The 57,671-nt window shown below is 37.4% G+C and carries 53 protein-coding genes, 1 tRNA gene and 2 pseudogenes; 33 read left to right on the forward strand and 23 right to left on the reverse strand.

What is annotated here, in order from left to right; all coding sequences use genetic code 11:
- Positions 1–217: 217 nt before the first annotated feature.
- The 7 genes from VB694_RS03305 to VB694_RS03335 all read left to right on the forward strand — a co-directional run bounded on the left by VB694_RS03305 (position 218) and on the right by VB694_RS03335 (position 4,093).
- The gene (locus VB694_RS03305) at positions 218–415 is read left to right on the forward strand and encodes a hypothetical protein (RefSeq protein ID WP_323358893.1); all 198 of its coding nucleotides are present in this window, start codon (positions 218–220) and stop codon (positions 413–415) included.
- Between the two features lie 48 nt (positions 416–463).
- Positions 464–724, forward strand: a complete 261-nt coding sequence (locus VB694_RS03310) for a cytotoxic translational repressor of toxin-antitoxin stability system (protein ID WP_323359001.1) — start codon at positions 464–466, stop codon at positions 722–724.
- Between the two features lie 146 nt (positions 725–870).
- On the forward strand, positions 871–2,454 hold the full coding sequence (locus VB694_RS03315) for a glucose-6-phosphate isomerase (RefSeq protein ID WP_323359002.1): 1,584 nt from the start codon (positions 871–873) through the stop codon (positions 2,452–2,454).
- 242 nt (positions 2,455–2,696) lie between these two features.
- On the forward strand, positions 2,697–3,014 hold the full coding sequence (locus tag VB694_RS03320) for a hypothetical protein (RefSeq protein WP_323358894.1): 318 nt from the start codon (positions 2,697–2,699) through the stop codon (positions 3,012–3,014).
- Positions 3,011–3,373, forward strand: coding sequence for an aspartyl protease (locus VB694_RS03325; RefSeq protein ID WP_323358895.1), 363 nt, complete (start codon positions 3,011–3,013; stop codon positions 3,371–3,373). The genes VB694_RS03320 and VB694_RS03325 overlap by 4 nt, the downstream gene beginning before the upstream one ends.
- Positions 3,374–3,416: 43 nt before the next feature.
- The gene (locus tag VB694_RS03330) at positions 3,417–3,734 is read left to right on the forward strand and encodes a hypothetical protein (RefSeq protein ID WP_323358896.1); all 318 of its coding nucleotides are present in this window, start codon (positions 3,417–3,419) and stop codon (positions 3,732–3,734) included.
- A complete protein-coding gene (locus VB694_RS03335) occupies positions 3,731–4,093 on the forward strand; it encodes an aspartyl protease (RefSeq protein WP_323358897.1) in 363 nt (120 codons plus the stop codon). The genes VB694_RS03330 and VB694_RS03335 overlap by 4 nt, the downstream gene beginning before the upstream one ends.
- Before the next feature lie 47 nt (positions 4,094–4,140).
- Here the strand turns inward: VB694_RS03335 and VB694_RS03340 are convergent, their stop codons facing one another.
- From VB694_RS03340 to VB694_RS03350, 3 genes are read right to left on the reverse strand one after another with little or no spacing between them, the layout of a single operon-like run.
- Positions 4,141–5,517, reverse strand: a complete 1,377-nt coding sequence (locus VB694_RS03340) for a DUF1802 family protein (protein ID WP_323358898.1) — start codon at positions 5,515–5,517, stop codon at positions 4,141–4,143.
- A gap of 10 nt (positions 5,518–5,527) precedes the next feature.
- On the reverse strand, positions 5,528–7,399 hold the full coding sequence (locus VB694_RS03345; protein ID WP_323358899.1) for a P-loop NTPase fold protein: 1,872 nt from the start codon (positions 7,397–7,399) through the stop codon (positions 5,528–5,530).
- Between the two features lie 38 nt (positions 7,400–7,437).
- Entirely contained in the window at positions 7,438–8,112 is a 675-nt protein-coding gene (locus tag VB694_RS03350) for a hypothetical protein (protein ID WP_323358900.1), read from the reverse strand.
- Between the two features lie 232 nt (positions 8,113–8,344).
- On the opposite strand from VB694_RS03350, the gene VB694_RS03355 reads away from it, so the two are divergent.
- Positions 8,345–8,593 carry a hypothetical protein gene (locus VB694_RS03355; RefSeq protein WP_323358901.1) on the forward strand — a complete coding sequence of 83 codons (249 nt, stop codon included), beginning with the start codon at positions 8,345–8,347 and terminating at the stop codon, positions 8,591–8,593.
- A gap of 149 nt (positions 8,594–8,742) precedes the next feature.
- On the opposite strand, the gene VB694_RS03360 is transcribed toward VB694_RS03355, so the two are convergent.
- Together VB694_RS03360 and VB694_RS03365 are read right to left on the reverse strand one after the other, a co-directional pair.
- Positions 8,743–9,873, reverse strand: coding sequence for an aldo/keto reductase (locus VB694_RS03360; RefSeq protein WP_323358902.1), 1,131 nt, complete (start codon positions 9,871–9,873; stop codon positions 8,743–8,745).
- A gap of 137 nt (positions 9,874–10,010) precedes the next feature.
- The gene (locus VB694_RS03365; protein ID WP_190559445.1) at positions 10,011–10,508 is read right to left on the reverse strand and encodes a bifunctional nuclease family protein; all 498 of its coding nucleotides are present in this window, start codon (positions 10,506–10,508) and stop codon (positions 10,011–10,013) included.
- 369 nt (positions 10,509–10,877) lie between these two features.
- On the opposite strand from VB694_RS03365, the gene VB694_RS03370 reads away from it, so the two are divergent.
- Positions 10,878–11,534 carry a riboflavin synthase gene (locus tag VB694_RS03370; RefSeq protein WP_323358903.1) on the forward strand — a complete coding sequence of 219 codons (657 nt, stop codon included), beginning with the start codon at positions 10,878–10,880 and terminating at the stop codon, positions 11,532–11,534.
- Positions 11,535–11,689: 155 nt separating this feature from the next.
- Here VB694_RS03370 and VB694_RS03375 read toward each other — a convergent pair whose 3' ends face one another.
- Together VB694_RS03375 and VB694_RS03380 are read right to left on the reverse strand one after the other, a co-directional pair.
- A complete protein-coding gene (locus tag VB694_RS03375) occupies positions 11,690–13,303 on the reverse strand; it encodes a peptidoglycan DD-metalloendopeptidase family protein (RefSeq protein ID WP_323358904.1) in 1,614 nt (537 codons plus the stop codon).
- A gap of 159 nt (positions 13,304–13,462) precedes the next feature.
- Positions 13,463–14,275 carry a biotin--[acetyl-CoA-carboxylase] ligase gene (locus VB694_RS03380; RefSeq protein WP_323358905.1) on the reverse strand — a complete coding sequence of 271 codons (813 nt, stop codon included), beginning with the start codon at positions 14,273–14,275 and terminating at the stop codon, positions 13,463–13,465.
- Between the two features lie 76 nt (positions 14,276–14,351).
- Here VB694_RS03380 and pgeF point away from each other — a divergent pair, with 76 nt between their 5' ends.
- The 4 genes from pgeF (at position 14,352) to VB694_RS03400 (ending at position 19,399) form a co-directional block, all read left to right on the forward strand.
- A complete protein-coding gene (pgeF, locus tag VB694_RS03385) occupies positions 14,352–15,128 on the forward strand; it encodes a peptidoglycan editing factor PgeF (RefSeq protein ID WP_323358906.1) in 777 nt (258 codons plus the stop codon).
- A gap of 166 nt (positions 15,129–15,294) precedes the next feature.
- Complete coding sequence (locus VB694_RS03390; RefSeq protein ID WP_323358907.1) at positions 15,295–17,130, forward strand: c-type heme family protein; 1,836 nt, start codon at positions 15,295–15,297, stop codon at positions 17,128–17,130.
- A gap of 324 nt (positions 17,131–17,454) precedes the next feature.
- Positions 17,455–18,735, forward strand: coding sequence for an AAA family ATPase (locus VB694_RS03395; protein WP_323358908.1), 1,281 nt, complete (start codon positions 17,455–17,457; stop codon positions 18,733–18,735).
- Positions 18,736–18,739: 4 nt separating this feature from the next.
- Complete coding sequence (locus VB694_RS03400) at positions 18,740–19,399, forward strand: DUF4276 family protein (protein ID WP_323358909.1); 660 nt, start codon at positions 18,740–18,742, stop codon at positions 19,397–19,399.
- An 11-nt stretch (positions 19,400–19,410) separates the two neighbouring features.
- On the opposite strand, the gene VB694_RS03405 is transcribed toward VB694_RS03400, so the two are convergent.
- The gene (locus tag VB694_RS03405; protein WP_323358910.1) at positions 19,411–19,989 is read right to left on the reverse strand and encodes a Uma2 family endonuclease; all 579 of its coding nucleotides are present in this window, start codon (positions 19,987–19,989) and stop codon (positions 19,411–19,413) included.
- A 92-nt stretch (positions 19,990–20,081) separates the two neighbouring features.
- Positions 20,082–21,128, reverse strand: a complete 1,047-nt coding sequence (gene csaB, locus VB694_RS03410; protein ID WP_323358911.1) for a polysaccharide pyruvyl transferase CsaB — start codon at positions 21,126–21,128, stop codon at positions 20,082–20,084.
- A 26-nt stretch (positions 21,129–21,154) separates the two neighbouring features.
- Between csaB and VB694_RS03415 the strand changes: the two genes are divergently transcribed.
- The 3 genes from VB694_RS03415 to hisA all read left to right on the forward strand — a co-directional run bounded on the left by VB694_RS03415 (position 21,155) and on the right by hisA (position 22,658).
- On the forward strand, positions 21,155–21,490 hold the full coding sequence (locus VB694_RS03415; RefSeq protein WP_323358912.1) for a DUF2499 domain-containing protein: 336 nt from the start codon (positions 21,155–21,157) through the stop codon (positions 21,488–21,490).
- Entirely contained in the window at positions 21,487–21,780 is a 294-nt protein-coding gene (locus VB694_RS03420; protein ID WP_323358913.1) for a DUF3593 domain-containing protein, read from the forward strand. The genes VB694_RS03415 and VB694_RS03420 overlap by 4 nt, the downstream gene beginning before the upstream one ends.
- Before the next feature lie 104 nt (positions 21,781–21,884).
- Positions 21,885–22,658: a 1-(5-phosphoribosyl)-5-[(5-phosphoribosylamino)methylideneamino]imidazole-4-carboxamide isomerase gene (hisA, locus tag VB694_RS03425; RefSeq protein ID WP_323358914.1), complete on the forward strand. Its 774-nt coding sequence runs from the start codon at positions 21,885–21,887 to the stop codon at positions 22,656–22,658.
- A gap of 379 nt (positions 22,659–23,037) precedes the next feature.
- Here the strand turns inward: hisA and VB694_RS03430 are convergent, their stop codons facing one another.
- Positions 23,038–24,153, reverse strand: coding sequence for a hypothetical protein (locus tag VB694_RS03430; protein WP_323358915.1), 1,116 nt, complete (start codon positions 24,151–24,153; stop codon positions 23,038–23,040).
- A 56-nt stretch (positions 24,154–24,209) separates the two neighbouring features.
- A complete protein-coding gene (locus VB694_RS03435; RefSeq protein WP_323358916.1) occupies positions 24,210–25,193 on the reverse strand; it encodes a hypothetical protein in 984 nt (327 codons plus the stop codon).
- A gap of 413 nt (positions 25,194–25,606) precedes the next feature.
- On the opposite strand from VB694_RS03435, the gene VB694_RS03440 reads away from it, so the two are divergent.
- The 5 genes from VB694_RS03440 (at position 25,607) to VB694_RS03460 (ending at position 31,480) form a co-directional block, all read left to right on the forward strand.
- Complete coding sequence (locus VB694_RS03440) at positions 25,607–26,359, forward strand: response regulator transcription factor (protein ID WP_323358917.1); 753 nt, start codon at positions 25,607–25,609, stop codon at positions 26,357–26,359.
- A gap of 53 nt (positions 26,360–26,412) precedes the next feature.
- Positions 26,413–27,732 (forward strand): HAMP domain-containing sensor histidine kinase, encoded by a 1,320-nt coding sequence (locus VB694_RS03445; protein ID WP_323358918.1) that lies wholly within the window; start codon positions 26,413–26,415, stop codon positions 27,730–27,732.
- A 40-nt stretch (positions 27,733–27,772) separates the two neighbouring features.
- Complete coding sequence (phoU, locus tag VB694_RS03450) at positions 27,773–28,438, forward strand: phosphate signaling complex protein PhoU (protein WP_323358919.1); 666 nt, start codon at positions 27,773–27,775, stop codon at positions 28,436–28,438.
- Positions 28,439–29,072: 634 nt separating this feature from the next.
- On the forward strand, positions 29,073–29,663 hold the full coding sequence (locus tag VB694_RS03455) for a Crp/Fnr family transcriptional regulator (protein WP_323358920.1): 591 nt from the start codon (positions 29,073–29,075) through the stop codon (positions 29,661–29,663).
- 155 nt (positions 29,664–29,818) lie between these two features.
- Complete coding sequence (locus VB694_RS03460; RefSeq protein ID WP_323358921.1) at positions 29,819–31,480, forward strand: iron uptake porin; 1,662 nt, start codon at positions 29,819–29,821, stop codon at positions 31,478–31,480.
- A 191-nt stretch (positions 31,481–31,671) separates the two neighbouring features.
- On the opposite strand, the gene VB694_RS03465 is transcribed toward VB694_RS03460, so the two are convergent.
- Positions 31,672–31,914 (reverse strand): hypothetical protein, encoded by a 243-nt coding sequence (locus VB694_RS03465; protein WP_323358922.1) that lies wholly within the window; start codon positions 31,912–31,914, stop codon positions 31,672–31,674.
- Positions 31,915–31,961: 47 nt separating this feature from the next.
- Here VB694_RS03465 and VB694_RS03470 point away from each other — a divergent pair, with 47 nt between their 5' ends.
- The 3 genes from VB694_RS03470 to VB694_RS03480 all read left to right on the forward strand — a co-directional run bounded on the left by VB694_RS03470 (position 31,962) and on the right by VB694_RS03480 (position 34,532).
- Entirely contained in the window at positions 31,962–32,123 is a 162-nt protein-coding gene (locus VB694_RS03470) for a hypothetical protein (protein WP_323358923.1), read from the forward strand.
- Positions 32,124–32,338: 215 nt separating this feature from the next.
- Positions 32,339–33,019: a conjugal transfer protein TrbI gene (locus VB694_RS03475; protein WP_323358924.1), complete on the forward strand. Its 681-nt coding sequence runs from the start codon at positions 32,339–32,341 to the stop codon at positions 33,017–33,019.
- A gap of 271 nt (positions 33,020–33,290) precedes the next feature.
- Positions 33,291–34,532, forward strand: coding sequence for an S-layer homology domain-containing protein (locus tag VB694_RS03480; RefSeq protein ID WP_323358925.1), 1,242 nt, complete (start codon positions 33,291–33,293; stop codon positions 34,530–34,532).
- Between the two features lie 52 nt (positions 34,533–34,584).
- Here the strand turns inward: VB694_RS03480 and VB694_RS03485 are convergent, their stop codons facing one another.
- Positions 34,585–35,964: a HAMP domain-containing sensor histidine kinase gene (locus VB694_RS03485; protein ID WP_323358926.1), complete on the reverse strand. Its 1,380-nt coding sequence runs from the start codon at positions 35,962–35,964 to the stop codon at positions 34,585–34,587.
- Between the two features lie 297 nt (positions 35,965–36,261).
- Positions 36,262–36,762: pseudogene (locus VB694_RS03490) on the reverse strand (RNA-guided endonuclease InsQ/TnpB family protein); the annotation flags it as partial.
- Positions 36,763–37,186: 424 nt separating this feature from the next.
- Between VB694_RS03490 and VB694_RS03495 the strand changes: the two are divergent.
- Positions 37,187–37,504, forward strand: a complete 318-nt coding sequence (locus tag VB694_RS03495) for a DUF3155 domain-containing protein (RefSeq protein ID WP_323358927.1) — start codon at positions 37,187–37,189, stop codon at positions 37,502–37,504.
- Positions 37,505–38,017: 513 nt separating this feature from the next.
- On the opposite strand, the gene VB694_RS03500 is transcribed toward VB694_RS03495, so the two are convergent.
- A complete protein-coding gene (locus VB694_RS03500; RefSeq protein ID WP_323358928.1) occupies positions 38,018–38,548 on the reverse strand; it encodes a cofactor assembly of complex C subunit B in 531 nt (176 codons plus the stop codon).
- Between the two features lie 153 nt (positions 38,549–38,701).
- Between VB694_RS03500 and VB694_RS03505 the strand changes: the two genes are divergently transcribed.
- Together VB694_RS03505 and serS are read left to right on the forward strand one after the other, a co-directional pair.
- Positions 38,702–39,271, forward strand: coding sequence for a DUF3611 family protein (locus VB694_RS03505; RefSeq protein ID WP_323358929.1), 570 nt, complete (start codon positions 38,702–38,704; stop codon positions 39,269–39,271).
- Between the two features lie 56 nt (positions 39,272–39,327).
- Positions 39,328–40,608: a serine--tRNA ligase gene (gene serS / locus VB694_RS03510; RefSeq protein WP_323358930.1), complete on the forward strand. Its 1,281-nt coding sequence runs from the start codon at positions 39,328–39,330 to the stop codon at positions 40,606–40,608.
- Between the two features lie 77 nt (positions 40,609–40,685).
- On the opposite strand, the gene VB694_RS03515 is transcribed toward serS, so the two are convergent.
- Positions 40,686–41,420 carry a hypothetical protein gene (locus VB694_RS03515; protein WP_323358931.1) on the reverse strand — a complete coding sequence of 245 codons (735 nt, stop codon included), beginning with the start codon at positions 41,418–41,420 and terminating at the stop codon, positions 40,686–40,688.
- A 219-nt stretch (positions 41,421–41,639) separates the two neighbouring features.
- Between VB694_RS03515 and VB694_RS03520 the strand changes: the two genes are divergently transcribed.
- The 4 genes from VB694_RS03520 (at position 41,640) to VB694_RS03535 (ending at position 43,906) form a co-directional block, all read left to right on the forward strand.
- Positions 41,640–42,206 (forward strand): hypothetical protein, encoded by a 567-nt coding sequence (locus tag VB694_RS03520; protein ID WP_323358932.1) that lies wholly within the window; start codon positions 41,640–41,642, stop codon positions 42,204–42,206.
- Positions 42,207–42,545: 339 nt separating this feature from the next.
- A complete protein-coding gene (locus VB694_RS03525; RefSeq protein WP_323358933.1) occupies positions 42,546–42,857 on the forward strand; it encodes a DUF433 domain-containing protein in 312 nt (103 codons plus the stop codon).
- The gene (locus VB694_RS03530; RefSeq protein WP_323358934.1) at positions 42,858–43,208 is read left to right on the forward strand and encodes a DUF5615 family PIN-like protein; all 351 of its coding nucleotides are present in this window, start codon (positions 42,858–42,860) and stop codon (positions 43,206–43,208) included.
- A 254-nt stretch (positions 43,209–43,462) separates the two neighbouring features.
- Positions 43,463–43,906, forward strand: coding sequence for a DUF29 domain-containing protein (locus tag VB694_RS03535; RefSeq protein WP_323358935.1), 444 nt, complete (start codon positions 43,463–43,465; stop codon positions 43,904–43,906).
- A 254-nt stretch (positions 43,907–44,160) separates the two neighbouring features.
- Here the strand turns inward: VB694_RS03535 and VB694_RS03540 are convergent.
- From VB694_RS03540 to VB694_RS03550, 3 genes are all read right to left on the reverse strand, one after another.
- Positions 44,161–44,234, reverse strand: a tRNA-Met gene (locus tag VB694_RS03540).
- Between the two features lie 146 nt (positions 44,235–44,380).
- Positions 44,381–46,735, reverse strand: a complete 2,355-nt coding sequence (locus VB694_RS03545; protein WP_323358936.1) for a peptidoglycan DD-metalloendopeptidase family protein — start codon at positions 46,733–46,735, stop codon at positions 44,381–44,383.
- Between the two features lie 803 nt (positions 46,736–47,538).
- Positions 47,539–48,000 (reverse strand): tRNA (cytidine(34)-2'-O)-methyltransferase, encoded by a 462-nt coding sequence (locus VB694_RS03550; RefSeq protein ID WP_323358937.1) that lies wholly within the window; start codon positions 47,998–48,000, stop codon positions 47,539–47,541.
- 690 nt (positions 48,001–48,690) lie between these two features.
- On the opposite strand from VB694_RS03550, the gene VB694_RS03555 reads away from it, so the two are divergent.
- Positions 48,691–49,827 (forward strand): RNA-guided endonuclease TnpB family protein, encoded by a 1,137-nt coding sequence (locus VB694_RS03555; protein WP_323358938.1) that lies wholly within the window; start codon positions 48,691–48,693, stop codon positions 49,825–49,827.
- Between the two features lie 147 nt (positions 49,828–49,974).
- Here the strand turns inward: VB694_RS03555 and gshA are convergent, their stop codons facing one another.
- Entirely contained in the window at positions 49,975–51,111 is a 1,137-nt protein-coding gene (gene gshA / locus VB694_RS03560; RefSeq protein WP_323358939.1) for a glutamate--cysteine ligase, read from the reverse strand.
- Between the two features lie 201 nt (positions 51,112–51,312).
- Here gshA and VB694_RS03565 point away from each other — a divergent pair, with 201 nt between their 5' ends.
- Entirely contained in the window at positions 51,313–52,059 is a 747-nt protein-coding gene (locus VB694_RS03565; protein WP_323358940.1) for an FkbM family methyltransferase, read from the forward strand.
- Positions 52,060–52,233: 174 nt separating this feature from the next.
- Here the strand turns inward: VB694_RS03565 and VB694_RS03570 are convergent, their stop codons facing one another.
- The 3 genes and pseudogenes from VB694_RS03570 to VB694_RS03580 all read right to left on the reverse strand — a co-directional run.
- Entirely contained in the window at positions 52,234–53,091 is an 858-nt protein-coding gene (locus VB694_RS03570; protein ID WP_323358941.1) for a hypothetical protein, read from the reverse strand.
- Positions 53,072–57,400 carry an AAA domain-containing protein gene (locus VB694_RS03575; RefSeq protein WP_323358942.1) on the reverse strand — a complete coding sequence of 1,443 codons (4,329 nt, stop codon included), beginning with the start codon at positions 57,398–57,400 and terminating at the stop codon, positions 53,072–53,074. The genes VB694_RS03570 and VB694_RS03575 overlap by 20 nt, the downstream gene beginning before the upstream one ends.
- An 85-nt stretch (positions 57,401–57,485) precedes the next feature.
- Positions 57,486–57,625: pseudogene (locus VB694_RS03580) on the reverse strand (histone deacetylase); the annotation flags it as partial.
- Between the last annotated feature and the right edge of the window lie 46 nt (positions 57,626–57,671).

Below are 57,671 nucleotides of genomic sequence, written 5' to 3' on the forward strand. Positions count from 1 at the left end.
TTACAAATAATTCTTCGCCCTTACAAATAATTCTTCGCCCTTACAAATAATTCTTCGCCCTTACAAATAATGCTTCGCCCTTACAGGAGTCAGGAGAAAGAATTCATTTTTTCCTATCTTGCACCCCAATCCCCATTTCAGAATGCAACGAATTAGATTGTAGTGTACCTTGGGTATTGTCAAGTATTGACTTGAACTATTGCTATTTTTGTTAGTTATGAATTTACTGCGAATTAGGATGCACCACCTCATTGAACAAATAGCTGATGAAGATATGCAAAGTGTCTGGGAGCTTGTTGAAGCTTTGCACTTTGATTCTTATATGATTAAATCTATCGAACAAGTTAAGAAATCACAGCATCCGTGGGACATATTAACTCACGATGAGGCCATACGACTGTTAATGTTTCTCTAAACCACAAACGAAATTTAACAACCAAGAACTGGGTAAATAAGAGTGAATCTGGAAGTAGAAGTGCGCTATGCTAGGTCTTTTCTGGTAGACCTCAAAAGTTTAGAACCCGCTGCCTATATACGGGTGTACGATTTCGTTTTTGTGGAATTTACGTCCAAAAAATGGCATCTGCATGAACTCCCAGAACTGCGACAACTGGATCAGGAAGGTCTTTTTTATCGGTTTACTATAGATAATTATCTAATTGGTATAGAAATTACTGGCGAAATAGTCAAATTCTTGCGTGTTGTTCCTAAGCCTGATGTTTAAACAGTTATCAGTTATCAGAAGTACCCAATCCCCCAATCCCCCAATCTCCAGTCACCTGATTAAAAACTGTATAAGACAAAGCAGGGATCGCCAAAACCATACATTAAACTGGAGTTTGACCAATATTATGTGAGAATTCCCTCATGATGGATGCTAAGGCACTTTGGCAACGTTACCAAGATTGGTTATATTTCCACGAGGGACTAGGACTGTATCTAGATATTAGTCGGATGCGGTTCGATGATGCTTTTGTGGAATCGTTGCAGCCGAAGTTTGACAAAGCGTTTGCGGATATGGCAGCTTTGGAAAAGGGAGCGATCGCCAATCCTGATGAAAACCGGATGGTAGGACACTACTGGTTGCGAAATCCAGACTTAGCGCCAACTCCAGAACTGACACAAGAAATAGTCCAAACCTTAGAACAAATCGCAGCTTTTGCTGACCAGGTTCACACTGGGGCTATACATCCCCCCAAGGAAAGCCGCTTCACAGATATAATTTCTATCGGTATTGGTGGTTCGGCTTTGGGTCCAGAATTTGTCGCTGAAGCCCTCGCACCCGATTTTCCACCCCTAAAGATTCATTTTATCGACAATACCGATCCTACAGGTATTGATCGGGTTCTCTCCCAAATCGAAAATCTCGCCAGCACTTTAGTATTAGTCATTTCCAAGTCTGGGGGAACTCCCGAACCCCGTAATGGCATGATTGAGGTGAAAAAAGCCTACACAGCCAAAAATTTAGACTTTGCTAAATATGCAGTGGCTGTTACCGGACCAGATAGCAACCTAGATAAAGTTGCAAAATCTGAAAACTGGTTAGCTCGGTTTGCTATGTATGACTGGGTGGGTGGACGTACCTCGGAAATGTCTGCTGTAGGGCTAGTTCCTGCGGCATTACAGGGCATTGATATCCGTGCCATGCTGGATGGGGCAAAAGAAATGGATGACGCTACTCGCGTCGCTAATATCAAAAATAACCCAGCGGCTTTGTTAGCTTTGGCTTGGTATTTCTCTGGAAATGGCAAAGGCGAAAAAGATATGGTTGTCTTACCTTATAAAGACAGCTTGTTATTATTTAGCCGCTATTTGCAACAACTGGTAATGGAATCTTTGGGTAAGGAAAAAGATTTAGACGGTAAAACTGTATATCAAGGTATTGCCGTTTATGGTAACAAAGGTTCTACTGACCAACACGCCTATGTTCAACAATTGCGGGAAGGTGTACCCAATTTCTTTGCAACCTTAATTGAGGTTTTAGAAGACCGTCAAGGTGCATCTCCAGAAATTGATCCAGGTGTGACTTCTGGTGATTATTTGGCTGGTTTCTTGTTAGGAACTCGTCAAGCACTGTATGAAAATAACCGCGATTCCATTACAGTGACTATTCCTCAAGTTAATGCTCGCACAGTTGGCGCGTTAATTGCATTGTATGAACGGGCTGTAGGTTTCTATGCCAGCTTAGTTAATATTAATGCTTATCACCAACCCGGTGTGGAAGCTGGTAAAAAAGCCGCCGCTGTAATTCTCGATTTACAACAAAAAGTAATGACTGTATTGCAAACAGAAAAGAAAGCACTTTCTCTTTCTGAAGTTGCTAATAAAGCCGGCGTTTCTAATGAAGTCGAAGCAATTTACAAAATTCTCCGTCATCTCCATGCTAATAATCGCGGTGTGGTGTTAACCGGTGATTTGGCTAAACCAGGTAGTTTAACTGTTTCTCTCGGTTAAATACAATTAATTATCCTGTTGTTTAAATCCTCGATTTCTTTAAGAAGTCGGGGATTTAATTTTTTTTAATCTCACGCAAAATAGCAATCGTTCATACCCAGATCCCCGACTTCTAAGATCAATTTATCATTTATGGACACAATAAATAAAAGAAGTCGGGGATCTTATCGCCTCTCATGAATTCTTACAACAAAATATAATATGTTACAATTATCTTAGTTTGAATAATTGAGTTAAAAACTATGACACAATTAACATCACAACAACCAAGAAGAAGAGGCAGAATTTTTCCTGAACTGACTTTATCACCGGAAGAGTTAGCTAAACGGGAAGCGGAAAGAGATGCTTTTCATAAACGCTGTCGGGCAATTTTTGAGCGTGTCCGTCCTGAGTTAATGAAAGAACATTATAACTGGTATATTGCCGTAGAACCAGATAGCGGTGATTATTTCATTGATCAGGATATAGAAGTTGCTAGTCAACAAGCACGGGATAAACACCCTCATGCTGTACATTGTATGTTTAGGTTAAATGAAATTGGGGCAGTTGGCAGAATATGATTGAGGGTTATTTTGGTGATGGAGGTCAATTATTTTTTGAAATTGAATTAATTACTGCTGATGGACTAAATCTGCCTGTAGATGCTATGTTTGATACTGGGTTTACAGGCTTTATGGCTATTAATAAACAAGATTTAGAAGCATTAGATTGGCAATTTTTACGTGAACAAGAATTGATAACAGCGCAAGGAGAAAAAGCTTTTGATCTTTATTTAGGTAAGGTAATTTTGGATAATCAAGAGTATGAAATTCCTGTTTATGCTGGAGATCAATTAACTGAGATTTTATTGGGTTCACGGTGGTTGGAGTTTTTGCCTTTGGTGGTGAATTTTCCAGCAGGTGTTTTAACTTTAGGGTGATTTGTTGATACAATCAAAATAGTTAAAGTTGGCTTTTAAAACTATGACACAATTAACATCACAACAACCAAGAAGAAGAGGCAGAATTTTTCCTGAACTGACTTTATCACCGGAAGAGTTAGCTAAACGTAAAGCTGAAGATGAACTATTTTATCAACGTTGCTGGGCAATTTTTGAACAATTGCGTCCTGAGTTGATCAAAGAACATGATGGTTGGTATATTGCTATAGAACCAGATAGCGGTGATTATTTTGTTGATCAGGATAAGGAAACTGCTAGTAAGAAAGCTAGAGAGAAACATCCTAATGTGATACATTTTTTATTTGGTATTAATGAAACTGGAGTAACTGGCAGAATATGATACAGGGTTATTTTGGTGATGAGGGGCGGTTATTTTTTGAAGTTGAATTAATTACTGCTGATGGCTTAAATCTGCCTGTAGATGCTTTATTTGATACTGGATTTACAGGCTTTATGGCTATTAATAAACAAGATTTAGAAGGATTGAATTGGTCGTTTATATCTAAGGAAAAGCTACGTACTGCACAGGGAGAGTCAAGATTTGATCTTTATTTAGGTAAGGCAATTTTGGATCATCAAGAGTATGAAGTTCCTGTTTATGCTGGAGATGAATTGACGGAGATTTTATTGGGTTCAGCTTGGTTGGAGTTTTTACCTTTGGTGGTGAATTTTCCAGCTGGTGTTTTGACTTTGGGATGATTTTTTCTCACGCAGAGACGCAGAGAGCGCAGAGAGAAGAGTTATTTTTAATTTATTGGTAAGTCTCGTAAATAATAGAATTTATCTGTTTTCCAGTCGTTTCCTTTTTCTCTTCCTAAGTAACCTGTTAGGGGTGATGATAGTTCTATTAATAAATCATGTACTATTTCATCTGTTAAAGTTGATTTATTGATGGCGTTATAGTGACTACGAATTTCTATGACTGTTACAGAATTTTGATTTGTTGATTTAGGAATTTCTTTGACTGCTTGAATAATGTGCGATCGCAATTTTATCTCTTGTTCTATTTTATCTATATATTCGTTAATTTTATCATCAATTTGCCCCGGTTCTAAGTATTGTTTTAATTCAATTAAATTTATCGCACCTGGATATTTTGCTTTGAGTTCAACTAATTTTTGTAATGTCATAGTTTTGATGATACTGATTTTTGATATTTGGGCAGATTCTTTCAGATTTTTAGTGGGTTCACTGGGTCCAATAATCAAACGCATCGCTTGATCATAATTTTCTTTAAGATGTCTTTTAGCAATTCTAAATAATTCTTCTGTTGCATTGTCAGGAATACTTTTACCTGCTTTACATTCGCAAACAATAGGATAAGGTTGTGAACAATATAAATCTAAACCTCCAGCACCACCTTTGTAATCTTCCTCCACTTTAAATCCTAAAAAATCAAGACTTTGGCGTGTGATAATTTCAAAATCTGTACCCGCTTGGTAATTACTTTTTTTCTCATTTTTTTCTATGCTTCTATCTCCTAAAGATGTAATCGTTTTTATCCAAGCTAAATCAGATGTATTTCTAGTTGGTGCATTACTCCAACCCAAAAATACTTTGATATCATTTTCTAATTGTTGTGCTGCTGGGTTATTTTGGGCTATTTGTGATAAAGCAATTTGTAATTCTTCCAATTCAGTATTTGGAGAAGGTTCTCGTTTTTCTAGTTGTTGTTTACGTTGAATAAATACCTGATTACTTAATACGGGTTTATCTTCAGAAGCGGAAATATTAGGTAAACCGACAAATTTACCTAGTTTATCTTGAATATTTGGATTAACTGGAACTTCAATAAATTGAGGTAAATGATAAACACGCAAATAAGCCAGAAAAATATTTTCATGTTTCTGTATTATTGCCTCAAATGCTTCTGGTGTCCAGATTGTTAATTTTGATAAAACATCTAATGGAGTTGTTTTATCTAGAATTTGGCAAAGCTCACATTTAGCCCAAGCTTTAATTAAGAGTATATTTCCTGTAGTATTAACAGGATAAAGAGCGAATTTTTGACCAGGACGAATAAACATCCTGGGTAAAGCTGCTATTGTGCGTCCTTGTATTAAGGCTTCAATATCAGAGACAGATAAACACAATGCTGTTGAAAGTGAAAAAGATTGATTCATTTCTAATTAGCTATAGGTTGAATTTAATATCATCGGTATTCTCAACACTTTGAGGAATCATAATAGGTAATCCATCATCAGTTAAATGAGTTGGTTCTTGTCCCGACGGGTCACTTAAAATTTCTCGAATCAAAGGATTTGTAATTGCAATTTTTTTCTGTTTAATAAACTCAAAAATTTGCTCTTCTGTCAACTCATAACTATCTCGATTCTCCCAAACATAAAATATAGCTAAAAGAGGTTTAATGTCTTGAATTTGCAAACTCACCCATTCTCCACCTTTTTCTTTCAAAAGAATTCTCAAGTTTTCTTTAGCTGCTGAAGCAGCAGGAGCAATTTTCTTTGAACGCACTAAGCAACCACGAGTTAAATCAAATTTTTGATAATCAATTAATCTACTCAAAGCTGTTGTAACCCCAACACCACCTGATTGTTGTACAACGTCTACTCCAATTTTAGTTTTTTGTTGATTTCCAATAATTTTAAAATCAAGATAGTTATCATGTGGTACATCTTCAATCTTTTCAATTGTCACTCCTTCTATGGTTTCACCTATTAGCCTTTCAAAAGAAAATTTAAGGGCTTTAGAAATTTCTTGTTCATTATCTAGCAGTAAATTGATAGAATTTTTCAAATGTACTACTTCACTTTGAAAGTATGGTTTAACAGGATGAGGATCTATTGGTAATTTTTCTGGTGGATCATTTGGTTGTTTTCCATTAAAATTATCCGCACACCATTTTAAAACTGACCTAATAGTAGGTTTACCTTTACCAAGTTCTCTGAGTTTGTTTTCATTAAATGGGTAGAGAGGATGAGGAGGAGTGTGTTGATATTTTTGATAAAACTCTTGTAACCATGTTTTAACCAAAGCAACAATTTCATCAGAATTGAGATACTTTAAAACTATTGGTTGTCTATCAGCTTTGTCACTTACTAATCTATCAATTACAGCTTCAGCATTTGGTAAATAATTGATTTGATCACGCCATATTTCAGGATACATTGCTAATAGTAATATACCTTTGTCAAGGTTATTATATAAATCCTTGGCTAAATTAGCGATAATTTGCGCTGCTGTAAATCCATTATCTGCAATGTCCGCAATATCTAATTCATCAAAACAAATCACAGGAACTCGATAATCACTGACAATATCTAAAATTTGCCGAACATTATTTAATGCTTGAGTTTCTTTGTCACTGTTGGTAATATTTGGTAATCCCATTATTTTAGCCGTTTCTTCTGGCAATTCTCGCCCTGCAAGCCAATAATTTGCTGCATTAATATGGATTTTGGAAAGTGTCCATATAATTGATTGAATTATGTAAGTATTAGTAATTTCAGGTTTAATTTCCAGTATTTTTCTTGTTATTTGTTCAACTACTTTACCAGAATGTTTCTCTAATAAAGCTGGAAAGATTTTATCAATATATTGTTCAGTTGTATACTTCCATTGCATTCCTTCATTAATTAAAGATGCTGCTATTTCTTGCCATTGCATCACATTAGGTTTAGAAAATGATCTTAAACTAGATGTAACACTTTCTAAAAACTGATTTTGAATTTGATTCAAGTTATCATATCTACTCATGTAGATAAATAAGCTATCTTTTCTTGTTTGTAATTGATGGCGAATTCGGCTAATGATGTGACTTTTACCTAGTCCTTTTTCCGCAGTCATTGTAATCCCTACTGTCTGACGTTGACCTTGATTAATTTTGTCAATTGCATCAAATACAGCATTAGAAGCATGAGCATTAATTGAAGGAACATCAGGAAAACTTTTTCCCCATATTTGCTGAGGTCTAACTACAATATGTCCTGCAAATGGGTTATGAGTCTTAATTAATTCATCAATGCTAGATGTGTTAGTAGTCATAATAATGTAAAGTTGGTGTGTGAAGATTTCAATGAGATTTAAGCTTTCAAAAGTCGAGCGTAACAACGTAAACCATCTAATTCTGTACTGACAGAATCTTCTATTTTGTCTGGTGCGCTATCTTCTACACTCCCTCCTTGAAGTTGGAAAATATCATCTGCTTGCATTTCTAGTAGAAAATCATTAAATTCTGTCCTGTTAACTCGTTCTCCTATTGTTCTCCTAATGCGATAAATAGGTACTAAATTATTAAAGTTGTGTTCATAATTCAACTTGTCATAAACATTCAACGCGACAGACTTAAACTCCTCATAAGAACCAATAACCCCACCCTTAACCGCATCAACTAACGCAACCGGCGCACTTACCGCAACATCAATCTGACCTATCCACCGCAGCAACGCATTAGCAGCCCAAGTACCAACAATAGTCCCCTCAAACTTAAACTCACCACTACGCAAACCCGCACCCAACACTTCTAAACCTATGGGTGACATGAGAGAGTAACCAGTTCGAGAAACATTAACCGCCCCCTGCATTTGCAAATCCTCTAAAATCTCCTTATAGTCGGCCATCTTCTGACCTTTAGCCACTATCCGCTTCGTCAGTAAACCTTTTTTCACTTCTTGTTCACTTGCTCCCAAATCCCACAACGCAAGCAGCAAGCGAGTTTGAGCGTAACCCGCCTGTAATTCCTTTGTTTTTGAACTCATGATGATGTGTGTTAAATAACTAACATTATTATAATAATGATTGTAATTTTTATGTCACCATAATCAAAAAATTGTTTATTTTCTAGATATTCCTTATAAATAGCTCAAACTATCTACACAAAAAGCAATAGAGAATTTACGTAACTTATCAATTTAGCAGTTACCCGATACTGAATATAAAAGTGTTATAATAGTTGTCTAACCGATTTCTCAAAATAGAGGAAAACTAAACATGAAATTTAGAGGTATAAAACGCGGTCAAAACATTGAAATCATAGAACAAATTAATAATATTCCCGATGGAACAGAAATAATAGTAGATTTGAATTTTATTGAAAAGCAAATTTCCGCACCACAATTATCTTTAACAGAAGAGGAAAAATTAGCTAAACTAAATAAATTATTTGGTGTGTGGGAAAATCAACCTGATTTAACCGAAATATTTACAGAAATTGACCAACAACGCCATGCTTATCAATGAAAATGATTTGCAGATTTTAATTGTCTGAATCACCACATCCTGTAAATCCTAAAATCCTGGATATCCAGATTCAGACAAAATATTTAAAGATCCCCGACTTCTTTTTTATCTTCTCAATAAATTATAAATTAATCTCAGAAGTCGGGGATCTAACTCCACAACCTCCTCCCAGCTTTCCCATTTAATCTTTCATGGGTATCATTTAACAAAGTCGGAATATCTAAATTTTCAGGACATTTCGGTAAACAATCTCCGCATTCTGTACAACGATTTCCCTTCATTCCTGGAAACCAATGACCTGCATTTTCAAACATTCCATAACGATATTTACCATAATCATTCATATCATAAGCAACAGCTAAATTTCTTAATCTTAAAACTTCAGGAATATTGATATTTTCAGGACAAGGTAAACAAGCATAACATTGACTACATTTATCAGTTCCTAAAACTTGATCTTGGTGTTTTTCTAAGTTTTTAAAAACTTGTATCTCTTCTATTGTTAACTCATTAATATTATGAGAAACTGCCAAAGGTGCAATTAATTCTTCTGGAGTTGCAGCACCTACGCTTAAAGTAGTAATTCTTGAATCACTCAATAAAAATCTATAATTTAATTCTAAAGGTGTAAATGGTTGACAAAGTTCCTTTAATTTATCTGGTGGTGTATAAAGTCTTCCTCCTTTATCAGCAGGAGAAATAATAAACACACCCATATCTTTGTCTGTCGCTGCTTGAATAGCTAAAGAGTTACGTTGGAAAAAATAATAATAATGAAGATTAACAAATTCAAAAAAACCTGTATTAATTGCTGCCAAAATAATCTCTAAAGCACCATGAGTAGAAAAACCAATATGTTTAACTCTGCCATCATTTACTGCTTCTTGTACAGCTTGCATACAACCGTTTTTAGCTTCTACCCATTCCAGATGTTGTTTAGTATTTAAACCATGAATACCCAAACAATCTAAATAATCTAAATTTAAACGTTTTAAAGATTCATCAATGTATCGACGCATGGAGTCAGCATCAGCACAAGGGGGAATTTTAGAAGTGATATATAATTGATTGCGTGGTACAGACAAACCGCTTTTTATTACTGTACCTAAATACTCCTCGCTTTGACCATAACCCCTAGCGGTTTCTATGTGATTAATTCCCAAAGATAAAGCTTTTTCAATAGTTTTTTGGGCAGTTTCGACGTTAGCTAAATAACGCATTGTCCCCAAAGAAAAAACTGAAAGCTGTAAATTTGTTTTACCAAAACGGCGATATTTCATAAAGTCAGGTGACAGGTGACAGGTGACAGGTGACAGAATAAATATTACTTATTCCCCATTCTTCATTCTTCATTCTAAATTCCCCAGTCCCCAGTCCCCAGTCCCCAGTCCCCAGTCCCCAGTCCCCAGTCCCCTATTTAACTATCACCATTACCAAATCGTTTGATCAAATCTTCAGGACGAAGATTAGAAACAAATTCTCGGAAAGCTTCTTGTTCAGCTTCATCAGCATCACGGTCAACGGGAATAGAAGCATCTGCTACTACTTCTTCCATTACCCAAATCGGTGCATTTGTCCGTAAAGCAATAGCGATCGCATCACTAGGACGGGCATCAATTTCTTTTTTTACCTCGCCTTGCTGTACAATTAAAGCAGCGTAAAATGTATCCTTTTGCAAAGAATGGATAATCACCTTTTCTAAGGTCATATTCCATGCTTCCAAAATATTCACCATCAGGTCATGAGTTAAAGGTCGAGGTGGTTTTTGATGCTCCATAGCACCCATAATTGCCCTTGCTTGATCCTGACCGATATAAATTGGCAAAGCCCGACGATCTGAACTATCTTTCAAGAGTACAATCGGACTGCGGGTTATGGCATCTAATGCTATACCAGCGACTCTCATTTCAATCATTGGCTAACCCTCAAAAATCTTTTAATTGCTTGAGTGCTATGTGGCAAATAATACCCTTGCTTGGGTTGTTCTGGGACAGAAGTAAACATAGAGCTTTTCTTCTTTATAATGGCTTCTATTAAACTGCTATATAAAACCCAGGTAATCTGGACTTTATTTTTTCTGCAATGACTTATGTCAAGCTATCCTCTCCCAAAATAATCATCATCTTAACCAAGTATGCCTTGAGATTGATGTGAATGTGTGAAATTTGATCAACCAAAAAAATTTCCGAAATTATTTTTAAAAGGTTTTACATTTTTGGTCGTAATTATCAGTTGATTTCAGCCAAAATTAAGCAATAAATAGAGTTAGTTTGGCAGAAAAATCATGTTTACAGGATTAATTCAAGGATTAGGTAAAATCAAACCCTTATCGAGCGATTCATGGCAGATTACTTTTATCAGCCATTCGGATGTTATTATGCACGATTTGACTTATGGCGATAGTGTAGCAGTAGACGGCGTATGTCTAACAGTGGAAGAGATTTTAAAAGATGGCTTTATAGCCACCGCTTCACCAGAAACCCTACGTCGTACCACTTTAGCTAGAGAAGAAACCCAAGCCAGATATGTCAACCTAGAAACATCGCTGCGAGTGGGTGGTAAAGTAGGAGGTCATTTTGTCATGGGTCATGTAGACGGCATGGGAGAGTTAGTAGCAGCAGAACAGACAGCGACTTCTTGGGAAATGACCTTTGCTGCACCGGATGCGATCGCTCGCTATATCGTCCCCAAAGGTAGCATCGCCATCAATGGTATTAGCCTCACTGTAGCCACCTATCAACCCGAACACTGTCAGTTTACAGCAGCCGTCATTCCTCTCACCTACTCGGAAACAAACCTAAGTCATTTAGTCCCTGGTAGCTGGGTAAATCTAGAAGCAGATATCCTCGGTAAATACGTTGAAAAATTCATCTCTCCCGGAAAAACCCATCATCAAGAAGACATTTCACCCGCATTCTTAGTAGAACACGGGTATTTATAGGGATGGGGGAATTTAGAATTTAGAATTTAGAATGAAGAATGGGGAATAAGTAATATTTATTCTGTCACCAGTCACCAGTCACCAGTCACCAGTCACCAGTCACCAGTCACCAGTCACTAGTCCCCATCTCCCCATCTCCCCATCTCCCCATCTTCCTACCTAGCCTGTGCTGTGCGTCTGCTGTACAACAAGTTATTGAGTCCAGCTTGTAACTTCACACCAGGGTCAACAGCAACCCAGCCGTTGGCGGTTAGGTGGCGGACTTCAAAGTGCAAGTGAGGACCAGTAGAGTTACCAGTGCTACCAACGCGGCCGATCACAGTTCCTGGTTCTACCCACTGACCGGGACGAACTAGGATTTCTGACATATGCGCGTAAAGAGTTTGTTGGGCAGAACTGTGATTAACGGTGACGGTTAAACCATAACCACCCATCCAATCAGCGGTTTCCACTTGACCTCTAGCCGCTGCTAAAATTGGTGTACCTGTGGGCGCTCCTATATCTGTACCAGCGTGGAAACGGCGATCGCCACTAATAGGATGTATCCGCCAACCAAACAAAGAAGTCACAGGTGCAGCAAAAGACACGGGAAAAGCTACTCCAGAAGCACCACCACGGTAAGCAAAGGCATTACTATAAGGAACTTGTGGTAAAACCGATGCCAGGGCGAAATCATAGGAGACATTACTCGGACGTGGTTCCACATTACCCTCAGCCATTGGTGCAGGTAAAGACCCAAAACTGGGGGCTATGGGTGTAGCACTGACTGTTGTAGTTGACGAAAACTCGCTAGGTTGAGGAATAAACCGATTAGGACGATAAGCGGTTTTTGTAGAACTGCTAGTATTTGCCTGGGGAGTACGCCAACTCTGATTATTATTGACAGCAGCTGCCACCGTCTTCACAACAGTTTGGGTTTGTGGGCTAGACTTAGTGGCTACCTGCGGTGCTTTTGGCGCTTTTTCTAAACTAGCGGTTTCACTTTTTTTGATCCAACTAGGTGCTGATTTTTTGGGAGAATCAGCTACACGGGGAGTATCGGTTGCTTTTTTACCACAAGCACCAGCAGCAATTTCTTTTTTAGAGAAAACAGCTTCACAACCGCTAGAGCGTTCTGTGACAACGACAGAACTGGGTGCTTCATATTTGCCAGTTGCAGTCCCGTTGTATTCTGTGGGATCAATGTAGGTGTTATTGTAATCTTTAGTTTTCCTAGCCGTTGAACTGCCAGCACCGTTAGAGTTATTTGCTGGTTTAGCCACTTCTGCCGGTTTTTCAGGTGCTGAGGGTTTTTCAGCCTGTGATTGTTCTACTTTTGGTTTAGATATTCTCACACGTACTTCCGGTTGAGAATTTTCTACTTTCGGTTTAGAGGTTCTGATGATGACAACGGGTTGAGAATTTTCTACTTTTGGTTGAGATATTCTTGTTGGTTCTGTTGTTTGGGAAACATTTTCCTGATGGAGTTTTTTTCTCAGCCTAACTCGCCGTTCGGCAAAATCTGGTTGTGATGGTACTGCTTCTGCGGCAGGACTATCTTTTTTTGTTGGTTCTGTGACAACTACTGTCGGCTGGGAACTTTCAATAGTCGGAACAATGTTATCTACTGATGATTCCGTTTGAGCAAATACAAAACCACCACTTATAAGGCTAACACTACTCAACCAACCAAGACTCTGGGCTGGTAAGGTAGACGCAAAGCGTCTTTTTGTTAAATCTTGAGTCCGCTTATTCAAGCGTTTATGGGCAGATTTATGGCGCTGCGTCATTTTTTTTCTCAGTTGTGTGTAAATAAGTTTAAAGAGATGAGGCCAACAGAGCATTAAGCGGTCAGTGGTCAGATATTTAATCAGTAATTTTGCAACTAGATCAATATTTTAAGGGCTGATAGCTGACAGCTGATAACTGCGGTAAAAGTTAAACAAAAGTTAAACAGAAGATTGACAGTAACCCAAACTGATTGTACCGGGTTCTACAAAAATTTCTGCTGTTATTAGTTCCTTCTGATCATATTCAGCCATTTTTAAACGGAGATTTCCTTGGGGTGTCACCCCAACTACAGTGCCTAAAAGATTATTTACATAAACCTGATCACCCATGTTTGTAAGTAAATCAAGATAGCGAGACAATAGTATGCTTATTCCTTCGGTGTGAAGACACTCTAGACCGGATTCTATTCCTAGTAAAACGTGAGCAGTGAGCATTTCTACTCCAGAAATCGGTTGCAAATTCTGGGTAGTTTGCCACGATTTTAGGTTAATGCCAGTTTCTGGAACTGGGTTAGACCAGTTAATACCAACACCAATCACTGCTTGAGTAATTTGTCCTTTATGGACTTTGGTTTCCGTTAAAATGCCACCTAGTTTGCGACCACTTAATACTAAATCATTAGGCCATTTTATTCCCACACTTATGCCACACTTTTGTAATTGTGACGCAATTCCCCAAGCACTAGCAAAGGTTAGTTGATAGCTATTGGTAACTTCTAGTTTAGGCTCAGTGGCAACCGAAAGGTATAGACCACCAGTAGGAGATAACCATTGTCGTCCCCATTGTCCTCTTCCTGCGGTCTGTTCTGTAGCAATAACGACACATCCTGGTTTTGATCCTTGCTTGAGCAATTCCCATACTGTTTGATTTGTTGACGGGAGACTGTCAAAAATCTGAAGAGAAAATGGTACATAAGGATGTTTACGCCCTAAGTGCAAGGAATTTTCTAAAATTTGCTGATCAAATCCCACAGTTATTTCCCTAATTCCCGTTGTTCAAGTTAGCATTGATTGGCGGTTTTGAATTTTTGTTTAGGTTTGGTTGAAGATGCACACTTGGCACTGGCACAATTGGGAAGGTCTACCTTACCTGACTTGTAATCTTTTGGGACTTTGGCCTCATGGTTTTTTTACTCAGCAGTTTTGGCCGCGTCTACCGCACGAGTTAACAAAGGTGTTGCAACCAGAGGCTGCTGCTTATCGTTTAAAACAGGTTCATGGTAATACTGTTTTGACTCCCCAAGAGGTTGATGAACATTTAAACCACAGCGATGATGAGTTGGCTTTGGCAGATGGCTTAATCAGTGAAGCACCTTTACAGGCGATTTGGGTGGCTTCTGCTGATTGTACACCTGTGCTGATTGGGGATGTAAAAATCGGACAGGTAGCGGCTCTACACGCTGGTTGGCGGGGTACAGCAGCGAAGATTGTTCCCCAAGCCATTGAGAGAATGCAATCCCAAGGTAGCAAATTGGCAGATTTGCGGATTGCTATGGGTCCGGCTATTGCCGGCGAAGTTTACCAAGTTTCCGTGGAAGTGGCTGCGGAAATCGGAAGCACTATTTTACCACATAATGACCCAGAAAAAATAGTTACTGCTTTACACGATTTGCCTGATTCACCTTTATTACCAGATACAGAACCCGGAAAGGTGCGTTTAGATGTGCGTCGGGTTAATGCTTTGCAGTTGCAACAATTGGGAATTGATGTAGAACAAATTGCGATCGCTCCCTATTGTACCTATCAAACTCCAGAGCATTTCTTTTCTTATCGACGGGAAAGGGAAAAAAAGGTGCAATGGTCAGGAATTGTTAGTTTGTCTTAATTTCCTAATTGCATTGACATTATGTTTGATATGTTACCGTTATATTGAGAATAGATTAATCTTGCTCTTGGATAGATGAGGATTTTAGTAGGGTAGGTAATCCCCACCTGAAAATTTATTAATCTGTTCTTCAAAACCGTGGATATATATTCTTTCTACAGAAAAAATGCGGTACAAAAAAGTTGAAGAAATGCCTACTCAGGTATTTACACCTCTTGTCAAATCTTGTCCCAAAATTTCTATTAAACTTAAGTTCACAATAGCGGTAATTATATCCTTAATAATTATCATGCCTGTGGGAGTATGGAACTTAAATTGCATCCAAGGGAAAGTGTTTAAACAAGAAGCCTATACCCGCAGTAAATTAGTCTTGAATTTTGGAGAAGCCAGCCGAAATTATGTGATTGAAGAATTAGCTCCCGCTGTGGAAAAACATACAAAAACAATGATTTTTGAGGCTCAGTCTAATGCTTTTGCTACACGCAAGATTTTTGAAATATTTAATGAACAATTACCTGATTATATTTATAAACAACCTGCTTTAAATCCCCTTAATTATGCTAATAAAGCAGATAAATTTGAATCAGAAATAATCACCTATTTTCAGAACAATCAAAACGAATCAGAAAAAACTGGATATAAAAAAAATCAAAATACAGAATGGTTTTATGTAGCAAAACCAATTAAAATGGAAACAAGCTGCTTAAAATGTCATGGCAGACCAGAAGATGCACCTCAAGAAATTAGAGATAAATACGGTACAGTTAACGGTTTTAACTGGCCAGTTGGAGACATTATTAGTGCCTTGATAATTTATGTACCTACTAAAGATTTACGCACTAATCAAGCGGTAATGATGCAAGCTTTTATATTTACTTTTATAGGTTTAACAATTGTAATTGTCAGTCTGATATATTTATTATTTGATAAATTAGTAGGCACGAGAATTAATCAGATTTCCCAGGTAATGAATCAAGCCGCTTTAAATCCTGGATATACAGTTAGAATTAATGATCAGGGTAGGGATGAAATAGGAAGAATGGCAAAAATATTTAATAGGATGGCTAATGCTCTTGATGATGCTTATGCAAATTTAGAACACAAAGTATCAGCAAGAACTTTAGAATTAGAACAAACTTTGCAGGAGTTACAAACCACTCAAGCACAATTAATTCAAACCGAAAAAATGTCTAGTTTAGGACAACTTGTAGCGGGTATTGCCCATGAAATTAATAATCCCCTCAGCTTTATTTCTGGCAATATTAATCATGCCGAAATATATACTAAAGATTTATTAAAATTAATAGAACTTTTTAGGCAAATATATCCGCAGACAGATGCCGAGATTCAAGCATATATTCAGAAAATTGACTTGGAATTCGTGACTGAAGATTTGCCAAAGTTGTTGAGTTCAATGAAAATAGGTAGCGATCGCATTGACCAAATAGTGCTAAATTTACGTAACTTCTCCCGTTTAGATCAAGCGGAAATGAAATCTGTTAACCTGCATGAAGGAATTGATAGCACTTTAGTAATTTTGCAACATAGGTTAAAAGCAAATTCAGATCATCCAGAAATTATAGTTATTAAAGAATACGCTGAGTTACCTTTAGTTGAATGCTATCCAGGACAACTGAATCAAGTATTTATGAATTTGCTTAGTAATGCTATAGATGCTCTTGTCTCTCACTGGGAAAATAATTCCATCAAGAATGGAACACAAGCAAATTTTACACCTCAGATTTTGATTAAAACCGAAATAGTAGATTCTGCATCTATCAGGGTAAAGATTGGCGATAATGGAGCAGGGATAACTGAGAAGGTAAGAACACAAATATTCAATCCTTTCTTCACCACAAAACCCATCGGTAAAGGTACAGGCTTAGGATTATCAATTAGTTATAAAATTGTCGTTGAAAAACATAAAGGATCGATTTGGTGTGAATCAGAATTAGGACAGGGAACAGCATTTTGTATTCAAATTCCCGTGAGACAATTATAAAAATAAAGCATAATATAATATTGAACTTATACCATTTCTTTATGAGACTGCGCCGAATTTCCTAACCTTGTCTTTCCTTCTCTGCGTCCTCTGCGTCTCTGCGGTTAGTTTATCTTTAAATTGAGCGCATATTTATACAGAATTGGTATTACCTTTGGAGGTGAAAGTCCCCTGCTTCTACAAGCAGCGGGTTTTGCGTCGAGGTAAAATCCCCGTTGCAAAACTTAATTCTACATTCTACATTCTACATTCTTTTAACTTATCCAATTGTTATATTATTAAAGCAAATGATAGGATTATTTTTAGTTGCGTAGAGGGTCTTAAATGTCTAAAGTAGAAGGCTTTAGGGTCAGAAATTATAGAGTTCTTCGAGATATCACCTTGGGTAAACTGTGGAACACGCAGAACGCCAAGCCATTAGCACCAATGACCGCAGTTATCGGTAAGAATGGTGTAGGAAAAAGTACAATTTTCGATACTTTTGGTTTTCTGGCCGACTGCTTGAAAAATGGAGTAGAAGAAGCTTTTTATGCTCGTGGTCGTGGTGGTTTTGAGAAAATTCGTTCTCAAGGACAAGAGGGCAGTATTGAGTTTGATATCTATTATAAAGAGGATGGTAATGCCCGACCAATTACTTATGAGTTGGCAATAGATATTGATTCATCTGGAAGACCTTATGTAAAAAAGGAGAGACTCAGACAAAGAAGAAAAGGACAAACTAGGGGACAACCTTTTTCTTTTCTTATTCTCAATGAAGGTAGAGGAATTGCATGGAAAGGTGAACAAGAAGGTAAACAAGTTGAAGAAGAAAAAGGTGATTTTGATTTATCCAAATTCATAGAAAAAATCCAAAGAGAAGAAAGCAAAGAAACTGAAGTAGTTGAACTTGATGATAAACGAAAACTAGGAATTGCTACTTTAGGTTCACTCAAGCAACATCCCAGAATTTCTATGTTTAGAAGATTTATTGAAGGATGGTATTTAAGCTATTTTACACCAGATGCTGCCCGCAGTTTACCTCTAGCTGGACCCCAAAAGCATTTGAATATTCATGGAGATAATCTCGGTAATGTAGTTCAGTTTATGGAAAGAGAACATCCAAAAAAATTTCAATCTATACTTGAAAAAATAGCTCACAAAATTCCCGGTGTCAACAAGATTAGTACCTACCCAAGTCCAGATGGAAGACTTCTTTTGTGTTTCAACGACAAAGGGTTTCAAGATCCATTTTATTCCCAACAAATGTCAGACGGCACACTCAAAGTATTCGCCTATCTCCTGATGTTAGAAGACCCATCACCACCACCATTTTTGTGTATTGAAGAACCAGAAAATGGACTTTACCATAAACTTTTAGAAACCCTAGCGCGAGAATTTAGAGAACACGCTACAGGTCACAAGCATGGATCACAAATATTTGTAACAACACATCAACCATATTTTGTAGATGCCCTAGAACCTGAAGAAGTTTGGATATTAGAAAAGGGCGAGGATGGATTTGCTAAAATTAAGCGAGCTAGTGAAGATCCTCTGATTAATAATCTTGTTTCTGAAGGGTTGCCCCTTGGCGGACTTTGGTATAGTGATTACTTGGATGCCAGGTGAATATATGCACTTTGAGATATTAGTTGAGGATATTTCTGGCAAAACTGCTTTGGAAATTATTGTACCCAAAATTATTAACACTGAACAACACACATTTAAGATCCATCCTTACAAAGGTATAGGACATATTCCTCAAGGTTTAAAATCTACTTCTGATGCTAATAAACGAATTTTACTTGATCAGCTACCAAGACTTATTCAAGGCTATGGTAAAACATTTGCTAGTTATCCTGCTGATTATAAGGCTGTCCTCATCATCATTTGCGATCTTGATGACCGCTGTCTGAGTGCTTTTCGGAAACAACTACTTGAACTAGAAAATTCTTGTAATTCCAAGCCAAAAACACAATTTTGCATTGCTATTGAAGAAGGAGAGGCATGGTATTTAGGTGATTTAGCAGCAGTGAAGAAAGCTTATCCGAGCGCCAAACAAGCAGTTTTAAATTCATACACTAATGATGATATCTGTGGTACATGGGAGAAGTTAGCAGATGCAGTATCTTCCGGTGGTTGCCAAAAGTTGTCTAAACTTGGTTATCAGGCAATTGGTAAAGAAAAGGCTGTTTGGGCAGAAAAAATTTCTCCTTTTATGGATATTGAAAATAATCAATCACCAAGCTTTTGTTATTTTCGAGATAAGCTTCGCTACTTCAGTGGTGAATAATATTGCTGTATTTATCCCAAGACTATTTGCAAGTTTAAAACAAACCCTGGTAAAACATCTTCTCCTGATAATTCTTGGGGAAATTCTAATACTTCCACAGATTTACCAAGACGATAAATTTCAACTTGACGCATTTTCCGATTAATTAACCAACCTAATTTAACTCCATTATTTATATACTCCTGCATTTTTGCTTGGGTGTCTTGTAAACTATCACTTGGTGACATTAACTCTAAAACAAAATCTGGTGCGATTGGTGGAAACTTCTCCTGTTCTTCCGGTGTGAGTGCATCCCATCTTTCTTTTTTTATCCAAGCGACATCAGGAGAACGATTTGCACTATTGGGAAGTTTAAAACAGGTGGAAGAATCGAAACAAACTCCTAGTTTAGTTTGACGATTCCAGAACACAAAATCTGCGGAAATTTCAACATTGCGTTTTCCAGTTCCTCCTCCTGTGGGTGACATAATCTGTATTTCTCCTTTTGCATTGCGTTCAAATTTAACTTCAGGATTTTCTCGACAAAGTTGATAAAATTGGTTGTCGGTGAGTTGGATAATGGGGTTGAAGTTGACGGTGATAGCTGTCATAGTAATCTCCTTGGAGATGATATCAACTTTGTTGAAATTATTATAACTTATAGACTAAGTTTGTATGATGTAGTTGTTGAATTTACGAAATTTCACTTTAACGCTTCCTGCAACAATTCCCGATGCAAAAACGCCCCATTTACCAAAGATTGGATTTTCTCAAATGATAAAGACTCACCATTTTGATAAAAATCCAACCAAGTTTTACTAATTGAATTTACATCATCTGGTATATTTGCTAAATCCCATCCAGGTATAGATAAATCTTCCATCAAACGGTTTATTTTGGGATCATAACTTAAAGCAAAACAACGACAACCTTCACTAGCTGCCATAATTAAACTATGTAATCTCATACCAATTACCATATTTACACCCCGAAACGCACCTTTTAAAAGTTGGGGATCTTCTAAACAAAGAATTTGACTCTTATCTGTTAATTGCAGTTGAATTTTTTCGGCAATTTCTAAATCTTCGCTCTTCTGAAATGGTAAAATTAAAATGTATGCTTGAGTAGCTGTTTGTAAATCAACCAAAGCACGAGTTAAATTGGTTAACCGAGTTTCTGTAAGTTGAGGATGATTTCGGAGAGTAACTGCAATTCTGGGTTTTGGTAAATCGGCTAATTCTGCTACTGGCTTGGATTCTAACGCCCAAACCGGGTCAGGTGCAAGGATATGTGGTATATTCCAATCTGATAATAAAGCAGAACTATTGCGATCGCGCACACTAACTTTCACACAACCTGCAAAATTCTGCCTTGCTAACCAACGAGTTTGCGGACGCAATAAAGGACCTATTCCCTGTCCCCAAGCTATCGTTTTCAAACCCATAACTTGAGCGATCGCCATTAATCCGCCATAATAAAAAGGGCTAATGGTACTAGTCACATCCTGTATTAAACTCCCACCACCCCAGATGAACCCATCACAGGAACGCAAAGCCTTAATTACCTGTAAAAGCGCCATGCGGTTGTAACTCTCCACACCATAACGCCGATGAGTTTCTTCAGGATTTCCAGAAAGTACCACAGGGGTAACATCAGGTGGTAACATTTGCAGAAGTGTGGCTAACAAAGCTTCATCACCACCATTACCCTTACCGTAATACCCAGATAATAAAACTCGCATCTTCCCCATTTTAGATTTTAAATTTTGAATTAATTATGCACGCACTTTCAATTCCTACCTGGATAATTCATGTTTCTAGTGTCATTGAATGGATAGCCGCTATTTGGTTAATCTGGAGATACGGTGAACTGACAAAAAACCCTAGTTGGTGGGGATTATCCTTTGCTATGTTACCAGCTTTAATCAGTGCAATGTGTGCTTGCACCTGGCATTATTTCGACAACTCCGAATCTCTAGAATGGTTAGTCACTCTCCAAGCTACCATGACATTATTGGGTAATTTTACCCTTTGGGCGGCAGCAGTGTGGATTTGGCGTTCTACCAAGTCTGCAACCACCGTTGAGACAAAAACTATCAAATCAGAGCAATGATATCAAAAGAAACCCTATTTGCCCTTTCTCTATTTCCCTATTTGGGTTTCTTGTGGTTTATCAGCCGCAGTCCACAAATGCCACGTTTCGCCCTATATGGATTTTACGGCACATTGGTATTTGTCGGTGTTACCATCCCCGCCGGAATTTATGCCAAAGTGCATTATGGAGAACAATTAGCCAATATAGACTGGTTACATGGCGGTGCAGAAGTCTTTTTAACCCTTTCTAATATCCTCTTAGTATTAGGTTTTCGTCAAGCAGTCCAAGAATTACGGGATAAGGAATAGGGAGATGGGGAGAATAATATATTACTCCTGCCTTTTGCCTCTTGCCTTCTGTTCCCTGTTCCCTGTTCCCTGTTCCCTTCTTTCCCAATTACCAATTACCAATTATGGAAGTAATACCAGCAATTGATTTACTAGAAGGTCGTTGTGTACGACTATATAAAGGAGATTACGCACAATCGCAAGTATACAGCGAAAATCCCGTTGAAGTTGCGAAAATGTGGGCAGATCAAGGTGCGACGAGATTACACTTAGTTGATTTGGACGGAGCAAAAGCGGGTAAAATTGTTAATTTAGCAGCCATTGAAGCCATTAGTAATGCAGTTTCAGTACCTATTGAAGTTGGTGGAGGTTTGCGCGATCGCTCTAGTGTTGCACAATTATTTAATCTCGGTGTACAATGGGCAATTCTCGGAACTGTCGCCGTAGAACAACCCCAACTAGTCCAAGAACTCTGTCAAGAATTTCCCCAACAGATTATAGTTGGCATAGATGCTCGTAACGGTTTAGTTGCTACTCGCGGTTGGTTAGAAACCTCAGAAGTTTTAGCTACCCAACTCGCTACCCAAATGCAAGAATTAGGTGCAGCAGCCATCATTTACACCGATATCAACCGTGATGGTACACTACAAGGACCCAATTTAGACGCATTACGGGAACTCGCGTCTGCAATTTCTATACCTGTTATTGCTTCTGGTGGTGTGAGTTCTGTCACCGATTTGTTAAGTTTATTATGTTTAGAACCCCAAGGCGTGACAGGTGTAATTGTTGGTAAAGCCTTATATACTGGAGATATTCTTCTCAAAGAAGCATTGCGAGCAATTGGACTAGGACGCATTCAAGATATACCACCCAATCTCGATTTTTCTAGTTTCGCTTGAATTGCTGAAATCAATTACACATTATTAATTTCTGGAATGATTTATCTTTCTGGTGTAGATAAAACCGTCACTAATTTTACAGATAAATCCGATGTCTAACCAAGAACCAAACTCTAACCAAAATTCCCAAAAAGCGCAAACAAACAACAACGCCAAAAAGAAAAGAAAACAACCACCTTTAGGATTTGGAAAACCGAAAACAGAATAAATCAATACAGGATGATGATAGGAGTAGGGGCGAAGCATTCGGGCGATAAATTGTCGGTTTTTCCCCATGTAGGGGCGAAGTTTTTTCCCATGTAAGGGCGAAGCATTCGGGCGATAAATTATCGGTTTTCCCCAAGTTTATCTTCCGAATGCTTCGCCCCTACGATGCTGGTTATTTATTTTTTACTTGACTTTTGGCCTGTTCCAAGGCTATTTCTTTAATAGCCTGATAGGAATTAACATTTGCAGTTCCTTCAATTGCTTTAACAGCCAAATCCTGAACTTGTTTAAGTGCAGATTCTAATTGTTTAGAGAGGTTTTGCAATCGCGTTTCCTGATTATTAATAGTTTGTTCTAAAGACTGCAATCTCTGTTCATAAAAACGTTTTTGTCCTTCCACTTCTTTAGCATATAAATCTGATTTTACTTTAGCTTGATAAGTTGCAATACCTTTACCTTCTTCCGTGGCTTTTTTAATTGCAGCTTCTTTTTCTTTCGGGAAAACTTCTACTTTATTTTTTAATTCTTCAAATTGTTTTTCTCGTTCAGAAATTGCTTTTTCTCTTTCAGCCCACTGTTTTGCAGTTTGTTGTTGCAGTTCTTCCAATTCTTTATATAATAACTTCTCCTGTTGTGCATATTCATCACTGGCTAATTTTCGCTGAAGTTCTAAATCATATTTATATTCAGACGCATCCCGTTGTCTAGTTCTATTTAAATTATCATTGCGTTCTTTAATTGTCCTTTGATGTTCTTCCTGTTCTTTTGTCCAAGCATTTCTCAGTTCTAATATTTCTTGGGATAAAACCTCATAGCGTTCGTTATATTCCTCCTGATAAGTTTTAGCGTTATCATCATAAGATTGAATGAGGGTATCTAAAATGTTTTCGGAAATTTCTAAATTATGCAGTTGGGATAATTGTTGAATTTCATTGGTTACAGATTCACCAATTTCTGCCAATTTAGAAGCTTTTGTACTTAACTGTTCTGATAATTCATTAGCTGCACTACCAAATCCTAGCTGAATTTTAACCAAGCTTTCAATAGTATTATTCATTTTTTGTTGAATACTTGTAGGCTGACTCATAGCTATTTTAGGTTCTGATTTAGGTTCTGATTTGGGTTCTGATTTAACTTCTGCTTTGGGTTTTTCTTTAGGTACAGATGGAGTTTCTTTTTGCGCTTGTTCAAGTTCTGATTTCAGTGTTGCTTGTTCTTTTACTAACTCTTCATAAGCTTGGAGAATTTCGGCTTTTGTGCTTTTTGCATTGGGTTTTTTAGCTGACATAATTAACCTTTGAAAGACTTCAAAATATCTATTTTTTCAATTGGGTATAGCAAAATCTACTTAGAATTGGAACTATCAAAAGCTCTCATTGCCAAATCTTGTGCTTGTTTGAGTGCGGTTTGTAATTGCGTCGAAATACCTTCAATTTGTTCAAGTTGCTTCTGAATTGTTTCTTCTAGAGATTGAATTTTTGCTTCATAACTTTGTTTATTAGATTCCCATTCTTTATCAAATAAATCAGCTTCAACTTTAGCTTTTTGGCTAGTTTCTTTAATTGCATCTTCCCTAGCTTTTTTCACAGCTTCTTCCATTTCAGTAGGAAAGGTGGCTACTTTTTGCTGATATTCAATAAATAAATTCTGACTTTCCGTGATAATTTTCTCTCGTTCCGTCCAATCTTTATCTTTCTGCTGAGTATTTTCTTGTATTTCTAATTCTAATTGGCGTTTTTTTGCTTGATAAGCATCTGTATTCAGTTTACGATTAGTTTCTAATTTATATTGATATTCTTCCTGTTCCTGTTGACGTTCTTTTGCTAATAATTCATTGTAAATTTGCAATTTCTCTTCAAAGTCTGTCTGCTCTTTTTGCCATTCTTTGCGTCTTTGAGCCAGTTCTTTTTCTAATGCTTCTCGTGTATTATTAGTATCTTGTTCTAAAATTCTTAACTTTTCTTGATGTTCTTGAGTAAAAATATCTAACGTATCTGCGACAATTCTAATTTGCTGTAATTCTTGTAGCCGTGTCGTTTCAATTTCTATTGCTTTATTCAGTTCATCTAATTTAGAGTTCTCCTTAGCTAACTTTTCTGAAAGTGCATTAACAATACTACCAAACTCTAACTGTAAATCAGCTAACCCTTTAACAATACTGTCAACTGTATAGGTAGAAGCAGCATCCAAAATTTCTTGGTTTTTAAATTTTTCTGCTTCCTCTTGTTTAGTGGCTATTTTTGATTCTAGTGTTTTCCTTTCTGCGCGAATTTGTTGAAATGCTTGCACTAGTTGTTGTTTACTTTCTTTAATTGTACCTGTGGTCATATTTCAACTCCTGGAAATAGTTAATGATTAAATGAGTAGTCAGATATACCCGATAGACACAAATTAGCCTTTAAATCTGCGGTTTTAATGCAGTATAAATATTGAGCCAATAGCTGTATAGTTTATACTCAAGAGTTTTGGAGGTCAAGTTTGCTTTGCAAAGAGTAGATATTAGTATATTTGTACTATACTTAACTAATTTGTGATTGTCAAGACAAAATATCCCTGAATCAGAATAAATATCGATAGTTGTTGAAAATACTTGTTCACTCGTAGTAAATGTGATTTATAATATATTCAATTTGTTATATTCAATACAATTTGTTTAACATCGATCCCCTGAAATCAATGTGAATGCAGCTTGGTTCAGACATTATTCAGTACAAGTACAGTCTCCAAATATTGTGTCATCAATGTATACCACCGAATTAACTAAGTATTCCGCTAAATCGGATATAGGACAAACTAGCCGCATTTTAGTAGTAGAAGATGAAGAACTGATCCGGGAAATGCTATCTGTATCGCTGGAAGAAGAAGGTTATGAGGTCATCACGGCTATTGATGGTCGAGCAGCTGTAGACCAACTCAAAAATTGCGAATCCAATTCAGGGGAATCGTCTTTTGATTTGGTAGTCTTAGATTTGATGCTACCGCAAATCAATGGACTGGATATTTGCCGAATAATACGTCATCAAGGTAACTCAGTTCCGATTTTGATGCTTAGTGCCAAAGGTAGTGAAACTGACCGAGTGCTGGGTTTAGAAGTAGGTGCAGATGACTACCTAACGAAACCATTTAGTATGCGGGAAATGGTGGCTAGGTGTCGCGCCTTGCTCCGTCGTCAACGTTTAATTAATTTGCCATCTGTCCCCGTACTTAAGTATAAAGATATTACTTTAAATCCTCAAGAATGCCGTGTGTTGGTGCGAGGAAAAGAGGTAAATTTATCACCAAAAGAATTCCGCTTACTGGAACTGTTTATGAGTTATGCTCGTCGGGTATGGTCACGGGAGCAATTGCTAGATCAGGTTTGGGGACCAGATTTTGTTGGTGATAGCAAAACTGTCGATGTTCATATCCGTTGGTTACGGGAAAAATTAGAGCAAGACCCCAGCCACCCAGAATATATTGTGACTGTGAGAGGTTTTGGTTATAGATTTGGTTAACTGGTGCATATAGTTGTTAGTTTGGAGTAATTACATCACAACTAACGACTTAAATGTTATTATTGGGATTTATTCTGGGTTTATCCGTCGGACTGAGTTTTTGGCTTTGGCAACAGTTTCAAATCAACAGCTATTTGGAGCGGGTTGTCCAACCTTTAAAATTCCGTTCTGATAAAATAGGACTACCTCTACTTCCTCGCTTACGTCAGGAAATCTCAGATGTTAAGCAACAACAACAAGACTTTCAGCTGTCCTTAGATACCTACAAGGAATTACTAGATTTTGCCCCGTTGGGATATTTGCAAGTAGACGAGGAAAATCAATTATTATGGTGTAATCAGCAAGCTAGGAAAATATTGGATCTGCAAAGGTGGCAATCAGGACAGGTGCGCTTATTGTTAGAGTTGGTAAGGTCTTATGAACTTGATCAGTTAATTGAACAAACTCGTGATTGGCAAAAACCCCAAATCAGAGAATGGATTTTTCACCCTTCCCGTGAAAATGCTAAAGCCATGTTAGAATTACAACCTTTGGCTTTAAAAGCTACCAGTTTGCCTTTACCGGGAGGACAAGTAGGAGTATTCTTAGAAAATCGCCAACCATTGCTAGATTTGAATCAGCAACGCGATCGCTCTTTTTCTGATCTCGCGCATGAACTCAGAACACCTCTAACCTCTATTCGTTTAGTCGCAGAAACGCTACAATCCCGTTTAGATCCACCCTTAGATCGTTGGGTAAAGCGGTTAATGCAGGAAGTTGATCGGCTGATTAATTTGGTGCAAAGCTGGTTGGAATTGACACAGATGGAAACTAACTCCACCATGCAATTACATCCAGAAGTGATGGATTTGCGATCGCTCATTACATCAGTTAAAGAAACATTAGAACCATTAGCACAACATCAGCATCTAAGTATTTCTTATTCTGGTCCAGAACGCATCAGCATCCAAGCTGATCAATCCCGAATGTACCAGGTATTTGTTAATTTATTAGATAATTGTATCAAATACAGTCTTCCTTATAGCAGTATTCACATTGAAGTTAAGGTCATTTCTGTTAGTGACTTGACTATAGGCTATGGCCAATCTCAACTATTGGAAATTAATATCATAGATTCTGGTAGTGGTTTTGACCCCACAGATTTACCTCATGTGTTTGAGCGATTTTACCGAGGAGACAAAGCCAGACACCACGAGTCACGTTCTGAGGGTAGTGAAACAACTGCAATTACTGGTAGTGGGCTGGGTTTAGCCATCGTTCAACAAATAATTATAGCCCATGGTGGAGTAATCAAGGCCATGAACCATCCTGAAACTGGTGGCGCTTGGATACAAATTCACCTCCCTGAAGCTATTGCAAACCCGTTAAGTTAAGACTATAGTTAAAAAAATATAAAATTTTGAGATTAAAAGTGTGAAAGCTGGTTTTCATTATCCCAACTCTGAAAAACCCGAACCTGAACGCAATATTAGACGTTTAGAACGTGATGTATTGCGTATGGGAGCTTTAGTAGAACAATCATTCCGTCTCAGCCACCAAGCGTTATTTGCCCGTGATTTAACAGCAGCTGAGGAACTACCCAGATTAGATAAAAAGATTGATCGCTTTTATAGACAAATAGAGTCTGAATGTACATCAATCATGACACTTCAAGCCCCTACTGCTCAAGAATTGCGCTGTTTAAGTTCTTTTATGCAGTTAGTACGAGACTTAGAGCGTATTGGAGATTATGCCAAGGATTTAGCGGAAATTGCCATTAAAATCTTTCCTTACCCACCTCATGCTTCTTTACCAGAAATTGCGCTGATGTCACATCATGCCCAAGCAATGTTAGCAACTAGCTTGGTGGCTTTGGCCGATTTGGATGAAGTCAGTGGTCGGCGTATGAAATTTTTAGATGATACTGTAGATAATGCTTATGATACTTTATACCAAATTTTAGCATATCAGCGGGATGTTCCAGGCATAATTGAGCCAATTCTACTTTTAACCTTAGCAATTCGATGTTTAGAACGAATGGCAGATCACGCTACTAATATTGGTCAACGAGTTGCATATATTGTCACAGGCCAACGCTAGTATCAGTTAGCAGTTATTAGTCTGTTTATTGTATACTTTGGGCTGATAACTGTTGCTTTTTGCCAACTTGAACAACAAATAAGTTAAATAACATACATTTCACTAAAAGCTTACCTGTTCTTAAACTTTCAGGATTAGAGTAGTGAGAGATAGGTAAAAATATTTTCTATCTGAATAGATATTAACCCTTACTTTACCAAGTAAACAAGTTAAATACTTCTTTTGTAGTTGCTTAACATTGATTGACATCACAGGTGGTTATTTCCGAATCTTCTGCATTTATAAGTTGTTATAGGGATAATATTTGATTTATGAAACGATACGTAGGGTGCGTCAGATACAACAAATCTGTTTATTGATAAAATTTATGCAGTCTGACGCACCCTACAAATACTTAGATTAATAATAAGTCCTAAATAATTCTTAGTTGTTTTAATTAGGAAACAACATCTAAATTACCAACATTGTTGTTTTTTATGGATGAGAATAATTAGGAATTACATCACAAAAATATTTATACAAATTATACAAACCTTCGACTATAAAATTCCCCCCGTAACTTTATAAGTTGGTATAGCTACATGATCCAAGCTATCAACAACAACCAAATTTCCTACACATCTAAAATCTAAAAATGACGTTTTCTACAACTGAAACCCTAATATCCCCAGCAAACAAAAACTTAAGCCAACACTTATGTACTCGTCGGTCAATAATTCCAGTCAGAAATGATGTACTGTGGCGGATTGATAGAGGCATAGTTCGTACCTTGACTTGGACTGAAGAAGGTACATATATCACATTAGGCTATTGGGGTTCAGGAGATATAGTTGGCTATCCTTTGTCAAATATCAAACCTTACCAAATTGAATGCTTGACAAGTGTGGAAACAACAATGATACCGCCTCATCTCTGGCATGAAGATATCAAGGCTTTGTTATGTCATATCCAACAAGCGGAAGAACTTTTAAGCATATTACATCAAAAACCCACTTCACTAAAACTGTGGCAATTTTTAGTGTGGTTAAGTGAAAAATTTGGTCGTGATTTAGAACAGGGTCGATTAATTGATTTAAATGTTACTCATCAGGATATATCAGAGGTACTGAACACGACTAGAGTCACGGTTACACGCCTTTTACAAAAATTTGAAGAAGAAGGGAAAATATTACGCCATAAACGCAGTATCGTTCTGAACTTACCTCCCAGATTAAGAGGGATTTAAGACAAAAATTAAAAAAATTAAAATAGGGGGTTGTGTTAATCGGCATAAATCATGTATAGTGATTACTGAGAATTTTATGTGTAAATTCCCTGAATAATAAAGGGAACTTATCATAACCTTAGAATTTTTTAGGTGTGAGTGAGAGAGTAAAAAACATGACAAAACAACTTTGGAATGTTCTGAAAGTTAGTCCAGCTATTGCAGCTACTTTGCTGTCTGCTAACAGTGTATTAGCAAATGAAGTTAGCCAAGAACAAGCAACCAGCGTTGCTAGTCTGTCCCAAGAAGCTAATAGCATCGGTCAAGTAACATCCGTTTCTCAATTTTCTGACGTGCAACCCACTGACTGGGCGTTCCAAGCTTTGCAGTCTTTAGTTGAGCGTTACGGTTGTATTGCTGGTTATCCTAACGGTACATACCGTGGTAATCGTGCTATGACCCGGTATGAATTTGCAGCTGGTTTGAATGCTTGCTTGGACCGTGTTAATGAATTGATTGCTACAGCAACCGCTGACATGGCAACCAAAGAAGATTTGGCTACCTTGCAGCGTTTGCAAGAAGAATTTTCTGCTGAATTAGCAACTCTGCGTGGTCGTGTTGATGCTTTAGAAGCGCGTACCTCTGAGTTAGAAGCTAATCAATTTTCCACCACCACCAAGTTGAAAGGTGAGGCTATTTTCAGCGTGTCTCAGGCTTTTGGTGGTAATCAAGTAGGTGGTTTAGACGTAGATACAAACACCACTTTCTCTGACCGGGTACGTTTGACCTTAGAAAGCAGCTTCACTGGTAAGGATATGCTGCAAACCCGGTTGAATGCAGGTAACATCGTCCAAAATAACTCTAGTGTTGCTACTGGTGGTACAGGAACTAACATGACTCGTTTGGGTTATGACGTTGGTACTGTTGCTGCTGCTGATAACAGTGTTAGTATCGACAAAGTTAACTACGCTTTCAACCTGAGTGACAAAATCCGCGTCAAGATTGATGCTGTTGGTGGTGAGTTGAATGAAAACGTTAACGTTTTCAACCCTGATTTCAGAAGCAGTGGTTCAGGTGCGCTCTCTCGTTATGGACGTTTCAGCCCTATCTATCGCCTAGCTAAAGATGGTGCAGGTATTACAGTTAACGTCAGTCCTAGTGATAAATTGACCTTGAGTGCAGCTTATTATGCCACAGGTAGGGATGATGCTGCTGATCCATCTGCTGGAGAAGGTTTATTTGATGGTAGTAACACTATTTTCGGTCAGATAGCATTTAAGCCCAGTAAATCTTTCAACGTAGGTTTAGCCTACGCTCGGTCTTATCAGACTACTGGTGAGACCTTAAACTTATTTGGTGGCACTGGAAGCAACTTTGCTAATAACCCAGGATCAGCAGCTGCTGTAACTGCTTTTGGCACTGCTGCTACTGGTGTTGAATCCAACAACTACGGTTTACAATTAAGCTTCAACCCTAATAAAAAAATCACATTGGGTGGTTGGTTAGGTTATACAAATGCCAATACTGTAGGTGGTACTGCCGCCAGTGGAGACTTCTTTTACTGGGCTGCAACACTTGGTGTGAAGGACTTTGGTAGAGAAGGTAATACTTTAGGTTTGATCTTCGGTCAACCACCTAAATTTACAGGCGGTGAATTGGCTGGTACAAACGTGGCTGGAGAACCCGATACTTCTTATCATATAGAAGGTCTGTACAAGATGAAGATTTCTGACAACATTCTTCTCACACCTGGTTTGTTGGTAATCTTGAATCCTAATCACAACGATGCCAACAGTACCATTTATGTAGGTACTTTGCGTACTACCTTCAGCTTCTAAGTTAAGTGATGAGTTAGTTGCATAGTAGGCGTTTCATCAATCCTACAAATTTAAACCCGCCCAAGGGCGGGTTTTTGTTTGGGAAATTGTCAGAATCAGGATTTCCAGGATTAAAGGATGAACAGGATTGAAACTAGGGTTTTCTCACCTGTTGCCAATTTATTACCAATTACCCATAGGACTTACCTAAACTAAGCTAGGGTTTTTACAGATTTAATTCCCTGGCTGCATTTTTGAATTAATAACCAACGATCAGAATCTTTATCTAATGCTGGCTTGAGACGGAAATTAAACACTTCTTCCCATACATCTATCCCGTACTGATTAACAAAATTAGCTTCTAACATTTTGAATTGTTGCCAGTTGCGATCGCTAATTGCATTCAGCATAGGAACAATAGTAGTGATAGGAACTTGAGTAGCTGTTTCACTCATTTGGGTAATCCTCAAAAATACATATTATGGACAGGGGTTCATCCTCTGTGTCGATAATCTCGACTAATCGTTTACCTTTGCTTTTAGCAAGTATTTTACAACGCTCTTCGGTTGCGGCCGCTGACCAAAATAATGTATTTACTCATCTTTTTTATCCTCTTGGTAACTGGGAAACTGAGTCTCACCCTGAAAAATACAGTCAAATTTAAGAATTTTAGATTTTTTCTCGTTCCCATACTCTGTATGGGAATGAATTACAGAAGGCTCTGCCTTCTATTAAATCAGAGTCAGAGCCTCTATGATGGCATTCCCAGTCGGAGACTGGGAACGAGATATACTTATCAACTGACAACTGACAATTGAAGAAACTATCCCAGTCAACCCACGTCATCACACCTATCACATATCATTGGGAAAATCATATATGAGTAGTCTTATGCGTTGGCAATCTAAAACTGCTGCACTGATGGCAATAGCTATTACTACAGGTGCTGTCACTCCTTTATTTACCTTTACTCCTGCTCAAGCACAATTCAATCTTAATCAATCTCGCACAGTTACTATTCCGGCAAATGTTACCTTACCTGTTACTTATGAAAAAGAGAAAGTAATTGTTAATCCTGGAGAAAGATTACCCCTAACTTTGAGAATAGCTAACGATATTATCGACAGCAACAGAAATGTTTTAATTCCTGCTAGAACTGAAGTTGTGGGAGAGTTAGAACCAGTTAACTTGGATAGTGGTTATTACAATGACAATAAGAAACAAGGTGTGCGCTTTGTAGCCAGAGAATTAGTGTTTAGTTCTGGAAGACGGCAACAGATTAGTGCTAATTCTCGCACTATCTCTGAAACCGAAAGAATTTCCCAGGGAACTGATACAGGAAGGGTATTAACAGATGCGGCCATTGGTGCTGGTGCTGCTACTGTGATTTCACTACTGACGGGTAACAAAAAAATTGAAGTTTTAGAACCTGTTGGTGGTGCTGCTGCTGGTGCTTTAGCCAGTATACTGTTACGAAAAAAACAAGCTGATGTCTTCGTTCTGCGACCAGAGGATGATTTAGATATCACACTTTTGTCCAATTTGGTGCTTTCCCGTTAATAGACTTAACTGAATTGAAGTCGTGACTTTTATTACAAATATTTGTTCTTAGATCCCCAACTTCGGTAAGAGGTAGGGGATTTATTACTTTAGAAGTAGGGTATCTATTGCTTCATAAGCTTAAACTGTTCTTGAACTGGAGAAAGAAGACTACAGGTGAAACTATATACAAAATATAAAAAACATAGGAACTGTTTAATGTCAAAATTGTCTAGGTAGTTAACAGAGTAGTTAACAAAAAGAACAAATAATTTTTACAGGAGTAAAATCAATGTTTACTTTAAATCGCTTGCAATCAAAAACAGCCCTATTTATGGCTTTAAGTGTCACAGTCGGTACTGTAGCACCTTTAATGACATCTGCGCCAACCTTAGCACAAACGGGTTTTTCTGATGTTTCATCTAACTACTGGGCATCACAATTTATTCAACAATTATCACAACGGGGTGTAATAGCGGGATTTCCTGATGGTACATTTCGTCCAGAAGAACCGGTGACACGCGCTCAGTTTGCCGCGATGATTAACAAAGCTTTTAGTAAATCTGCACAACGGCAACCAATCAATTTTAACGACGTACCCAGTAATTATTGGGCATTCAGCGCCATTAGACAAGCTTACACCATTGGGTTTTTATCGGGATATCCTGGTAATGTTTTTAGACCGAATCAAGCTATTCCCCGTGAACAGGTTTTAGTTTCTTTGGCTAACGGTTTGGAATATGCTGCTATGAGTAATACTGAAAGCACTCTCCAATATTACAACGATTCTGGCAGTATCTCCGGCTATGCCCGTAGTCCCATAGCTGCGGCTACTGAGAGAAGAATTGTAGTTAACTATCCGAATGTTAGGTTTCTCAATCCCAGTGTTACTGCTACTAGAGCGCAGGTAGCGGCTTTTATTTACCAAGCTTTGGTGAGTTCTAATCAAGCTGCTGCAATTAATTCACCTTATATTGTGGCTCTGCAAACTACTCCACCACCAGTTACAACTGTAACTATTCCCCAAGGAACTATGATTCCTGTGAAGTATGAAAAGGCAGAAAAAATTCTGGTGACAAAAGATGAAACTGCACCTTTAATTTTGACAACATCACAAAATGTGATTACCCAAGATGGTACAGTGGTTATTCCTGCTGGTAGTCAAGTGATTGGTAATCTCAGACCGGCTACAAATGGTTCTCAATTTGTGGCTGAAAAATTAGTTTTAACCAATGGGCAAGAATATAATATTAGTGCTACTTCTGGTGTGATTACTAAAGTTGAGACTGTGAGAAAAGGGACTAGCACTAGTTCAATTATCAGAAATACTGTTTTGGGTGCAGCGGCAGCGGCAGCGGTATCTGCGGTGACAGGCGATCGCGCTATTGCGACAGAAGAAGTTCTGGGAGGTGCTGGTATTGGGGCGCTGATTGGTCTTTTCTTTGGTAGAAATAGTGTTGATTTAATTGCCATTGAACCTAACACAGATTTAGAAATGACAATCAATCAAAACCTGTTAATTTCTCTGCAATAGTGATTGGGGATTGGGGACTGGGGATTGGGTAAGAGTTTTTCCCCATTACCAGTTACTCTTGAACTTCAGGCAACCAAATAATAAAAGTAGTTCCTGTGGGATTTAGATCCCCGACTTCTTGGAGAAGTCGGGGATCTTGTTGTTGAGATGCAGGGCTGAAGACTTCTATTTCTCCCTGCATTTGTGCTATCAATTGTTTAGCGATCGCAATTCCCAAACCTGTACCGGGGATTTCTGTTTGTGCTTGTACACCACGGTAATGTCTTTCTCCCAAATGTTCTAAATCTTCCGCTGGAATACCAGGACCTGTATCACTAATAGCAATGCCTTGAAAATTAGCTTTTTTCTGCCCTGCTTGAATCCAAATTTTCCCACCGGCCGGAGTATATTTTAAAGCATTATCAATAATATTACTCAAAACTTCTGTTAATGCTTTCATATTAGCTCTTGCCAATGGTAAGTTTTCAGGAATATCTGCGATTAATTGCAGATTACGTTCTTGGGCAATAGCTTGAGCAGATATTAATAATGGTACTAATAAATCTGTTAAGTCGCAATCAGCAACATTTTCCCCTGTTCCTGGCAATAATAGCAGTGGTTTGGCTGCTTTCTGCACAGATGCTTCGACAATCACCGGAGATTCTGGTAAGGGAATGGGTGTTAAATCTGCATCTGTTAAATCTATAACTTGATCAAACTGTTGTAATAATTCTTTGAGGCGATCGCTCTCCCGCACTATACTAGTCGCTACACTTTGATTAGGATCGGTTGGTCGCAATCGCTTCAACAGCAGTTTACCAAAAGTACGAATAGCCGTCAAAGGGTTACGAAACTGGTGCAAAAGATTATCGAGTAAATCCCGTTGTTGTTCTTGAAAAATTTGCTGTTGATGTAGCTGCTGCTGTAACCAAGCCCGACGCTGATCTAAAATACAAGCGATCGCTAGAGTTTTAGCTATGCGCTGAATTTCGCTCTCTTCTGATTCGTTCCAGGTTCTATCTTCCCTTCCTGTCACCAATAACCCCATCATTAAACCTTCATAAATCAGAGGTAAAACAATTTGATTCCCACTGAAGATATATTCATCTTCTAAATTGGGTTGGGTTGTGGTATTTTTGTTTCCAGACTCCTGAGATGGAGAAGCAGATGTTGATCCTGCTGTCAATAACTTTCCCCGTTGATCTGGCAGAGCCAAAATATGACCAAATTTGATTTGTTTGTTGACTGTACCCTGATTTAACTGCTCTCCATGCTTTAATCTTGCCGTTTCTGGGTAAACCACCACAGGAATCAATTGCGCCTCACCTGTGGGGCTGTCTACTAATTCTTGCGTTAAATAAACAACACTCAAAGACGCTCCCAGTCCTTGAGTTAACAGCGATATTTGCTCTCGACACAGAGCAATAAAATCAGAACTGGCAGACATTAACATTTTTTAGCTCTTGCTCAGGATTGTGGATTAGCAGGGAAGCCCTAACAGGGAATAGAGAATAGAAGACATTATTCTAGCTTTTTAATCAAAGAAATAATCATAAGACTGTTATTTGATTTTTTAGTTTTTTAAATATACGTAGGTAGGATTATGCCTGACAAAATTCTTCTCTGGTCAGCATGATTAGCCCGATAATATTGATTATACAGGGGTTTGCCAAAACTGAATGCTGACTACTTGCTGTCCAAAAATACGGAATTAGGGCATTAGTCTGAAATGCTGATTCAAGCTAGTGAACTACCGACACTGACCTGACGGTACAGTGTGGGCTTCCTGCCCAACAGAAAGCACAGTAGTAGATTTCTTGCGTCCTCTATTACTGCGACTTACTTCTGGGCGACAGGCTTTATCCCCCGTTCCAGAGGTCATAATTCGTAGTCCCTCATTTCTGAGGTTTATCGCTGCATTAATATCTCTGTCATGTTTGGTCTGGCACTTCTTACAAGTCCAAAATCTTATATCCAGTGGCAAACTTCCCACTTGATTAAGGCATACATGACAAGTTTTTGATGACGGGAAAAATCTATCAACTTCTTGATAAATCTTACCTTCGTTTTCTGCCTTGTATTTTAGCATGGTACAAAATATTCCCCAGCCAACTTGTTGAATAGATTTAGCCAGACAGTGATTTTGCATCATGCCTTTAACATTAAGATTTTCCACCACAATAACTTGGTTTTCGTTAACTATCCTACGAGATAGTTTATGGAGAAAATCTTCTCTACAATTAGTTATCTTTCTATGGACTCTAGCAACTTTCTTTCTAGCTTTATTTCGGTTGTGTGAATTGCCTCCATGTTTTTCTCCCTCGCTGTCGCTTTGGTCGAAAAACCGTCGTTAATTCACGCGCCATTCATGAGGACACTTGCGTGGGCGGCTCTGCCGACTTGAGCAAAGTGTCCGTCCCACGCTGCCCTTCGGGTCAGTCGTGGGGCTTCTGTCGGTTAAGCTAATTTTGTTGACTATTTCCAATTTTCTAGTTATTTATACTGTACTGAATTTGCTATCTGGCTACTGATAATTTCTCTAAAGTGCAAATAGATGACTTTAGTTGTATCAAAAGGTTAAAACCCATTGATTTTTTCAAGTAGAACTTATATAATTACGACGGGTTTTGTAGCTATGACTACAATCTTATAGCTTGAAAGAGGAGGACAATAGGTTGGCAAGGAGACGTAAACGGAAAAGTCGTCGTCGTCAAGAAGGACGACGGATTTTAGAACACGTGCCTCAATACAGCATCGAAAGTGGCGAAGATAAACCTGTGACAGCAGCGAGAAAATTCATTCAAGCTGAAGGTATCTTGCCTCCTGCATTGCTACTTGTAAAACGGAATGAACATACAACAGACCGTTATTTCTGGGCGGAAAAAGGTCTGTTTGGCGCTCAATACGTAGAAGAAAATCATTTCTTGTTTCCCAGTCTGAGAGTGTTAGAACCTCCTGCTGCTCAAGAATTAGTGGCTGTGGCTAGTCGTTAACATCTAAAATTGTGATTTTTTACGGATTGAATGTGACTTCTTACTTCTGACTCTGACATTAATTAACTGGCAAAATTAAGCAGTTTATGCAAAAATTTAAATTTTTTTAAGTTTGTAGCTGAACCGCCAGTAGAGCTTACCCAAATTAGAGCATCAACTATTTTGCTGTAAAAGGCTGCAATGGTTTGATATCTAGTCTGCTCATATAGCAGGGAGTAGCAACAAAATCAAGCACATAAAAAAAGCGTATTGCTTCGACCACTCTGGCTTAAACTGCCAAATTTTTCTGTCAGCGGATTTAAATAATGCCGATGACAGAAATAGTCAGCAAAACTGCCAACATTAGATTTGTTTTGCCTCCTCCCTACTGTTCCTTTCCTCAAAAGTCATACCTAATTATCTGTGAATTTGCGCTCAACAAAGCTTATTTTCATCCAGAAAAGGTATTCAGTCAGAAGTTTGTATTTAATCATCAGGACGTGATTCCTTGAACGTTGGATTAACACCCAAAGTTCAATCAACCATCTTTAACTGTAGCGCCCTCTGTAACTCAGCGAGTTCATCTCGATGGGCAATAACAGTAATTATACTTGAGAAGTGTTGTTCATTTTGAATTGCTTCCATTTTGAGTGACACTTTCTCAATTCTTCCAGCTTTTTGCCAATAAAATATACCACTCAAGGGTGATAAAAGAACTAAAGCCAGCAAAAATGGACTTTGACTAGAAATAAGCTGAGATAAAACCAGAGATAGACAAGCAAAACCAACAGCTGCTAAAACAGTCAAAAAGATAGCTAGAAACCAGCTAGGTCTGACAAAACCTTCAAAGATGACTTGATTCTGTTCTTGATCTACAGATGTAACGCGGTAAGATCGGGAGCGAAAATAATCTTTTAGTTGGGTCATTAAACTAGCTTCATCTTGCTCAGATACTAATTTCGCTTTTTCTATGCGGTCTTTAGTAGAAGCGCGAATAAAGAAAAACAAACCAACTGATAACAACAATGTTAGCAGGAAAGTAGATGGCACTATAGCAGTATCCATAATGAATTGTTATTTTTTGACTTGATCTGACTTATTCATTATCAATTATTCTGGAAGTGAAGGGAACAGGTGACAGGTGACAGGTGACAGTATAAATTGAGTAATTACCCATTACCAATTACCAATTAGCCAATATATTTAATTTTTAGTTTTATGACGCAAAATTTTGAAACCCCATCCTCTAATCTTCGGGTAATTGCCCAAAATTTTCGCCTAGCTGGTTGGATTAGTTTCTGGATTCAACTGGTTCTAGGCGTAATCTCTGGGATAATAGTTTTATTATTTGCCATATTTAGTCAAAGAGCCGGTAGTCCCAACAACAATCCTGGAACTGGATTTGGTGTATTTCTGGCTATTTGTGGGCTAGTTGTTTTAGGTGTGGGAATGTACTTAGCCTATCGTTACACCAGAATTGGTAAACAACTGGAATCCTCCAATCCTACCAATCGTCCCCGTAAACTAGAAAGCGTGCAAATATTAAGATTGGGACTATGGGTGAATTTGGGAGGAATACTAGTAACGCTGTTGGGAGCGCAGGCCATTGTTGGTACACTCGTAGCTAGGTCTATATCTCCACAAGCCGCAACAACCCAACTTTTTGACCCCACTCGGATTATTAGCGGTTTAGATATGCTAGTAGTTCAGGCTAATACAAATACTATTTCAGCGCATTTTGCAGGGCTTGTAGCTTCACTGTTTCTGCTAAATCGCATTACCAAGTGATAATTGCGTGAAGAAATGATATAACAACTTAGAACCCGACCAAGAACAAGCAAAAAATGCTAGATATTAAACAAATAAGAGAAAATCCCCAACTCGTACAAGACAAGTTGAACAGTCGTAGTGGTAAATACGATATTCAGCCTATATTAGATTTAAGCCAAAAACAACGGGAACTAGAATTAAAACGCAACGAATTACAAGCCCGTAGTAATGAAATTGGTAAACTGGTTGGACAAAAGGTAAAATCTGGTGTTAATCCTCAAGATCCAGAAATACAAGCCTTAAAGGAAGAAGGAAACAGCCTCAAAATCACATTAAACGAATTAGAACCCCAGGAAAAAGAATTAAAAGCCCAAATTCAAGAATTACTCTTAGCACTTCCTAACCTTCCTAGTGATTCTACTCCCATCGGTGCAAGTGAAGATGATAACCCAGAAGTGAGAAGATGGGGAGATGAATATAAACCGGAAAACCCGAATATTTTACCTCATTGGGAAATTGGCGAAAAATTGGGAATTTTGAACTTTGAAAGAGCGGTTAAAATCGCCCAAAGTCGGTTTGTCAGTCTTATAGGTGCTGGTGCAGCTTTAGAAAGAGCATTAATTCAATTTATGCTTTCTAAACATATTGAAAATGGCTATATTGAAATTAGTCCACCGTTGTTAGTAAATACAGATTCTTTAACGGGAACTGGACAATTACCTAAGTTTGCAGAGGAAAGTTTTAAATGTGCAGATGATGAATTGTGGTTAATTCCTACTGCGGAAGTTCCGGTTACAAATTTTTATCGGGGGGAAATTATCAACGCAGAAGAATTACCAATTTATCACTGTGCTTATACTCCTTGTTTTCGTCGGGAAGCGGGAAGTTATGGACGGGATATGCGGGGTTTAATTCGATTGCATCAATTCAATAAAGTGGAGTTGGTGAAGTTAGTAAAACCGGAAGATTCTTTTGAGGAATTAGAGAAGTTAGTTGCTAGTGCAGAGTCAATTTTACAGGGTTTAAAATTGCCTTATCGAGTGATTAATTTATGTACTGCTGATTTAGGTTTTGGGGCAACAAAGACCTATGATTTAGAGGTTTGGTTGCCATCTTCAGGGAAGTATCGAGAGATTTCTAGTTGTTCTAATTGTGTTGATTTTCAAGCCAGAAGAGCGGATATTCGGTTTAAGGAAGCTGGTAAGAAAGGGACGCAATTTGTACATACTTTAAATGGTTCTGGTTTAGCTGTGGGAAGGACGATGGCGGCTATTTTGGAGAATTATCAGCAAGCTGATGGAACGATTAAAGTACCGGAGGTTTTGCAGGTTTATTTGGGTAGGGAGGTTTTGTAGTTTAGGGTTTTTGTAGAGGCGTTTTTGGGGTGCGTCTCTACATGGTTTAAAAACATATAATGGTAAACCTTAAAATGTTAAAAAGGACACTTATCAAACCAACGTGGTGTCTGCTCTTTAGTATTCAAAAAGTAGTGCATTATATTTTTAGCAGTATCATATGTTTTTATTAGAGGCTTAGATAATATTACATTCCAAATCGATTTGTCATCATACCCTCCAAAATTCCTATCGCTTGTTTTTATATGAATGATACGATCTCGAATTTTTTTCAGGTTATTGAAATCTTGCCATATTTTTGTTCCCTTGGGACTTTGAACCTGAAAAACAACAGGAATAACTTCTCCTAATTTAGTGTCTAAGCTTAGATACCTTTCAATTTGCTCTTTATTATAATGCTGAGTACCTTTGCTATCTACAACTTCATAAATATAGTCATCCGGCAATTCTTCATTTACAAATGATTCCAAGCAAGTATATGCAAAAACTATTGATGCCATCATTTGTTCATAGAATTCAAATACATCACTGTCTGGTAAATGACCAACCCTCTTGTTTAAAACGCATTTATTAATCAATTGTTCAGCTTGTAAATAATAGATGTGTGATAAATTTAGAAATAAAGCAGTAGTATTAGGAATCGTGAGGCCAAAACTTTCTTCCCCATAAGAAAGTATTCCAAATTCCACCTCTGCACCTACAGTAGACATGAGGTTTGATGAATCAGGATGAACAAATGGAATGGTAGCTAATGTCAAATTATTTATACGCCAATCCATTTTATTGATGTGTTCTGGAGTCTGTTCGCTCATAAATTTACTAACCTATTTATCTACTTGTTGTTAATGTAGCATTAGTTAGGATAAATTACTACACAGTGTGATCGCTCATCTCGTAGGGTGCGTTAATAAAATGTAATGTACTGTTAAGTAAAAAAATAAAATAATTGTTAAACATTGATATTAGTATAAATGATGTTTCATATAATTGGTCTGTAACAAAAACTTAGTATTAATACCAGGAGATTTGATATGTTAAGCGTGTATAATTTTGATTACAGTTTACTACCAATACAAATAATTGATTTTGAAAAATACAATTTTGATCAATTTATAAAAAATCTAGACTTGAGTTTCAGATATGAACCTATTTTATTAATTTTTGGGATGATTATTTATCCTATGATAGCTATTCTGGTGATTTCAAAGATTTTTCGTTCTCCTAAGATTACCTATTTTAAAAATATAATTATTCTAATTTACAGTATATTTATTGTTTACTCATTACCTTTTCATATAGTAGATATTCACAATGAATATTTAGCGGAAAAGAAACAAGAATCTATAAGATTAGAAAATGAACAGAAGGAAATTGTGCGTATAAATAGCAACTCCGAACTTTTGCATATTTATAGAGGGTATGAAGATATGAGAAAACTAATTTGTCTAGACTATTATTATAGAGAAAATGATGGTTGTAAAAAACAAGAAGAAAAATGTAAAAATATAAAATATATGTTTAAAGATTCTGTAAAACCTGAAGATGTGGAGTTATTAGAAAAGATGAAAGCTGGATGCAGTTATAATGGATGGTTTTGAAATTTAGTTAATGAAATATAATGCACCATTTTTTATTAAAATTTAACTGTCAGAATCAGGATAACCAGGATTAAAGGATTAACAGGATAATATTTGATTTTGATATTCTGGGATATTGAAATTATCGCAACTTCTGAAAATGTAGATGAATATTAAAAAACCATCCTGTACATCCTCAAATCCTGGACATCTTGATTCAGACAAAATGCAACTTCTGAAAATAAATAATTTTTTGACTTTTGAATTTTGACTTTTGACTTCCCGAAGGGTGTCCTGATTCAGACAAAAAATGATATACTAAAATATAGTGATTCGAGCGACATAGCTAAATCAAATAATATGTTAACCCTGAATTACCCGCATATTGAAAAAACCGAAGATCAACCAGCAAGATTACAGCGTATTCCGCGTATTAGAGTAGCACAAATTGTTATGGACTATATTGCTTATGGTTGGTCTGTGGAAGAAATGTGTCATCAACATCCTTATTTAACTCATGCTGAAGCTCATGCTACTATGGGTTATTACTTTGACCACCAAGAAGAAATTGACCAAGAAATTAGAGAAGAATGGGAACAAGTACAACAAAGCAAAAATGAATTAGTATCATCTCCATTTTACAGCAGAATGAAAGCTAAAGGACTGTTGTAAATGACCATTGCTTTATATATGGATGTTCATGTACCTCAATCTATTACATCACAATTGCGTCGTCGGGGTGTGGATGTATTAACTGCTTTTGATGATGAAACCCAAGAACTTCCTGATAATAAATTATTAGAAAGAGTGACTGAACTACAACGAGTCCTATTTACTCAAGATATTCGTTTTCGAGTTTTAGCTCAAACTTGGCAAAAAGAAGAAAAACAGTTTTCAGGATTAATTTTTGGACATCAACTAGGTGGTACAATTGGTCAATTTGTGCAAGATTTAGAATTTATTGCTAAAGCTTCAGAGATTGATGAATGGATGAATGTTGTTGAATATATTCCTTTCAAATAATATTGCTCTTAGGGTGCGTTAATCAACTTTATTTAATGCACCGTTTTCTATTAAAATTTAACTGTCTGAATCAGGATAACCAGGATTAAAGGATTAACAGGATAATATTTGATATTGATATTTTGGAAGATTAAATTTAGTGCAATTTCTGAAAATGTAGATGAATATAAAAAACATCCTGTACATCCTGATTCCGAAAATATTTTAGTTACAATCAAAGCATAAGCAACTGATAAAAGAGAGGCATTTTAATTATGACATTAACATGGGATGAACTGGTATTTCAATCACCATACTTAGCAGTGAAAAAAGCCAAGGAATTGCTAAAGGAGGGAAAAATGGCAGAAGTTGATCAGATTTTAGAGAGTTTAGCAGAGTCAATGGGAAGATCAGAAAAAAGAGCAGTTATTAGTCAATTAACTCGATTAATGCTACATATAATTAAATGGAAATGTCAGCCAGAAAAACGCAGTGCTAGTTGGGTTATTTCTATTCGTTCAGCAAGGAGAGAAATTGCTGATAGTCAAGAAGAAATGCCTAGTCTTAATCGAGAGTTTTTAGAGTCTATTTGGGATAAATGTTTTACATCTGCTAAACAAGATGCTAGGGATGAAATGGGTAAAAAGCCAGAAATTACTGCTTTAACTTGGGAGAATGTATTTAAAGAGAATTACACAATTTGGGAGGATGAAAAATAGATGTAATTAATAATAAATTTCTATTTATCCACATTTGTTATCTTTAAATTCAGGATATCCAGGATTAAAGGTTCAACAGGATTATATTTGATTTTGATATTCTGGAATATTTGAATTATCGTAATTTCTCAGGGTGTATATTACTTTTAATAAAACATCCTGTACATCCTGATTCAGACAATTAAAACAAATATTCAGCGTCCAGTGCTATAAATGACCGAAAGCTAAAACCCTTATATATCAAATTGTTTAAATGGCTCAGGTCAGAATTGAACTGACGACCCCAGGCTTATGAGTCCCGTACTCTAACCAACTGAGCTACTGAGCCGTGTTGTTTTATCAACTTCTATTAAGATAGCATACAAATTTAGCGATCGCAATTCCCAAAACAAAATTTTTTTCCCAAAATAAAAGAGGGAGTCAAACTCCCTCCAACAAACAAGGCAATTACTGAATTAACAGACAGCAAAGTATTTACAGGCGTGCCTGTGTCCGTGATGGCAGGAAAGCAATGGGGTTAATTGCTCCTTTACCTGCTGGATGAAGTTCAAAATGGGTGTGGGGACCAGTGCTAAAGCCAGTGCTACCCATAGCAGCAATTGTCTGTCCTTGTTCCACTTCTTGTCCTACTTGCACCAAAACTCGGCTGTTGTGAGCATAGCGGGTCATGCTGCCATCATGATGGCGGATTTCAACTAAAATGCCATAACCGCCGTTATTCCAACCTGCTCTTTCCACCCTACCTGGTGCTGCGGCGTAAATTGGTGTACCAACGCCATTAGCGATATCAATACCTCTGTGCATTCTACCCCAGCGCCAGCCATAGCCAGATGTAAGCGTACCTTTTGCTGGCCAAATATAAGCTGTAGATGAAGATGGAGGATTTGTATTCTGATCAACAGCTTTAGGTAGATATATATCTACTGCGGCCAAAGGTGGCAATGCTGGAGACACCTTAGTTCCCCGCAATTTACCCAAGGAGTCGGTAGAGTTTGCACCAGCAGAAGGAACTGTTAACCTAATACCGGATGAACTACGAGAAGAATTACCTGACAAACGTATTTGATTTGACAGGAATTGTGGGTTAATTGGCTCGTCATTGGTGGGTCGAGCCGCCTGCAATAAGGGCTTAACAGGTTGTTCTCTGTAGCTATTAGGCACTAGGGGCTTAGGTACAGAAATTGCCACTGCATTCAGTTGAGCATTAACCTGAGAAGTTGTCTCATTATTATTTGCTTTCTCGACAACAATCGGAACTGCTGAATTATCAGTTGAATTCACTGTTTGTGCAGTTACACCAGACTGTTGAGAGCGGTATTTCTCGCGTAGTCTATCAATTTCGGCTTGCAAGCTGCGGATACGCTCAGTACCCTTAGTTTTAGAAACCTTTTGAGGTGTTGAGGATGTTTGTGTTCTCGTAGCACTGCTGATGAGTGAAGTCTCACCACTCCCTATATAAGAGTTAGGGGAAGTAAATTCAACTTCTGGATTTTGCAGCTGATTATTCTGAGCTACTGGTACGGGTATGGTAATGCTATTGCTAAGAGCAGGAGTATTGACTTTAACCCGATTCTTCTGAGCCACTGGGATGGGAATGGCAACACTATTATTGTTGCTCATTGATGATTGTGAAGCCAGAGGTAGATTGGCATCTAAATCAGGTGGCATCAGAGCAGAACTAGCAACTGTGGTACTTCTGCTAGGCTGAACGCTAGGCTGAACGCTAGGCTGAACAAAAGTAGGACGAATTGCTATAGTTGACTGGTTGATACTAATACGCCCTGCTCCATCAGAAGGAATAACCAGTTTTTGACTGATTTGCAGCTGATTGGGATCATTGAGATTATTAGCTTTGACCAGTTCTGAGATAGAAGTACCGTAATTAGTAGCAATCTCAGCTAATGTGTCTCCGGGTTTAACCTCGTAGGTTGTTGTCACTGATTGAGAGACAACTTGGGGAGCGGCTGGTGCAGTTGTAACTACTTTCGGCGCTGGAGTTTTGGTCAGTTTCTCCTGTTTTAACCGGGATATTAGGCTGGTTGGCTGAGTATCGGTGAAATCTTCCGCCTGTTCTGCCAAATTTTTATTAACTATAGTGGTTGGTTTTGCTGCCTCAATACCACTTAGTGATGAATTATTGGTCTCCTCAGACCGCAACTCCGCCAGACTATTTCTTAAACGGCTCGACTTTTCCTGCAAGCGGGTAATAGCAAATTCTTGCTGCGCTTTCAGTTGGGCATCAACATCATTGCTGACTGTGTTTGCTGCTTCAACAATTACGACAGAGGGTTGAGAGCCAGCAACACCCTGATTTTGAGAAAATTGTTGTTCTGTTTCAAACCGTTGTTTTCTGGTTTGTAATTGTGATTGAACTAAATTACTATTCAATCCCTGTTCTGCTTGCGGTTGCAAGTAAACAGCTTTTTGATCAGCTGCTGATGTGGAAATTTGGACAGCCATTTCTTTGGCTGCAACTGGCCATTTAGCTTCAAGCCCAGGCACTTGCGAAACTGCTGTTGGTTCCACGACAATGACAGGATTTTCAGGCACGCTCGCTGAAGAGACGGCTTGGGACTCCAGCTTTGTGGCCGTAAATTTTATCTCAGTGTCAGAAACAGCAGAAATCGTTGAGGCTGCTTTTTGACTGCCAACAGGAGCCGCAGCTTGGGCTTGATCGCTTTGTCGAGTCACCAAAAGGCTGGTTGCGCCCATTGAGATTGCCAAGCCAATCATCGCGGCTTGAGTTCCCGCCCGGCGGTTTGCTTTGTGGTTAGTTTCCTTTGACTGCTCGACCGGGACACTATCGTTGTTGGGAGTATTATTCAACACAACCTTTACTCTCTTTTTCAATGCTCGTTTCAAAGACGACCTCCTATGATCACGCTTCGCTTAACTGACCTTGATTTTATTAGTTTGGATATTAATCCATGATTGAGATCACATCAAACGATATATCAAGATCACATTCACCAGAGATACTTAGGCAAGATTAACCTGCTTCTCTGATTTAGACAAGTTCTTACTTGTTAGTAAACCTTAAAATTTTTCCGTTGATTTGTCTGTTATCACTCCTCACAAAACTCAGGATTGTTCGTTCTTGTTAGTTTTCGTGCTGCTCTTGCTGTTCAGGGGGTGGACTAGACACATAAGATAGCTTTGCTGAGTCCAATATTGCTGTTAGCATTTGCGCTGCTGCGACTTCTGAAAAAAAACGATGTTCCTGCTGTAGATATTTTCTAAGTTTTTTTATCCAATCCGTCTTATCAACTGGAGACTTTACGCTTTTTATTCCCTAAAAAACAACCGTACAAATTTGCAGTGAGCTTTTCTGTTGTTGATTGTGTTTTAGGTTACAAATAGCCAAGAGGCTTGGCAGTAGATGCTTTTGCTGATTTTATCTCTCGGATGGATAAATTTTCAATTCACTAAAATCTATCATTGACAATTGGCATGAATTCAAAGTTACTATACAAATTTCTTATATGAGCCTTCGCTAACTAACTAGAATTTTTTGTTAGGTATCAAATTCCTGGAATTTCCGGCGGTCACTTACGTTTTATTACGGAAAAGATAACCAAAGTAAATTTGTAATTTCCAGAACCAATAAGTCTTTCTACCTAAAAATAAGTGAACTATTGTAAATAGCCTAACTGTCGTCGGGATTCAAACAAGCTAATGGCCACACTTACGGATAAATTCAGGCTACGAACTCCGGGTTCGTGCATGGGAATGTAGAGAGTGGAGTCACAGGTACTGAGAACATTTGCTGGTAAACCAGTAGTTTCGCTGCCAAACAATAACCAATCATCGGCTTGAAACTGGTAATTGATATAGTTAAAACTGCCACGGACGCTAAAACCTAACAATCTACCGCCACGCTGCTGATGAATGATTTGAAACGCTTCTGGGGATTCGTGATAGTGCAGTTTGACATAAGGCCAGTAGTCTAAACCTGCTCTTTTGAGATAGCGATCGCTAATTTCAAATCCTAATGGACCGACCAAATGCAATTCTGTTCCTGTAGCGGCACAAGTACGAGCAATATTGCCTGTATTTGGGGGAATTTGCGGGTTAACTAAGACTACCTGGGGCATATTACCATGAAAAATTCAAAATTAAAAAAACTATAGCAGTCAGCAGTCAGCTTTTGAAAACTCTTGTCTGACAAAGATTCTAGAATTTAAGATTGTCCTAATTTTTCTGATGACGGCTATTAGTATGAAAATGGGCAAATATACGGACTGATAAGGATCTCAGACAAAATCAACCCTATGACAGATGGAGTTAACCTATAGGTTTTGTTAATAGGCATTAACTACTACAAAGAGATTAGATTTTTAAAACTAAGGGATTGGGGATTGGGGACTGGGGACTGGGGATTGGGGATTGGGGATTGGGGATTGGGGATTGGGAATACATAGAAAGTTATTCTCCCTTGCTCCCTTGCTCCCCTGTTCCCCTGCTCCGTTTCCTGTTTACTGTCACCTGTCACCTATCCCCTTTAAATTAAGCCACGAGGGCTAGTAACTGAATCAAAGTATCTATCTAAATCTACTCATATCTGATTAAATAGAAAGCTATCATTAAGATATGAGTAAGTTTAAAGACTCATCTCTAACATCAACAAAAATTTCTCGGTTAATACATAGCTGACTTGGGATATTATTAATTAATGTATACATTAAACTACTATCACTTTACTTATAGTATCATAAGTTTTGAAGCTCAGACTTGATAGCTAAGAAAGTAGTGAAATACCCCGAAATACAGGAGAGGTAAAATCATTGCTACTAGGATTTAAAACCGAGTTAAAGTTAAATCGAATTCAACGGATAAACATAGTAAAACACTGTGGAGTAGCCCGTCATGCCTGGAATTGGGGATTATCTCTAACTAAACAGATATTAGACCATAACCAAGAGCATCCTGATGAGAAAATAAAATTTCCTACAGCAATAGATTTACATAAATGGTTAGTAGCATTAGTCAAACCTGAAAATAAATGGTATTATGAATGTTCCAAATCAGCACCCCAAGAAGCACTCAGAAATTTAAGAAAATCCTGGGATAGATGGTTTCAAAAAATCTCAGGAGTACCTCTTTTTAAAAAGAAAGGAAAACATGATAGTTTTACCTTGGAAGGAACAGTAAAAATAGTAGGTAATAACAAACTTCAAGTTCCCAAAATAGGGATATTAAAGACTTATGAAAGATTACCTCAAGTTCAACCAAAGTCAGTCACCATCAGTCGCCAAGCCGATAGATGGTTTATTAGTTTTAAAATAGAAGTAGAACCAAAAACATCAACTTTAGATAATGTTGTGGGTGTAGATTTAGGTGTGAAAAACCTAGCAACATTATCAACAGGTGAAGTAATTACAGGTGCTAAATCTTATAAAAAGTATGAATATAAACTAAGGAGATTACAATGGTTAAACAGACATAAAATAATAGATTCAAGTAATTGGAAAAAAGCTCAAATACCGATTGCTAGGTTACATAGAAAGATAGCTAATCTTAGAAAAGATACATTACATAAATTAACTACACTATTAGCCAAAAACCACGGTGTGATAGTGATAGAGAATTTGAATGTATCAGGGATGTTAGCTAATCATAAACTAGCCAAGGCAATTTCTGATATGGGGTTTTATGAATTTAGAAGACAATTAGAGTACAAATGTCAACTGTACGGCTCAAGATTAGTAATAGTTGATAGATGGTTTCCTAGTTCTAAAACCTGCTCTCATTGTAGTGTAAAAAAAGAAAATCTATCATTGAGTGAAAGAGTGTTTAAGTGTGATAGTTGTGGATTTGAATGCGACAGGGATTTAAACGCAGCTATTAATCTGAGCCAGTGCGGTCTTGGGGTCTCCCCAAGTAGAGAAGGCAGTGCGTTGGACGGGTTTCCCGGCTTGTAGCAACTGCCGTCAACTGGCGTCTCAAAAGCTGTCAGTTAGACAGTGTTAGCCTGTGGACTGAGTAGTGCCGACACTTTCAGGGTGAAACAGGAAGTAAACGACACTCAAGAATCAGCCTGTCAGTAGATAGGTAGATTTGAGTAGGTTTTATATAGCGGAAGAACATATTTTGTTTTCTAGTTCCTGTTCCCGTTCTTGGGTAGCAATAATCGCCTGTTTAATGACTTGCTGGGTATCCACGCCAACTTTGTGTAGTTGTAACCACTGTTGAGCTTCGTTACCTTCGCGGAGAATTTTCTGTAAGGGGGAAAGGAAACAACTGAAACCTTTTTGTTTGGCTATGCCCCAAACTTCTTGATACATTTGGGCAATCCAATCTCTGGCGAGGATGGTACTGCCATCTTGCCAATGTTGTAACTGGGCATCAAGACTGGCTGTGGCCGCTGCCATTTCATTTTTTGCAGTTAAGGTAATTAGTTCTGCGGGTGAGAAGCTGCTTTGGGTTAAGGGGTCGATGTGGGGATTGTTAATGATTTGTAACAGCCGTGCTTCTAACAGGGCGGTAATTGCTAATAAGGAAATAGGATCGGTGACTAAATCGCAAATTCGCAGTTCTAGACGATTAAGATCATAAGGACGGCGATCGCCATTTGGTCGTACTGATGTCCACAAATGCCGGATATTTTGCATTGTTCCGGCTTTTATCTGTGCTTCTACCCATTGAATATGATGGGCATGACTGGTAAATAAGGGTACATGACTGGGGGTTTGGGGAAAGAGTCCCCAACGGGTAGAATGATAACCTGTAGCTTGACTATTTAAAAATGGTGATGAGGCGCTTAGGGAAAGAAATAAAGGAGCTTCTAGGCGAATAATTCGACAGGCACGCATTAATATTTCTGGATCGCTGATGCCAATATTAATATGTACGCTGGCAGTAACTACTTTTGTACCGTAGTTTTGCTCAATGTAGTCATGATAGGGGTTGGTGGGGTCAGAACGGTAAAAGCGATCGCTGCCACCCAAGGACAGGGTACTGCCTGGTATTAATGTATAATTGTCTAATTGCTGCAAATATTTACGCAACTGTTGCCGGGGACGCAATAAGCCACACAGTTGATTTTCGTAATTTGTCGATGGGTTAGTTATGTATTCTACATTGCGGCTATCAGGCTCACGCATAAATCCCTGCAAATCCGCAACGATTTGGTCGGAGAGACCAACAATTTCACCTTGAGGTGTGCCAGTATAAATCTCAATCTCAAAGCCTTTTGTTAAGACCACTTTATTTTGCTCCTTGGCTCTCCTAATTTGGATAAATTGTATCAAATTTAACGTTTTTTTGCATGATGGCGGTTATGTTCAAAACTGCTAAGAAACTTAGCTGGATTGACCGAGGGATTATACGGAAAATTTTTATATAATTAATACTTAATGTCATTAAGCTATTGAGGAAAGCACACTGTGAGCGCGTTCAGCAAACAAATGAGAAATCTGCTTCAAAGCCTTGTCGGTTATGAAGTAGAGCGAATTGGCCGCAAATCTTTCGCTGTGATTAACCAGCAATGTAAGACAGATGCGTGGTTTTCATATCAGGCTCAGATTAAGTCGATTATTGAGAAATATAAAATTGATCTTGTTATTGATGTTGGTGCTAATAAAGGTCAGTTTGCTCGCAATTTAAGGTCTTTGTACCAAGGAGAAATTATTTCATTCGAGCCGGTCTCATCTGTCTTTGCAGAATTGGCCGCAGTTTCCTCTTCTGACCCCAATTGGCATATTCACAAATTTGCATTAGGAAGTCAGAACTCTAATCAAACAATTAATATTTCTCAGCAAACAGTTTTTAGTTCTCTGCTCAAGGTAAATGACTATTGTGTGGAACATTTTGGAAGTGGAACACTAGGAATGAAGGAAGAAGTTGTTGCTGTCCGCAGACTCGATACACTAATACATGAAATTGCCCCCGATTTTGAAAACAAACGTATTTTTATCAAAATGGACACACAAGGCTATGATCAAGAAGTTTTCAATGGCTTGGGAAATATACTTAATCAAGTGGTGCTGCTTCAGTCGGAACTGTCTCTAATTCCTATATATGAAGGAATGCCTCACTGGACGGAAAGTATCTCTAATTATGAAAAAAATGGGTTTGGAATTGTGGGAATGTTTCCTGTGAATTGGGATTCAGAAAGGATAATTGAATACGACTGTTTATTGATCAGAATATAGCCAATTACTTTTGGTGTCAGTCTCAACAAATTCTGAAACTAATATTGTGGCTACAGATTATTTGACAGCCTAGTACCGCTTTGCGGAAGTCAAAAGTCAAAAGTCAAAAATAATAGGTCGTCAGTTTTTTAGCGATTGAGAATGGTTGGTTTATTTACGCCGTGCTGTACTAGATTATATAAGGGAATTTCTTTGTTTAATAATTGCTTCTCGTGCAGAATTGATAGTTTCCTCTGACAAATCACATAATGATGTTAAAGAAATTTTACCTTCATTGAGTAGAGATTCTAGCCAATTTGAGGCCGGTTCTAAAATTCGCTTACCGCTGCGGATTTGAATGTTTAACTTATCTTGGTTGGCATCAAAAATAACAAAAAGGGAGATGGTTTTCCAAAAAATTGTAGCCCCTGTTGTCAGTTTAAAAGCGGTGACAACTTTTCCCTGTTCTGGTAGATGAAATGTCAAGCCTGAATCTTGAATAATTTGCTGTATTTGTTCTAGTGATATGGAGGATATATCAATATTTGTCTGTTTGAATTTTACAAAGGTTGATAAATCAGGTAATTTGATAGTGACATCATTTAAAGATTCAGTTTTTACGGTAAGTTTATCCTCTAAATAATTATTAATTGCGTAAACTTGAACCGTATAAGGTGGCTGGGGTACAGTTCCTTTTTCATGAAATGAACGCCCTTCAGCAGTGACTATAATTTTTGATTCTACAGCTAATGTTTGTAATGACTGAAGAGTTGAAATTGTACTTTTGATAAAAACAGAATCAAGACCAAGTATAGAAGCTAATTCATCTGCGGTAGGCGGCAGTTCAAATTCAATACCAGCCCGAATAATAAACTCTTCGAGTACGTTAAATTGCCGGGGTTCTTTAATTGTTAATTCTACAGTATTTTGAGATAAACTATAACGAAATTTACGGGCAGCAAGAACTGAGAAACCAGGATTTTCCGTTTCAATTTCTTTGGCAGCATTTTTGAGATTTTCATCAATATTTTGATTAGCAGAAGCAGGAAACATCAATAAAACCTCCATGACGATTAACAATATTTGCCACTTCCGAATACATCCCACCAACTGTACCCGGTTTACTGGTAAATAAATCGTGACAACCAACAATTACCAGTAATTCTTGAGCGCGGGAAAAAGCGACGTTTACCCGTTCTGGCTTTTTCGCAAATCCCACATCTCCTTGATAATTATTACGAACCATACTCACAATTACCACAGGTCTTTCCATTCCTTGAAATCTGTCAACTGTCCCGGTTCTAATTTGCAATGAAGGAAAAAGTTCGGATTGTAAACGCTCATCAATTTTTCTTAATTGAGCGCCATAAAATGTAATAACTGCTATTTCTTTTTTAGGTTCACCATTAGCAACTTTAGCACTCCAAGTATTTTCAAACTGCTGACATATTTTTTCAATGACATCAATTTCTTGAATGTTAAAAAATGAAGTTCCCAAACGTTCTTCTTGAAATTCATTTTCTCTGGGCATTTTTACCCAAATTAAATGATGTTCTGGTTTAATTATTTCCCCTGCTAAATTATGAGCGCGTTTAGTATCAGGTTCTAAAATACCACATTCTAATTTACCATCATAAAATTGATTTATTGCTCCCATGATATCGGGGTGCATTCGATATTGAGTATTGAGCATTTGTTTGATGCTATCATCAGCGGTTTCAAACTGAAATTTAAATAATGATTCTTCTAAAAATTGCATTTCTTCTTTTGTATTACCAATTGTTTCGGCAACTTCTTCTACTGTGCTAGTATCCAGCATTGGTGGTAGTTGTCGATGGTCTCCTACCATAACTAATTTTTTAGCTTTCAAAGCCGGAATGAGTAATTCTGGGGGTGTACATTTACTAACTTCGTCAATAATAACGACATCAAAATATTTAAATTCTTCAGAAAAATTGTAATTTGCAGCTTGAACGCAGGTAATACCCACGACGTTAGCATTATCTAAATAAATTTGTCTTAAATCATGACTATCTCTTTCGGAGGGTTGACGTAGTTTTGTAATCCAATCTTGAACGAAATTTTGATATTTTTGTAAATATTTTTCTTCGTTTTGTAGTTGCTGTTGCCAAATATCAAATTGTTTGCTGATTTGTTGTAAAAATTCCAAGTTGAATAAATCCGTTCCTAGATTTTTCAAATTGGGTTTAAATTTATCAGGTATTTCTTGCCAAGTCAAATCCCACCAGTTTCTTTCGGTAATTAAATTATCGGGTATTTGTGATTTTAATTGCTGAACTAATTCATTTAATTTGACTTGGGAAGTTTCAAATTTTTGCAGAGAGGATTTAGTTGATTTTTTTAGCTTTATCAACTCTTGCTGCAATGATTCTTTGATAATTCCTAAGATCGAAAAAGCATCTAATGAAGAAGTTAAAGTTTCAATCTTAGTTAGGGAATTTTTCCAAAAATTGACTTGCTGGGCAAATTCTTGATGCTGTTCCCAAATATTTGATTGTGTAGCTAGATATTTTTGTGTGAGATTAGATAGTTTGAGAGGTAAATTTGGTTGTTTATTCAGTTCTTCTAAGATATTGACAACTTTTATCAGCTGTAAATTAGCATCTTGACTGGCTTTTTCTACCTGAGATTGAGTTGCTAATATTTGTTCTTGGGTAATGTTATTATTAGGAATTTGCACTAATTTTTGTTGTTGTGTTTGTAAAATACTAAGCTGTTGTTCAGCTTCTGTTTTCAGTTTAAAAACACATTTACGAGCATTGGCAAGAATTGTATCTAGTAATTCTTGGGTAATTCGAGTTAAGGTTGAGTCAATGTTATTCAACTCATAGGATGTGCTGTAGTTTTTTTGCAGTTGAATTAAAAAAGATTGGGTATTCTCAACTAGCAATTTTCGCTGTTTAGAGGTGAGTAATTGATAATCTTCAAATTGTTGATAAATTTCTTGCCATTTGGTGCGATCGCTTTTTTCTAAAACTATAGGAATTTGGCTAAAATTCTGTTGTAGAAAATAACTAAAGTTATGTTGCTTACCTCTTCTATCAGTGAACTTTCCTTCTATTTCATAAGAGATTGCTTTTGTTAATAGTTTCCATTCTGGTAGGTTAATTTGGTAATTTTTGGGTACTACTGGTAATTTTAAATTATTGGCAAACATTAATAAACCTAATGGTAAATTTAGCATATTTTCTGTTAATTGTAAATCAGAATGCTGACAGTCTTTCAAGACTTGATAAAGATGCGTATAAGCTGTGATTTTCCATTCTTTAACAGCTTCGATAATATAATCAATTTCTCGTTTTCGGTTTTCCCAAATTTGAATTGTTGGTTGTAAACTTTGTCCCTGATTGAGAAATTGCTGATACTCTGTTTGTAACTGGTGCAAATATGTAGAAATATCTTTGAAAATCTGTACTAATGCTGCTAATTCTGACATAGCTATAGTTGCATCATGAGCATAACTTAATATTGGTTGAAATTGAGCAACTTCATTTACTACTATTTCCCGCAACCAAACCGCTAAACCAAATACACCACGAACAGGACGAACAAAACCAAGTTCATCTGTATATTTGATAGCTTGACGGACATTTTCTCGAAAATTTTCTACTGTATCATTTCCTTCCGTATATGGTTTTAGAAGTGGTAAAAATTCTTTAACTTCTGAATCGTCCCAATTGATATTTTGTGGTTTTTTGAGAAGATTCTTTAATCCATTAATTAGAGATTCGACTTCATTTTGATCAGCTAATAATTGATTATAAACAACTTCGTGATTTTTGCAGTTTTCCTCTAATTCAATTTTTTCTTTCTTGAATTTATCTTGTTGCTGATTAAATTCTTGTTCGGCTTTTAAATAATCTGTAAACCGCTGTAATGATTTTAATAACCAACCGAGAATCTGGATATTTTCCCGACGTTGACTAAGATTATTTTCGCAGTCAGTAGCGGTATTTCCTAGCCATCTATCAATTACTTGATCTTCTAAAAATGCTTGTCCTTCTTCCCCAACTTTTTCGGCTCTCCCCTTTCTGACAGCGCGAATAACTGGGTTATGAACTAATCGACTTAAAGCATTATCAACGGCTAAATTAGCTTGAGAAGTAATTAATGTCCGACCACCACGCAAAGCAATTTGATAACAAATTTCGGCAATTACGGTAGTTTTACCTGTACCGGGTGGACCTTGAATCAAAACTAAATCTTCTGCTGCAAGTACCTTTTCTACAGATGCTTTTTGACCTAAATTTGCAGCGGATAATAGCAAATCTTTGGTTTTAATTTTAACAGTTTTTTGAATAGGTCTGGCTTGGGAAGCGTCAAATAAGAAATCACCTAAATAGGGATTTTGAGTACGTCCTTGTTTTAATTGTTCTAAAGCTTTTTCTTTGCGCTCAATCTGTTTGATATCACCGAGAGCATCAAAAAATAAGTATCCTTTTCCTGGTATTTGATAATTTCCTGCTGCTATATATTCAACTAATTCACGCTCAAGTTTGATGTGAATAAGATTATTTTTAGGATCAACTTTTTCAATAGTTCCTAATTGACGACTGGTACGACGATTTTTTTCTGTAGGTACAGAATCAGAAAATTTTATATCTTGATTTTTGGCTTTTTTTACACGTTCCCAAAAGTTTTCTGTATCTAAATAATTTTCTTCTACACCATCAAGGGTAGCTGAATTAATATTAATTTCAAAAGCAACTTCTTTTTTATGGGCATTATATTTTAAGTTAAAGAAGTTTACACAAAATTGTCGAGCTTTAGCAATGCGTTCTTCAACTTTTAAAAAGGCTTTCCATGCTTGTAGTTGATCTACCGTTGGCACATGACTACCACATACTGGCATCTTGGCTATTTGTGCTAATATTTTGGGAGAAATATCTATAGGATCATGATAATTAGGAACTAATTGCAAGCGCAAAGGCAAAGCATAAGCATCAGCTTGTCCCCGCGCAGGTTGCAATAAATAAACTGAAAGAATTTTTAACCCACTAGTACCATTTTTTTTGACTGCGGCTCTAAATCCTAAAGTTTTATTTAGCTCTTTTAATCTTTTGGGTAATTTAAATTCACTTTCATCTGTCGCTATGGTTAAATCCCAAATTTCTTCTCCTATTTCTTTGGCGTTACCTTGACGACGAATATAAAATAGGGCTTGTTGTTTACCTACACATTCAAAAATCAACTCATGGGCGCGTTCTTTTCTTTCTCGAAAATCGGGATATAATTTAACTGTTTCTTGTCCTTCAAAGTTACGAATTAAACTATCAATTGTTGAATTTAATAAGCTATATCCCCAAGTTTCCGAATTGTTATTTTTTTGTAAATTTGACATAGATGATCCTGATTTTTATTTCATACAAAGAGGATTAAAAGAAATTTGGCCAGTCCTAATTTTTGGATAAAGCGAGTAGCAACTTGTAAAATTGTTCAGGATGTGCTACCCTATCAGTCAACAGCAATTCAATTCATACGGTTGTCGAAATTTTAACATTGGGAAACGATGACTGTCTGGTAGAGGTGCAATATAATCTAGATGATAAATAATTGGTAAATCCATTACTTGGGTGAGGTACAGCGAAATTTTTAAGTTAAATATTGATGAT

Origin of the sequence: Anabaena sp. UHCC 0451, assembly GCF_034931405.1 — a bacterium.
GTDB lineage: Bacteria > Cyanobacteriota > Cyanobacteriia > Cyanobacteriales > Nostocaceae > RDYJ01.

Bases quoted from the DNA above. Each gene is read 5' to 3' on its own strand.
- VB694_RS03305 (WP_323358893.1), top strand. From the start codon at position 218: ATGAATTTACTGCGAATTAGGATGCACCACCTCATTGAACAAATAGCT.
- VB694_RS03315 (WP_323359002.1), top strand. From the start codon at position 871: ATGGATGCTAAGGCACTTTGGCAACGTTACCAAGATTGGTTATATTTC.
- VB694_RS03320 (WP_323358894.1), top strand. From the start codon at position 2,697: ATGACACAATTAACATCACAACAACCAAGAAGAAGAGGCAGAATTTTT.
- VB694_RS03325 (WP_323358895.1), top strand. From the start codon at position 3,011: ATGATTGAGGGTTATTTTGGTGATGGAGGTCAATTATTTTTTGAAATT.
- VB694_RS03330 (WP_323358896.1), top strand. From the start codon at position 3,417: ATGACACAATTAACATCACAACAACCAAGAAGAAGAGGCAGAATTTTT.
- VB694_RS03335 (WP_323358897.1), top strand. From the start codon at position 3,731: ATGATACAGGGTTATTTTGGTGATGAGGGGCGGTTATTTTTTGAAGTT.
- VB694_RS03340 (WP_323358898.1), bottom strand. From the start codon at position 5,517: ATGAATCAATCTTTTTCACTTTCAACAGCATTGTGTTTATCTGTCTCT.
- VB694_RS03345 (WP_323358899.1), bottom strand. From the start codon at position 7,399: ATGACTACTAACACATCTAGCATTGATGAATTAATTAAGACTCATAAC.
- VB694_RS03350 (WP_323358900.1), bottom strand. From the start codon at position 8,112: ATGAGTTCAAAAACAAAGGAATTACAGGCGGGTTACGCTCAAACTCGC.
- VB694_RS03355 (WP_323358901.1), top strand. From the start codon at position 8,345: ATGAAATTTAGAGGTATAAAACGCGGTCAAAACATTGAAATCATAGAA.
- VB694_RS03360 (WP_323358902.1), bottom strand. From the start codon at position 9,873: ATGAAATATCGCCGTTTTGGTAAAACAAATTTACAGCTTTCAGTTTTT.
- VB694_RS03365 (WP_190559445.1), bottom strand. From the start codon at position 10,508: ATGATTGAAATGAGAGTCGCTGGTATAGCATTAGATGCCATAACCCGC.
- VB694_RS03370 (WP_323358903.1), top strand. From the start codon at position 10,878: ATGTTTACAGGATTAATTCAAGGATTAGGTAAAATCAAACCCTTATCG.
- VB694_RS03375 (WP_323358904.1), bottom strand. From the start codon at position 13,303: ATGACGCAGCGCCATAAATCTGCCCATAAACGCTTGAATAAGCGGACT.
- pgeF (WP_323358906.1), top strand. From the start codon at position 14,352: ATGCACACTTGGCACTGGCACAATTGGGAAGGTCTACCTTACCTGACT.
- VB694_RS03390 (WP_323358907.1), top strand. From the start codon at position 15,295: ATGCGGTACAAAAAAGTTGAAGAAATGCCTACTCAGGTATTTACACCT.
- VB694_RS03395 (WP_323358908.1), top strand. From the start codon at position 17,455: ATGTCTAAAGTAGAAGGCTTTAGGGTCAGAAATTATAGAGTTCTTCGA.
- VB694_RS03400 (WP_323358909.1), top strand. From the start codon at position 18,740: ATGCACTTTGAGATATTAGTTGAGGATATTTCTGGCAAAACTGCTTTG.
- VB694_RS03405 (WP_323358910.1), bottom strand. From the start codon at position 19,989: ATGACAGCTATCACCGTCAACTTCAACCCCATTATCCAACTCACCGAC.
- csaB (WP_323358911.1), bottom strand. From the start codon at position 21,128: ATGGGGAAGATGCGAGTTTTATTATCTGGGTATTACGGTAAGGGTAAT.
- VB694_RS03415 (WP_323358912.1), top strand. From the start codon at position 21,155: ATGCACGCACTTTCAATTCCTACCTGGATAATTCATGTTTCTAGTGTC.
- VB694_RS03420 (WP_323358913.1), top strand. From the start codon at position 21,487: ATGATATCAAAAGAAACCCTATTTGCCCTTTCTCTATTTCCCTATTTG.
- hisA (WP_323358914.1), top strand. From the start codon at position 21,885: ATGGAAGTAATACCAGCAATTGATTTACTAGAAGGTCGTTGTGTACGA.
- VB694_RS03430 (WP_323358915.1), bottom strand. From the start codon at position 24,153: ATGTCAGCTAAAAAACCCAATGCAAAAAGCACAAAAGCCGAAATTCTC.
- VB694_RS03435 (WP_323358916.1), bottom strand. From the start codon at position 25,193: ATGACCACAGGTACAATTAAAGAAAGTAAACAACAACTAGTGCAAGCA.
- VB694_RS03440 (WP_323358917.1), top strand. From the start codon at position 25,607: ATGTATACCACCGAATTAACTAAGTATTCCGCTAAATCGGATATAGGA.
- VB694_RS03445 (WP_323358918.1), top strand. From the start codon at position 26,413: ATGTTATTATTGGGATTTATTCTGGGTTTATCCGTCGGACTGAGTTTT.
- VB694_RS03455 (WP_323358920.1), top strand. From the start codon at position 29,073: ATGACGTTTTCTACAACTGAAACCCTAATATCCCCAGCAAACAAAAAC.
- VB694_RS03460 (WP_323358921.1), top strand. From the start codon at position 29,819: ATGACAAAACAACTTTGGAATGTTCTGAAAGTTAGTCCAGCTATTGCA.
- VB694_RS03465 (WP_323358922.1), bottom strand. From the start codon at position 31,914: ATGAGTGAAACAGCTACTCAAGTTCCTATCACTACTATTGTTCCTATG.
- VB694_RS03475 (WP_323358924.1), top strand. From the start codon at position 32,339: ATGAGTAGTCTTATGCGTTGGCAATCTAAAACTGCTGCACTGATGGCA.
- VB694_RS03480 (WP_323358925.1), top strand. From the start codon at position 33,291: ATGTTTACTTTAAATCGCTTGCAATCAAAAACAGCCCTATTTATGGCT.
- VB694_RS03485 (WP_323358926.1), bottom strand. From the start codon at position 35,964: ATGTTAATGTCTGCCAGTTCTGATTTTATTGCTCTGTGTCGAGAGCAA.
- VB694_RS03500 (WP_323358928.1), bottom strand. From the start codon at position 38,548: ATGGATACTGCTATAGTGCCATCTACTTTCCTGCTAACATTGTTGTTA.
- VB694_RS03505 (WP_323358929.1), top strand. From the start codon at position 38,702: ATGACGCAAAATTTTGAAACCCCATCCTCTAATCTTCGGGTAATTGCC.
- serS (WP_323358930.1), top strand. From the start codon at position 39,328: ATGCTAGATATTAAACAAATAAGAGAAAATCCCCAACTCGTACAAGAC.
- VB694_RS03515 (WP_323358931.1), bottom strand. From the start codon at position 41,420: ATGAGCGAACAGACTCCAGAACACATCAATAAAATGGATTGGCGTATA.
- VB694_RS03520 (WP_323358932.1), top strand. From the start codon at position 41,640: ATGTTAAGCGTGTATAATTTTGATTACAGTTTACTACCAATACAAATA.
- VB694_RS03525 (WP_323358933.1), top strand. From the start codon at position 42,546: ATGTTAACCCTGAATTACCCGCATATTGAAAAAACCGAAGATCAACCA.
- VB694_RS03530 (WP_323358934.1), top strand. From the start codon at position 42,858: ATGACCATTGCTTTATATATGGATGTTCATGTACCTCAATCTATTACA.
- VB694_RS03535 (WP_323358935.1), top strand. From the start codon at position 43,463: ATGACATTAACATGGGATGAACTGGTATTTCAATCACCATACTTAGCA.
- VB694_RS03550 (WP_323358937.1), bottom strand. From the start codon at position 48,000: ATGCCCCAGGTAGTCTTAGTTAACCCGCAAATTCCCCCAAATACAGGC.
- VB694_RS03565 (WP_323358940.1), top strand. From the start codon at position 51,313: ATGAGAAATCTGCTTCAAAGCCTTGTCGGTTATGAAGTAGAGCGAATT.
- VB694_RS03570 (WP_323358941.1), bottom strand. From the start codon at position 53,091: ATGTTTCCTGCTTCTGCTAATCAAAATATTGATGAAAATCTCAAAAAT.
- VB694_RS03575 (WP_323358942.1), bottom strand. From the start codon at position 57,400: ATGTCAAATTTACAAAAAAATAACAATTCGGAAACTTGGGGATATAGC.